We start from the raw sequence: 55,470 nt of genomic DNA, 5'->3' as shown, positions 1-55,470 counted from the left end.
TTGGAGTTGATCGCAGAGTAGTGTGCGAAAACATCCTGTGAAGAGTCATCGGGGGAAATGAAGCCGAAGCCCTTTTCAGCGTTAAACCATTTGACGGTACCAGTAGCCATTATTTTTGTCCTTCGTGAAGGTGGAGGGAAAGTCCCGACTTTCGGGCCCTCCGGTGTGGGGTGTTCAAAACCGCTACTTCAGAAGAACGCGGACTTTCGACCGCGCGTACTGCCTGAACTACCAACTGCATAAACACAACAACAGGAACAACACTACAGGAGATTTGGAGCAGCACTTACCACGGCGCCCATCCGGGCATATCCTGCCAGCAGATCCAGTCCGCATCCTGACCTGCGGGAGCAAACCATGGAGATACCGCAACGGGTGAACACCCTGGTGATCGGAGCCGGGCAGGCCGGCCTGGCCACCAGCTACTGGCTGGCGCGGCACGGCGTGGAGCACCAGGTGCTGGAGCGGCGGGATGCCCTGGGCGGGGCATGGCAGGACCGCTGGGATTCGTTCTACCTGAACACGCCCAACTTCTCCTTCATGTTGCCGGGCCTGACCTACGACGGTCCCGAGCCTGACGCTTTCCTTCCCCGTGACGCCGTCATCGGCCTGTTCCGTGATTACGCCCAGCGGATTGCCGCGCCGGTGCTGCTGGACACGGAAGCCACCCGGATCGGCCGGGCTGACGGCGGATTCAGCGTGGAAACCAACGGCGGGCAGTTCGCGGCACAGAACGTCGTGCTGGCCAACGGGGCCTTCCAGCTGCCGCGCATCCCGGCGGCGTCGGCCGGCCTTCCCTCGCATGTGCTCCAGTTGCACAGCCACGACTACCGCAATCCGCAGCAGCTGCCGGGCGGTGCCGTGCTGGTGGTGGGCACCGGACAGTCCGGCGGCCAGATCACCGAGGACCTGCTGGCGGCCGGCCGGGAGGTGCACCTGGCCGTCTCAACCTGCCCCGAGGCGCCGCGCCGGTACCGGGGCCAGGACGTCTTCCACTGGATCCTGCAGGTCAACCTGCACGGCCCCGAGTACGGCATCAACGGTTTCCAGGTGGACCAGCTCCCCTCCCCCGCGGCGCGTTTCCTGTGCAATCCGCTGGTTTCCGGCAACGACGGCGGCCACAGCATCCGCGTGCGGGACCTGGGCCGCCGCGGCGTCCGGCTCCACGGCCGCTTTGAGGGAATCGACGACGGCGTCCTCGCCTTCAGCGACGACCTCCCCGACCGCCTGGCGATAGTTGAGGCAGGGTTCGGCCAGCGCCTGAAGCTGATGGCGGACGCCTACATCGCGGCGGCCGGCATTGATGCGCCGGCCCCGGAAACGCCGCGGACCGATTCATGGCTCCCCCCGGAATCCGGGGCACGGCTGGACCTGGACGCGGAAGGCATCACGGCGGTCATCTGGGCCACCGGGTACGGCCTGGACTTCAGCTTCCTGGACATCCCCGTGCTGGATGAGTGGAACTACCCCCGGCACTCCCGGGGCGTCACGGACGTCACCGGCCTGTACGCCGTCGGACTGCCCTGGCTGACGAGGCACGCCTCGGCCACCCTGGCGCTGGTGGGCGACGACGCCAAATACGTGGCCGGCCACATCGCCGGCCTGGGCGGCTGAAGCCGTGCGGAAGCACCCCTTGCCAACGGCCGCCCCCGGCGTAGGGTTCCTTCCATGAAACCGATTCGGGTCATCCTGCTCCCGGGCTCCGTCCTCCCCGCCGATGAGGCCTACGGCCCGCTGATTGAAGCCCTGGGGCCCGATGTGCAGGCTGTCGCCAAGGACCTGGAGCTCTATGCGGACGACGTACCTCCCCCCGGCTGGAGCCTGGACACCGAGATTGACGGCGTGCTGCGGGAGGCCGATGCCCGGGGGTGGGACACCTTCCACCTTCTCGGGTACTCCGGCGGCGGCGCTGCTGCCCTGGCTTTTGCCGCAAAACATCCTGACAGGCTGCTCAGCCTGGCGCTGCTGGAACCCGCCTGGGCCGGGAACTGGGATTGGAGCCCCGCCCACACCGAACTCTGGAGGCAGTACGATCGGCTGGAAACGCTCCCGCCCGAGCAGTTCATGCCCGCCTTCATGAGGCTGGGAGTGAGGCACGACGTCGTCCTTCCGCCGCCGCCGCCCGGTCCCCCGCCGCCGTGGATGGCCAAGCGGCCCGCGGGCATCAAGGCGTTCCTGGGGACCTTCAAGAGCTACGACCTGGACAGGGCCCGTTTGGCCGCCTTTCGACCGCCCGTGTTCTTCGCACTGGGGGGCCTGAGCAACCCCGACGACTACGGCGAGATTGCCGCCCGGCTGGCACGGGTGTTCTTCCCTGACTTCCATCTGGAGGTGTTCCCCAAGCGCCATCACTTCGATCCTCCCCACCGGATCGAGCCCAAGCGTCTGGCTGAGTTGCTCCGGCGGCACTGGGAGAAGGCGGAAACAGGCTGATACTTATCGTCGAACCCTTCGGTTTTGCTACGATTGCTACGGAGGCAGCCATGACAACTATTCCGCACCGTGAGCTACGCAATAACAGCAGTAAAATCCTTGAGCGCGTCAAGAACGGCGAAACTATCGACGTCACCAACAAGGGCGAGGTCGCGGCAACGTTGATCCCTCCTTCGGCGTCTCCCTTTGAACGGCTCCTGCTGGCGGGCCAGGTCCGGCCTGCAAAAGCCGGCCCCGTCGACTTCCGTTCCTTGCCGCGGGTGACTTCGCAGGCCAGCACTGCTGAAATTTTGGACGACCTTCGCGGGGACCGTTGATCATCTATGTGGACACCTCTGCTGTCCTTAAGCTGGTGATCGCCGAAGGCGAATCAGCGGGGACTGCTGACTTCCTGTCGGAGGCGGCCTCACAAGGGGACAAACTGGCCGCCTCCATGCTCCTCTACAGTGAGCTTCACTGCGCGGGACACCGCCGTGGAATACCGGGCGAACTCATCAACACAGCACTCAGCGGAATCAACCTTGTGGACGTTTCACGTCCGGACCTCATGTATGCGGCAGCGCTGCCCGGCAAGCTGCGGAGTGCCGATGCCATCCACCTCGCCACCGCAATCCGGCTGCAGGCGGATGTCCTGGTCGCCTACGATGCGGAACTACTCGCAGCAGCGGTAGAGGCAGGCCTCGCCGTCCAATCACCCGGGTGAGGGCACCTGCGTTTTACCAGTTGCGGGGCGTGCACCCGCACACGGCCGCAGGGGTCAGGCCTGAATTGTCGCGCGTTGGCGCCGCCGGGGGCGAACACGGAGACGGCGGCGCGGGCGTACCCGGACCGGCGCACTGAACCTGAAGGCGCGGCGGGAGAGGTGGTGGGTGTCCGGGCGGCGGCGGACGGCCACCGGCCCGGCGGGCAGCGTCTGGGCGGCACGGGAGAAGAACCACCGCTTGGCGATCTCCACCAGCACCAGGTACACCGCGATCATGCCGAGCAGGGCCAGGAAGAACGGGACCGGCAGCGGGTCGAAGCCCAGCAGGCCCTGCAGCGGCGAGAGCGGCAGGTAGACGCCGAGCGCCACAACGCCCAGCGAGGCCGCGACCAGGCCGGCGGACGGCCGGCTGCGGAGGAACGGGACGCGGCGGGTCCTGATGGCGAAGATGATGAGGGTCTGGGTGGCGATCGACTCGATGAACCAGCCCGCCCGGAACTCCCCCGGCACGGCGTCGAATGCGAACAGCATCAGGGCGAAGGTGGCGAAGTCAAAGAGCGAGCTGATGGGCCCGAAGAGGAACATGAAACGCCGGATGAAGGCGATGTTCCAGTGCGACGGCGCCCGGAGCTGCTCCCGGTCCACCCGGTCGCCCGGGATGGCGAGCTGGCCTGCGTCGTAGAGCAGGTTGTTGAGCAGGATCTGGCCGGGCAGCATGGGCAGGAAGCTCAGCACCACGGACGCCGTGGCTGCACTGAACATGTTGCCGAAGTTGCTGGAGGTTCCCATCAGCACGTACTTGATGGTGTTCGCGAAGATCCGCCGCCCCTCCATCACCCCTTCGGCCAGGACGCCGAGGTCCTTGTCCAGCAGCACGACGTCCGCGGCGTCCTTGGCGACGTCGGTGGCACTGTCCACGGAGATGCCGATGTCCGCCTTGTGCAGGGCAAGGGCGTCGTTGACGCCGTCGCCCATGAACCCGACGGAGCCGCCGCTCTGGCGCAGCAGCGTGATGATGCGCGCCTTCTGCTCGGGGGAAACGCGGGCAAAGATGGTGGCGGTCCGGGCGGACGCGGCGAGGGCGGCGTCGGACAGCGCATCGACCTCGGCTCCGGTCAGGGTCCCCCCGGAGATCACGCCGACATCGTCGCAGACCTTCTCCGCCACCTTGGCGTTGTCCCCCGTGGCGATCTTCACCGAGATGCCCAGCGCCTCAAGCCGGTCAAGGGACTCCCTGGCGTTGGCCTTGGGCTTGTCCAAAAAGACCAGGAATCCGGCCAGTGACAGGCCGCGTTCGTCCGCCGGGGTGAGCTGGACGAGCCCGGCCGCATCCCGGGCGGCCACGGCGACAACCCGGGAGCCGGCGTCGAACTGTTCGTCCAGCATCGCCTGCACAGCGGGCGGGGTCGGGCCGCACAGGGCGAGGACGTCCTCCGGGGCGCCCTTGGTGACCAGTCGCGGGCGGCCGCCCGCCTCCCGCACCAGCACGGTGGTGCGGCGGCGCTGGTGGTCGAAGCCGATCAGGTCCAGCCGCTCGAAGCGGGCCGCATCGAAGGCGGCCGCGCCGGGGCTGTCCCAGAGGGCCGCGTCCAGCGGGTTCTGCCCGGCGGAGGAGAGCTTGGCCTCGGCGTAGTCCGCCTCGGTGGCCAGCAGGCCCAGGGTGAGCAGGCCGCCGTCGGACGTCTCCGGGGCAACAGGCAGCGCGCCGGTGAAGCTGATCCGCCCCTCCGTCAGGGTGCCGGTCTTGTCGGTGACCAGGATGTCCATGTCGCCCAGGTCCTCGATGCAGACCAGGCGTTTGACCAGCACCTTCCGCCTGGCCAGCTGGCGCGTGCCGGTGGCCAGGGACGTGCTGACGACGGCGGGGAGCAGCTGCGGCGTGATGCCCACCGCGATGGCCAGCGAGAAGAGGAGCGATTCGATGAGCGGGCGCTGCAGCAGCAGGTTGGCGATGAAGATCAGGGTGGTCAGCACGATGGCCACCTGCAGCAGCAGGAAGGAGAACCGCTTGAGCCCGAGCTGGAATTCGGTCTGCGGCTGCCGTTCGCCCAAGCCCAGGGCGATCCGGCCGAACTCGGCGCGGCCGCCGGTGGCTACCACCACGCCGGTGCAGCTGCCGGACTGGATGACGGTGCCCATGAACACGCAGGAGGCGAGGTCTGCCAGGGCGGCGCCGGCGGGCACCGGCGCGGGGTCCTTCGCGGCGGGAAGGGACTCCCCGGTGAGGATGCTTTCGTCGCACAGGAGTCCGCTGGCGGTGAGGAGGCGGATGTCGGCGGGAATGATGGCGCCCAGGGAGAGGTGGACGACGTCGCCCGGCACCAGTGCGGTGACGTCCACTTCCCTGGTTGTTCCGCCGCGGAGCACCACCGCACGGTGCGTCACGCGGTCGTGCAGGGCCTCGGACGCCCGTTCGGCGCGGAATTCGTTGGTGAAGCCCAGGCCCACGCTGACCAGCAGGATTACGCCAATGACGATTGAATTGGTGGCATCCCCCAGGAACAGCGACAACCCGGCGGTGATGAGCAGCAGGATCAGGATGGGGCTGGCGAACTGGCGCCCCAGCACGGCCCAGCCGTTGGCGCGGTGGGTTCGCACGGCGTTGGGCCCGAGTTCCGCCAGGCGGCGTGCCGCCTCGTCCCCGGACAGGCCCGCGGGGCTGGAGCCCAGCTGCTCCAGCACCTGCTGGGCTGCCAGGGCCGCCGCATCGCTGATGGGGAGCTGGAGCGGGCTGCGCTGCCGGACGTTCAGGTCAGTCATGCAGGACTACGCGGGGAAGCCGAAGCAGGGGTAGAAATCCTCCACGCCCGGCCGGGCCACTTCAATGCAGCGGGACTTCACCTGTTCCAGGAGCGCGCTGGTGTCCGTGCCGGAAGCGGTGACGCCGCCGACCGCCACTGACACCCCTGCCGTGGCGGTGCGCCGGAGGTTGTTGTCCGTGGAGTTGACGTTGCCCTCGCCGGGGTAGTTGTTGTGGACGTTCGTGGTCTGGTGCTCGAGCGGGCCCGTTCCGGTCCACGTTGCCGAGAGCCTGATGGTGACGGGATTGCCGTTGCCGTCCGTGCCCGGGATGTCAGTGCTGATGGAGGCGGCGGTCAGCCTTGGGTCAACCACCAGGGGCGCCATGTTCTGGCCGTCTGCCTGGAACAGCACCGCACCGCCCCCGGCGGCTGCGCTGACGCCGGATGCCTGGGCGCAGGTGTCGGTGACGCGGACAAACACTGCCGTGAGGCCCTGCTTGTTCACGGGGCCGGGCTGGCCGGCGTACATCGCCGTGCTTGAGGAGACGAAGATCTCGGTCTGCTCGCAGCCAACCGTGCTGACCACCACGGCGGCGCCGTGGGCGGACGAGATGGTGTGGTAGATGTTGGGCGGAGCCGCTCCGGCCGGTGTTGCGCCCGCAGCGACCATGGCCGCAGTGGACAGTCCCATGAGCAAGCGTTTCATGACAGCTCCTTAGTCCGCTTGCCCCCATTAAAGCCCCGGTGGCGGCAGCTCCAGTACGGGCTTTAGGCCCGATTGCCGGGGTTACGGCTGGCGGACCGCCAGGTCGGCGTTGACGCGGCCGTGCGCCCAGTATGTTTCAGAGCCGGCCTTCATCTCGGCTGTTGATTCGATGTTGAAGCGGACTGAAGCGTTGGTGGCGCCGGCATGGGACTTCCACGCAAGGGCGGCCACCGCGGCAACGATGGGCGCGGCCATCGAGGTGCCGCTGCCGATGTCGTAACCGAGGGAGCGGCCGTACTGCCTCGCGATGGCGAATTTGTGGTTGGGGAAGGTGGAGTAGACGCTGACTCCCGGTGCTGCGACGTCCACCCAGGCTCCGTAGGTTGAGAATGAGGCCTTGGCGTCCTTGTTGTCGGTGGCTCCGACGGCGATGACGTTGGCATAGGCGCCGGGGTACATCATGGTTGTGTTGCCCCCGTTGCCGGCGGCGGCAACGAGCACCACGCCATCGCGCCAGGCGTTATTGACGGCGGTCTCGAGAGTGGTGGTCGCCCCCACGGCAAGGCTCATGTTAATCACCTTCGCACCGCTGCTGGCCGCCCAGTTGATGCCGTTCGCGAGGCCTGAGCTGGATCCCATCCCGGTATCGTTGAGGACTTTGCCGGCCAGGATGGTGCAGCCCGGGCAAACGCCGGCGACGCCTATGGAGTTCTCCGACGTGGCGGCAACGATCCCGGCAACGTGCGTGCCGTGGCCGTAATTGTCCTCGTTGTTTCGTGCAGTGGTGAAGTTGGCCCGTGCAACGACCTTCGGGTTGATGTCCGGGTTGTCGGTTGCGACGCCGGAATCGAGGACGGCAACGCCTATCCCGCTGCCGGTGGTGAGAGTCCACGCTTCCACGGCGTCCACGTCGGCGTCGGCGTATTTTGGGTCGCCGCTGACAGTCACGGTGCCGGCGGTGTTGGTGAACGACTGGCCATCGTTTTGCAGGGCGTATTGGCGCGGAAAGTATTGATCGTTCGTGGCGGGCCTTACGATCTTGTCCGGCTCGGCGTACTCCACCATAGGATTCCGGCTGAGGGCTTCAATAAGTTGAAGTTCCTTCCCCTCCGGCACCTTTATTAGCCGGGCACCGGTGCTGCCGATTTCAGGGCCTTCGCTGAGGCCGTGCCCGCGCAGGGTGCCCGCCGCGGCGCCATCGTCACGGAATTTCACCATAATCTGGCCCGCGACAAATGAAGGCTCGGCGGCTGCGTTGCCCTGGGCCGCAAAAGCAATTCCGCTTATTCCCATGATTGCCGCCAAGAATCCGGCGATGCCTGCTTTTTTCATGGGGTTATCTTGCTCCGATCACCACCGGCTGGATAGTGCCCCGGACAAATCTTTTTTAGCGCGCACCCATCCGTAATGCGATACAGCCCGAATTGCTGGCATAACCCTTTGGGCCGGCCGGTAAACATAACCAGCTAACCCATGAACCCCATATCGCATTCAGGAGAACACCATGGCAACACACACGCACACAGGCACGGCAACCCGCACCAACGTGCAAAAGGCATCACTGGCCGTAGGCGCAGTATTCCTGCTGGTCGGCGTCCTGGGCTTCGTTCCGGGCATCACGGCCAACTTCGAACAGCTGCACTTCGCCGGCAGCCATTCCGAGGCCATGCTGCTGGGCCTCTTCCAGGTCTCGGCCCTGCACAATATCGTCCACCTGCTCTTCGGCGCAGCCGGCATCGCCCTGGCCCGAACCGCCGGCGGAGCCCGTTCCTTCCTGCTCTACGGCGGCATCATCTACCTGGTCCTCTTCGTCTACGGCCTGGTGGTCCCCCAGGACTCCGCCGGCAACTTCGTCCCGCTGAACAGCTTCGACAACGTCCTGCACCTGCTGCTCGGCGTCGGCATGGTGGCCCTGGCCCTGGTGCTCACCAAGGGGCACAGCAAGGCCCGCGCTTAACGGCAGTTTCCGGCGGCAGCCCCGCCTGGCACCAACACGGCAATGCCCCCGTCCGCAGCCTCCCGCTGCGGCCGGGGGCATTGCCGTCCGCGCTCCCGGGCGCTACTTGAGGCTGAGCACCTCGTCGATGGGGCGGCCGTTGACGAACACCTGGGCACTCGTGGCCCCGGACGCGGCCATGGCGGTGTATTCCAGCTGGCCCTTCGCTCGCGGGATGTCGCACACGCCGCCCAGCATGAACTGCCCGGTGAGCCAGATGGTGATCGTGCTTCCGTTCAGCTCACCGCCCAGATAGCTGAGGTTCGACTGGTACAGGACGTTCACCAGCCCCGACATCCCGACGTCGCGGCTCTTGTTCGCCAGCAGCGCGCCGATGCTGGGGCCCACCTGGTCGGTGAAGTGCACGGGCGCGGTGGTGGTGGCGACGAGGCTGTCGCCGCAGCCGATCGCGGGCCCGGAGACGCCGTTGTCGTCCACCGCCACGTAGTAGATGGTCAGCGGCGCCACCTGTTCCGGGAGTCCGGTAGGGCTTGGTTCCGCCGTCGCCGGCGGGCTCGCGGGAACGGACGACGGCGGCGCTGTCGCCGTGGGGGACGCGGTCACCGGCGCGCTGGTCTGCGAGGTGGGGCTCGCCGTCGCGCTTGAAGCGGAGGGGCTCGGGGAGGCGGAGGTGCTGGTAGGCGCCGGGGACGGCGGGCCAAAACAGCCTGTGAGCATGAAAAGCGCGGAGAACCCCAGAACGCTGAGTGCCGACAGCCTCGGCCTGGCCATGTTGCCCCCTTGGGTGTGGACCCCGGTTTTTCGGGGAGCCACTTTCAAGCTACGCCTGAGGCTTCACCGTGGAACAGGGACTTAGGTCCGGGCCAGCGCGGAACGGCCGGCACAGGGTTGTTGTGCCCATCGCCGGATGCTGTGAAAGTGTGGAAGCATTCGGTGGGGCCGTTCCAGGTGCCCATGACAGCAGTTGGGGGCACAATGGCGGGTCGGGCACAATCACGGCGGCACCTGCTGGCATCTGGTTTGATGCTGGGGACGCTTGCCGCGGCCGGCTGCGCGGCCCCCGACGGACCTGCCACCAAGACAAGCAGCGCCCCGCCGGTCACCAGCGCACCGGCATCCGTCGCGGACACTTTCCCCAGGTATGACTCCCTGCGGGCAGAGCTGATCGCCGCCCTGGAAGAGCAGCTGCCCGGCATCACCTGGGCCCGGGACAAGCCGGCCGCCCTGTCGCGGTTGGACGACGGCCGGTGCATGCTGTACCCGCAGACGATGAAAAGCAGTGCGGACGTGGTGGAACCCTCGAACCATTTCGCAGACATTTTCTCCGCCGGCGACCCCGTCCTGGCCAGGCACGGCTTCCCTGCCTTTGGCGGGACAGACGATGTCCCTGGCGGCTGGGTGGTGGCGCGCAGCACTGATGCGGCCGGCGCCACCCTGACCATCGAGTCGAAGAGCCCGGCCTACCTGCGCATCAGCGTGCCGGTGAACTCCGCGACCTGCGATCCGGCCGAGCTTCCCCAGAGCTGAGGGAAGTTCTGCCCATCGCACCGTGGCCGCAGCAGGCCTAGGATGGCGCTGGTACGGCGTCGAAACGAGGGGGGACGGACGAATGCCCGGGTTTTACGGCGCAGACATTGAACAGTTAAGGGCGCTGGCCAAGTCGATGTCCCAGCAGTCCGAAAAGATGGCCTCGCTGTCCGCGGAACTGGGCCAGCTGCTTTCCAGCGTTCGCTGGGACGGGCGTGACGCCACGGTGTTCCGTGCCGCCTGGGATGCCGGGCACGGGCCCATCCTGAAGCGTGTGGCGGCGGACCTGCAGAGCCAGGCGCAGGACTTGTTTCGCGACGCGGACGAGCAGGCAAGAGCCAGTGCCGGTACAGGCGGAGGCGCGGCGAAACCTGATGGTTCAGGGACGCCGGACTCCAACCCTCCCGGGGACCCGGGGCCGCTGGACCCCGACCGCCCCGACGTGGATGTGCCGGGCGATGTCCGAGAGGATCCGGATGCCGGCGATCCGGCCGACATCAGGCAGGGACAGATCGGTGACTGCTGGCTCCTGGCGGGGATGGGGTCGGTGGCCCAGATGCTTGAACGTGAAGGCAAGGTTGATGAGTTCCTGGCTGAACACCTGCGGCCGGTGGGTGATCCGCCCACGCACTGGGTGGTGACCCTGTACCAGGACGGCGAGCCCGTGGAGGTAACGGTTGAGGCCAAGTCCACCGAGGGCGGCGTCAGGGGTGCCGACGGTGCGCCCAACTGGCTGTCCATCTACGAACGCGCTGCCGCGGAACAGCGGGGCGGTTCCTACGAGGATATCGACGGCGGGTTCAGCGATGAGGCCATGGAGCTGATGACCGGCAAGTCCGCGGACCGGGACGGCGAGATGGACCTGGCGGGAATCGAGGACAAGCTCGGTGAGGGCCAGGCGGTGTCCGTGGGGAGCCAGGACGTCAAGGACGATGACTTCGACTGGTTCTGGGAGTCCGATGAGGTCAGCCGCACCGATGTGGTGCCCAACCATGCGTACATTGTGGTGGATGTGAAAACCAACGGTGACGGTGAAAAGGTGGTGGTCCTGGCCAACCCGTGGGGACCGTCGGGCGGCTACATGGCGGGCGATGACAACCAGAAGTCGGGCACCTTGGAATTGACCGAAGACGAGTACAAGGAAAACTTTGACTCGGTGTACTCAGTGGATCTGAAGTGAGGATGGCCGTGGAAGAGCGTGTTACAGTCCGGCAGGGCATGCAGCCCAACTTCGGCGGTGTGCTGGTGGGAATCGTGAAGATCGGGTTCACCGGCGGCGCCCCTGCCATCCAGGTCTGGATCCGCGCCGGGGGGCAGGAGCGCAAGCAGGCTTTCCGTGAAGGGCAGTCGGTGGTCCTGCCGGGCGCGGGCACCCTCCGGTTCGATTCCATCCGGCCTGCTGACGGGGAGCGCACAGCGTCGGCGGACCTCACCTACGCCTCCTGAGCACAGCCGCCCGGGCGGAAACTGTCAGTAGGGTCCAAGGCCCGCCGCAGAGCCCCTTCCCCGCCATTGTGGCGGCGGCAGGGCGGGCGATACGATGCTCCCGGGGAGAGGTCCTGGTCTCGCGTGAGCACCGTTAGGGGACCATCCAGTGACCGACTTCTTCACCATGCAGCCCGGCGAAACCGCAGCACCCCTGCCGCCGGGGCCGGTCCTCTGCACCGGGACTGCGGCAATGCGGCGCATCCACCGTTTTTTCCTCTGGGCTTACGACGAGGCACCCGGCCTGGTGCGGTCCGTGGCGCCCGGCGATACCGGCCGGGCCGCGTACGTGGGTGAGGTGCTCGGCAACTTCGACAAGGTGCTCCACGTCCACCATGAGGGCGAAGACCTGCTCATGTACCCGCAGCTGGCGGAACGGGCACCGGCCTGCGCCCTGCACGTGGGGCTGATGCTCGAGCAGCACAGGCAGGTCACGCAGCGGCTTGAGGGCATTGAACCTGTCCGCCTGCGCTGGATGCAGAAGGCGGACGCGGAGGCGGGCGAGGAACTCGCCGGCCTTTACGAGGACCTCTCGTCCGTCCTCAAGGTGCACCTGCGGCGCGAGGTCACCGAGGTGATGCCCGTCGTGGACCGGGTGATGGACCAGAAGGAGATGGAAGGGGTGGGCCAGCACGGGATCGAGCAGTTCGACAAGAAGTTCATGGTGGCCTACCTCGGCATGGTGCTGGCCACCAATCCTCCCCAGGACCGGAAGGAACTGTTCAGGGAGATTCCACTGCCGGTCCGGCTTGCCTACCGCCTGGTCGGGCGCCGGATGTACCGCCGGCAGTATGCCACGCTCTTCCCTGGGCGCCCGATTCCCGAGACGCTCTGAAAGACAGCCATGGTGTTCCTCCGCTAATCGGCTTCCTCATCGTTTGCGGTGGTCTCGACCCAGTCGATGGCCTCGTCAGGGAAATAGTGCCCCGGGGTTTCGCCCTGGCCGGCCCACCATGAATCGTCGCCGGCCGGTCCGCCGGCCTGGGCAATTTCGGCCACCACTGCCGGGGGCACCACGTCGCCGTTGTTCTCGATCAGCCACTCCTGCGTGGATGGCTGCAGCTTTGCCCACCACTGTTCGATGCCCATGACTGAAGTCTCCCACGCCAGCAGGACTCTGGAAGGGCCCGGTGAGGTTAAATTTGGCGGCTTTGGCGGCGGACGCGGCCGGGGCTGCTCCTGTAAACTCCTTACGGCCACAACGTACGGTTTCCTGAACGGAGTCCAAGCGTCGGGAAAGGCCCCGGGCTCAGCCGGTGTACAGGGGGGAAGCAGATTCATGCCATTGTCGAAACGACTCTTGGGCGCGTTTGGCGCCTTTGTGCTGGCGGCCGCTGTTCTGCCTGCAGCCGCGCCGGCTGTTGCGGCACCCTCTGCGGCCGCGTTCGAGCCGCAAAGTCCCGGCGGCAGCGAACGGTACCTGGTCAGCTTCGCCGCGGGCGCCGACGTCGCCAATGAGGCCCAGGGCCTACGCTCCCAAGGGGTGGCCGTGGGAAAAACCTTCTCTGCCGCGGTACGGGGTGCAGTCATCACAGCCACCCCGGGGCAGGCAGCTGCCCTCGCCCGTTCACCCCGGATCTCCGCCATCGCCCCGGATGCGCCCGTTTCCCTGTCCGAGACCCAGCAGTCGCCGCCATGGGGGTTGGACAGGATCGACCAGAAGGCGCTCCCGCTCTCCGGCACCTTCGCGCCGCCGTCCTCCGGGGCCGGCGTCAACGCCTACGTCATCGATACCGGCGTGTTTGCCGCACACAATGATTTTGGCGGACGGGTGACTGCGGGCTGGACCGCCGTTGCTGATGGCCTGGGCAGCGGTGACTGCAACGGCCACGGCACGCACGTGGCCGGCACCATCGCCGGGAAAACGTTCGGAGTGGCGAAGGCAGCCACCATCGTTCCGGTCCGTGTCCTCGACTGCCAAGGCTCCGGCTACGATTCGGACGTCGTCGCCGGTCTTGACTGGATAGCCTCCCACCATGCCGCGGGCACACCCGCCGTCGCCAACCTCAGCCTTGGCAGCGGCGCCAACAGCGTGGTGGACGCGGCCGTCCGCGGAGTCATTAGCGACGGCGTCACAACAGTTGTGGCTGCCGGCAACACCTCGATAGATGCCTGCACCCGGTCACCGGCACGGGTGCCCGAGGCCCTGACTGTCGCAGCCAGCGATTCCTCGGACCGCCAGGCATGGTTTTCAAACTATGGAAGCTGTGTTGACCTGTATGCGCCCGGCGTCGGCATCCTGTCGGCCGGGCACACCTCGACGACGGCTACGGCCACCATGAACGGCACGTCCATGGCGGCCCCGCACGTTGCGGGTGCAGCTGCGGTTGCCCTGTCCCAGAACCCCGGGCAGACGCCGGCCGGGATCTCCGCCGAACTGACTTCAGCCGCCGCCGCGGGTGTTATCACCGGCGCGTCACCGGGCACCCCCAACCGTCTGGTCAACACGGGGCGTGAGGCGTGGCTGCCGGCTCCTGTCGTGGCAGAACGGGACTTTACCGGAGACGGCCTGCCCGACCTGCTGGCCAGGGACACCAGCGGCACCCTCTGGACCTACCCCGGCACCGGCAACGGCCTCTTCGGCTGGCGCATCAAAGTCGGCGACGGCTGGAACGTCATGACCGCCATCAGCGCAGCCGGCGACCTCACCGGCGACGGCAAACCCGACCTCGTAGCCCGCGACACCAGCGGCACCCTCTGGACCTACCCCGGCACCGGCAACGGCCTCTTCGGCTGGCGCATCAACGTAGGGCCCGGGTGGAACGTCATGACCGCCATCAGCGCCGCCGGCGACCTCACCGGCGACGGCAAACCCGACCTCACCGCCCGCGACAGCGACGGCACCCTCTGGACCTACCCCGGCACCGGCAACGGCCTCTTCGGCTGGCGCATCAAAGTCGGCCCCGGCTGGAACGTCATGACCGCCATCAGCGCCGCCGGCGACCTCACCGGCGACGGCAAACCCGACCTCACCGCCCGCGACACCAGCGGCACCCTCTGGACCTACCCCGGCACCGGCAACGGCCTCTTCGGCTGGCGCATCAAAGTCGGCGACGGCTGGAACGTCATGACCGCCATCAGCGCCGCCGGCGACCTCACCGGCGACGGCAAACCCGACCTCACCGCCCGCGACAGCGACGGCACCCTCTGGACCTACCCCGGCACCGGCAACGGCGTCTTCGGCTGGCGCATCAACGTGGGGCCCGGCTGGAACGTCATGACCGCCATCAGCTAGCCAGCGGGCTTGATGAACCGGCGCGCACGGTGGCCCTTATTTGGGTGCGGAACGCGTCCCTGAGTCCGTGCCCGGCCCCCGTGTTGCAATGAAGTTCCAGTCGAAGGAACCGTCATGGCGCAGTGTCAGCCGAAGGAAACCGTGGGTGTCGCTGAACCGGTTCTCGATATACCGCGGACTGCTGGTGAAGGGGCGGAGTCCAATGCCGCCAGTGGAAACCTGGAACGCCGTCATCCCGTCATCGACGCATTCGTCCCTATTGTTCACCGGGCATGACCGCTCGTAGTTGTGCTGTGACCCCGACAGTGTCAGGCGCACCCGGTGCTTCCACATCACCTCGATCCACGGTTTGTGGTCAGCAGCCCGGTTGTGCTCGGACGTGTTCGACGTGAAGTAGGGCTCGTGGTGCACCACCGCCAGGTGCTGCCCGGCCGCCTTCGCGGCGGCGAGGTCCTTGTCCAGCCATCTTGTCATCGCCCGGGCCTGTGCTGGGTTGTACCGCCAGTGCGCTGAGGACAGGAACGCGAAGTGCCAGCTCCCGAAGTCCTTCGAGTACGCCTCCCCGTTCTCGATGCGCCCACGCTCCCCGTTGATCGCAGACTTCTCCGGAGCCCCCGGGCACTGGCCGTTCATGAAGTTGTCGAGGTCCTCATTGCGGCCGGGTTCCCAGTCATGGTTGGGGGCCGAAACCCAGTACAGCTTGGGCATCGTGCCACTCCACAGGGTCGCCCAATAGTTCACGTAGTCGTCGCAATAGGCGGTGTCGTACTGGAAGTCACCCAGACCCAGGAACGCGTCGATCTGGTCGTCCTGCACGAGTCGGCTTATCGCAGCAGCGTTCCGGCCGGACGGGCTGTCAGGGTCAGTGTTCCCTGCGTCGTTCATGTCGCCGACGGCAGCGATCCGGACATCAGGTGCAGGGGGCGCAAACCCGTTGGGAGGCCCCGGGGGTTCCGGAGGGCGGGCGCAGCCCGCCGTGGACACCATCAGGACGGCCGTGGCAATCGCAGCCGCACTGCGAAAGGGTCTGCGACGACGGCGTGCTGACTGCATCCGATAACCCCCCTTGGAGAGGCCGAGCCGGAGGTCAGCGTCCCCAGGAAGAAGCCGGGACCCGCCGGCAGTCTTGATATTCCTAAGTGCTGGACCGGCTGTCAAGGGCGCGCACTGCCATGGAAAATCTCAGCGCACGGCTTTTGTAGCGGCTGACGAACCCTCCGGAGAGATAAGAAAGCCGTGGAGCAGGGAGGCCGTCCCCTGCAAATGATCGGCAGCTACCTGGTAGGCGCCCTCCGCGTCGCCACGGAGTATGGCATCGATGAGCTCCTGATGCTGCCGGTTGGAATGCTCAAGGTTGGGCTCCAGGAACGGGATGCGGTCAAGGAGGTCGCTGACCCTCGCCCGGGCGTCTGCGACGGCGGCAACGAGGCTGGGTGATCCGCACACTTCCGCGATGGCCACGTGAAACCGCGCATCCTTGGGCCTGTACAGTTCCGCGGGTGCCCCTGCCACGTCGGCGAGGGTGTCGAGCAGGTGGCGTCGCTGCCGCGGGGAGAGCATGGCCTGCGCGGCCAGCGACGCTGCAGCAGGTTCCAGCACGGCGCGGAAGGTGAGGACGTCGTTGACCTCCGCCGGGTCCAGGCCTGCGCTACCCCTCAGCTCCCCCAGCCTCCGCGCGGATACATAGGTGCCCCCGGTCCGGCCGCGGCGGACTTCCACATAGCCGGCCTTTTGGAGCTCCGCCAGGGCGTCACGCAGCGTTGCCCTGGACACGCCCAGCAGTTCCGAGAGCTCCCGCTCGGCCGGCAGCTTGTCGCCCACACCAAAAAGCCCCAGCTTGATGTTTTGGAGCAGCCGTTCGATGGTTTCCTCAAAGGCGTTCCCGTGCCGGACCGGCCGTATGAGCCTCGTGGGGACCCCAAGCAGTGACTCTTCCATGAGTCCATCCTAGCGCGGTCTAATAACAGGCCTATTGCCGCTTCCCGCACAGGCCGAGCCTGCGGGAAATTTTCCGAAATTTGAATAGAAAAACGAATATTGCTTGACTCCGTGCGGTGACGTGCACCACACTGGCAAAGAACTTTTGGACTAATTACAGACCATTAGAACCCTTGAAAGAAGGGAATTCCCATGTCATTACATCCCTCGGGGCAGCCCGTCAATGACGACGAGGGCTACCTCCACCACCGGCAACTCAAACGCGGAGCGGCCGGATGGGTCCTGCTCGCCGGGCTCGGAGTTGCCTACGTGATCTCCGGAGACTTCGCCGGCTGGAACCTGGGCCTTGCCCAGGGCGGCTGGGGCGGCCTGCTCATTGCGTTCATCCTGATGGGCATCATGTACGCCTGCATGGTGTTCGGCCTGGCCGAACTTTCCTCCGCACTGCCCGCCACCGGCGCCGGCTACGGGTTCGCGCGCCGGGCGCTTGGCCCGCTGGGCGGGTTTGCCACCGGGATGGCCGTGCTGATCGAATACGCCGTGGCCCCCGCCGCCATCGCCACCTTCATCGGCGGCTATGTCGAAGCCCTGGGGCTCTTCGGCCTCACGAACTCCTGGCCGGTCTACCTTGTTGCCTTCGCCGTCTTCGTCGGGATCCACCTCCGCGGCGTCGGCGAGGCACTGAAACTGATCTTTGCGATCACCGCAATAGCCGTCATCGCCCTGGCGGCAGTGGTGGTGGGGCTGGTACCGCACTTCAACGCGGCAAACCTTTTCGATGTTGTGCCGGACGGCTCACCGACGTCCAGCGCTTTCCTTCCCATGGGCATCGGCGGTGCCGTGGCTGCCCTCGTATATGCCATCTGGTTCTTCCTCGCGGTTGAAGGCGTCCCGCTGGCAGCGGAGGAAACGGCGGACCCCAAAAGGGACATGCCCCGCGGCATCATCGCCGCCCTCGTGGTCCTGGTGGTCTTTGGTGCCCTCATGCTGGTCCTGGTTCCCGGTGCCGCCGGCTCCGAGGCGATGGGCGCCTCAAGCAACCCCCTTCCCGAAGCAATCCGCCTGGCCTACGGGGGCAATACGATCCTCGCAGACTTCGTAAATTATGCGGGGCTCGCAGGGCTGGTGGCCAGCTTCTTCTCCATCATCTACGCCTATTCCCGGCAGCTCTTCGCCCTTTCCCGCGCAGGGTACCTTCCCAAGTGGCTCTCCCTGACAGGCAAACGGCGCACTCCATACTGGGCCCTCATCGTCCCCGGCGCCCTCGGGTTCGTCCTGGCTGCCACAACGGGCAACGGCGCCCTGCTCATCAACATTGCAGTCTTCGGAGCCACGGTCTCCTACGTGCTGCTGAACCTTTCGCACATTGTCCTGCGCATCAAGGAACCCGACCTTCACCGCGGGTACCGGACACCGGGCGGCGCCGTCACAACAACCGTTGCCCTCGTCTTGGCCGCCGTCGCCGTCGTCGCCACGTTCGTCGTCGATGTCATGGCAGCGTCCATCACCGCCGCCGTGTTTGCCGCCGCGCTCCTCTACTACTGGTTCTACAGCCGGCACCGGATTGTGGCCGGTGCGCCCGAAGAGGAATTTGCCCAGCTCGCGGCAGCGGAAGCCGAACTCAGCAACTAATACCGCCCCCGCGTCCTGCGGAGAGCAAAAATCACGCAAATCATCGGATCGAAGTTACGGATATCAAATGACCAACCACACCACGGGAAACGACTCCCAGGCCGCGCTGACTGTCGAAGACCTGAAGCGGAAGGTTGCTTCGGGTGAGATCGACACGGTGGTCGTCGCAATCACCGATTCGCTGGGCCGTCTCCAGGGAAAGCGCTGCGGCGCAAGGTCGTTCCTTGAGGACGTCCTGGGACACGGAGCTGAAGGCTGCAACTACCTCCTCTCCGTCGACGTCGAAATGAACACCATTGATGGATACGCGATGTCCTCGTGGGCAACCGGCTACGGCGACATGGTCATGAAGCCCGATGTCAGCACGCTCCGGCTTGTTCCCTGGCTGGAAGGCACGGCAATGGTCCAGTGCGACATCTTCTGGCTTGACGGGCGTCCTGTAGCCCAGTCCCCCCGCCAGATCCTTCGGGCTCAGATCGAACGGCTCGAGGCCCTCGGCTACCGAGCCCACATTGGCACGGAACTCGAATTCATCATGTTTGACGACAGCTACGCCGAAGCATGGGATAAGCACTACGTCGGGCTTAAGCCCTCAACCCGCTACAACGTTGATTACTCGCTGCTCGCCACGGCAGGCCTGGAACCCGTCATCCGGGACATCCGCACGAGCATGGAGAACGCCGGGCTTGTAGTCGAGTCCTCGAAGGGCGAGTGCAACCACGGCCAGCAGGAAATCACGTTCAGGTATGCAGAGGCGCTTCGGGCCTGCGACAACCACGCGTTCTACAAGAACGGCGCAAAGGAAGTCGCAGGGAAGCACGGCAAGAGCATCACGTTCATGGCCAAATACAACGAGCGGGAGGGCAGTTCCTGCCACATCCATTTCAGCCTGACGGACCTGGACGGCAACCCGGTACTGGCCGGTGGCGGGGAGCATGGGTTCAGCCCCGTCATGGAGAACTTCGTCGCGGGCCAGCTGGCAGCCATGAAGGAGCTTTCGTACTTCCTGGCGCCGAACATCAACTCATACAAGCGTTTCGTCGAGGGCAGCTTCGCCCCAACCGCCATCGCGTGGGGCCTTGACAACCGCAGCTGCTCGCTGCGCGTCGTGGGCCGCGGTCCCGGCCTTCGGGTGGAAAACCGCGTGGGTGGCGGCGACGTCAACCCCTACCTTGCGGCGGCGGCCCTCATCGCTGCAGCCATCCACGGCATCGAGAATGATCTGCCTTTGGAACCCATCATGCTGGGAAATGCCTATGAGTCCGCCGCGGACAGGATCCCCACCACTCTCAGGGAAGCGCGCGCCCTGCTGGTCACCAGCGAAATCGCCCGCAAGTCCTTCGGCGACGAGGTTGTGGACCATTATGCGCACGCTGCCGCCGTAGAACTTAAAGCCTTTGACAGTGCCGTGACGGATTGGGAGCACAAGCGTGGCTTTGAACGTCTCTAATGCTTACCGGCCGCGCATCGGCCTCACCACCTACTACCAGGAGGCGGCCTGGGGGGTCTGGAAAGCGGACGCGGCAATCCTGCCCGGAACCTACGTAGAGGCGGTTGTTGCGGCGGGCGGTACACCTGTCCTGCTGCCGCCGATCGGCACCGACACCACCGTCGTCGAGCTTCTGGATGGGCTTATCATCGCGGGCGGCAGCGACGTCGGGCCTGAGCACTACGGTGCAGAGCCTCATGAAATGACCCGCTCGCAACCCGGCCGGGACACCCATGACATCGCGCTGACCAGGGCGGCGCTGGCCACCGGACTTCCGTTGTTTGCCATCTGCCGGGGAGCCCAAATCCTCAACGTGGCTCTGGGCGGATCCTTGATCCAGCACATCCCTGACGTCACGCCGGGTTCAGCGCAATACCAGCCGGCGCCGGGCGTATTTGGCACTGTCAAATTCACCACCAGGCCTGGCAGCATCAGCGGCCGCCTGCTCGGGGAACGTGCCAGCGCCCCCTGCTACCACCACCAGGCCATGGACCGCATTGCGGACGGCCTCTGCGTGACGGCGGCGGCGCAGGACGGAACCGTACAGGCCCTTGAGACAACAGCCGGCGGCTGGGTGCTGGGGGTGCAGTACCACCCCGAACAGAATCCGGAGGACCTGCGGCTCTTCAAGGGGTTCATTGATGCAGCCCGCACCTACCGCACAGAACGAACGGAGAACTTAGTCGATGTCCAGCAGCATGTTTGAGGTCCTGAACCCGGCCACCGAAGAAGTCATTGAAACGGTTCCGCTCAACTCCTTAGAAGAAACGGACAGGGCCATCGCGAAGGCCGCCGCGGCTTTCGAAGCCTGGCGCAACGTCCCACCCGCAGACCGGGCGATGCTGCTGCGCCGCTTCGCCGCTGCCGTGGATGCGGACCTCGAGAACCTCGCCCAACTTGAAGTACTCAACGCCGGCCACACCATCGGCAACGCGCGGTGGGAGGCCGGCAATGTCCGGGACGTCCTCAACTACTACTCCGGGGCATCGGAACGCCACCTCGGACAGCAGATCCCTGTAGCCGGCGGGGTCAATATCACCTTCAACGAGCCATTGGGTGTTGTGGGCGTCATTGTCCCCTGGAACTTCCCGATGCCCATCGCCGCATGGGGCTTTGCCCCCGCCCTGGCCGCGGGCAATACCGTGGTCCTCAAGCCCGCCGAACTGACACCGCTGACTGCCCTGCGGCTTGGCCACCTGGCACTCGAAGCCGGACTGCCGCCGGGTGTCCTGCAGATCATCCCAGGCAAGGGATCCATCGTGGGGGAACGCTTTGTGACCCACCCTGCCGTACGCAAGGTGGTTTTCACCGGGTCAACGGGCGTGGGCAAACGGATCATGGCCGGGTGCGCCGAGCAGGTCAAGCCCGTGACGCTGGAACTGGGCGGCAAAAGCGCCAACATCATCTTCGCTGATGCGGACCTGGAGGCGGCCGCCGCCGCCGCGCCGGGCGGGGCCTTCGATAATGCCGGCCAGGACTGCTGCTCCCGCTCCCGCATCCTGGTGCAGCACAACGTCTTCGAGAAGTTCCTGGAACTTCTCGAACCTGCGGTCAAGGCGCTGAAGGTCGGGAACCCCGGGGATGAAGACGCGTTCATGGGGCCTTTGATTTCCGCCGCGCAGCGCCGCACCGTGTCCGGCTTCGTACCCGACGGGGCTCCCGTGGCGTTCCGCGGGTCGGCGCCTGAAGGGAGGGGGTTCTGGTTTCCTCCCACCGTCCTGACGCCGTCCCGCGAGGACAGGGTGATGAAGGAGGAGATCTTCGGTCCGGTGGTGGCAGTGGTGCCCTTCACGGACGAGGCTGACGCGCTCCGCCTTGCCAACGACACTGTCTACGGCCTGTCCGGCTCCATCTGGACCCGGGATGTGGGGCGGGCGCTGCGGGTTGCCCGCGGGCTCGAGTCCGGAAACCTATCCGTCAACTCGCATTCATCCGTCAGGTACTCCACACCCTTTGGCGGCTTCAAGCAGTCGGGCCTTGGCCGCGAACTGGGCCCTGATGCACTGAACGCCTTCACCGAAACCAAGAACGTCTTCATTTCCACCACCGACTAAGCAGAGCAAGTAAGGAAGAACACCATGATTGAAGTCATCTCCAGCCGCCTCAAGGGCCGCAGCGCCGTCATCACCGGCGGTGCCAGCGGAATCGGGCTGGCCACTGCACGCAGGTTCGCTTCCGAAGGGGCCCACGTCGTCATCGCAGACCTCGATTCCACCGCGGGCCAGCAGGTTGCCGAGGAAGTGGACGGGCTGTTCGTAAAAGTTGACGTCACCAGCGAGGAGGAGGTCAGGAACCTCTATGCCGTCACCAATGAAACCTACGGAAGCGTGGATATCTCGTTCAACAACGCCGGGATTTCCCCGGCGGATGACGCCTCCATCATCGATACGGGAATCGACGCCTGGCGCCGGGTGCAGGAAGTAAACCTCACCTCCGTGTTTTACTGCTGCAAATACGCCCTGCCGTACATGCAGGCACAGGGCAAGGGGTCAATCATCAACACGGCGTCCTTCGTGGCGGTGATGGGTGCCGCCACGTCCCAGATTTCCTACAGCGCGTCCAAGGGCGGTGTCCTGTCGATGAGCCGTGAACTGGGGGTCCAGTTCGCCCGCGAGGGCATCCGCGTCAATGCCCTCTGCCCGGGTCCCGTCAACACGCCGCTGTTGAAGGAACTGTTTGCCAAGGATCCAGAGAAGGCTGCGCGAAGGCTGGTCCACGTTCCGCTGGGACGGTTCGCCGAGCCTGAGGAACTTGCCGCTGCCGTTGCCTTCCTGGCCAGCGACGACGCATCCTTCATCACCGCCTCCACCTTCCTGGTAGATGGCGGCATTGCCGGAGCCTACGTCACCCCCGAGTAAACCAGGAACAGGGGAAACGATTGCACCGCCGACGGCCGCCGCACCGCAGACGCGGCGGCCGTCGGCGGAGCAACGGCCAACCCGTTGACGGAAGGGTTAATCCAACGTTAGGATTTACCCACTGCGCGCTGGGGTGCCCGACCAAGATAGGGAAGGACCCCAAAATGAACCGTATGACCCGCCTCGTCCTCGCCTCCGGCGCTGGCCTGGCTCTCGCCCTCACCGCCTCGCCGGCCGTGGCCGCGCCGCCGTCTGACTCCCGCAGCAACCCCACCCAGGTGGAACACGTCGAATACAGCTTCCCCAACGGTTCATCGTATGAGTACCGCGGCGCGACGCGCGTCACCGATGAGGGGTACTACACCACAAACACCCGCGATCAGATGACAGTGCAAAACGACGGGGGCACTGTGTCGACGTTTGACTACAAAACGCACTACATGCTGAACGACAAGGTGACAAAAATGAACAGTACGAGCACCTTTACCGAGGACGGCGACACCTGCCGCAGCGGTTCCCAGACCGTCACCACCAACGGGGAGACGCGCACGCACAACTCGCAGTCGAGCTGCTAGCACGCGGGTCCGCACGAGTTCGAAAATGACCTGGCCGGGCAGGTTTAGTGCAGCGGCTCTGCGGACTCCATGGCCGTGAGCCGGGCAGCGAGTCCGGTGAGCCCGGAGATGGTATCCGGCCGGGAGTAGAGATACCCCTGGGCGTGGGTGCATCCGAGGCGCCGCAGGTGATCGCGCTGGGCGGCAGTTTCGACGCCTTCGGCCGTGGTGGCCAGCCCAAGTGCGTGGGCCAGCCCGACGACGGCGCCGACGATGGCGGTGTCCTCGGCGTCGGTGCCAAGTCCGGCCACGAAGGACCTGTCGATCTTGACCACATCCACCGGGAAGCGCTTCAGGTTGGTGAGCGAGGAATAGCCCGTGCCGAAGTCATCCAGCGCGATCCGGATGCCCATGGCCCGCAGCTGCCAGACGGTGGAGATGTTGCTGCTGTTGCTGTCCAGCAGGGCGGACTCAGTGATCTCAACGCACAGGGCGCCGGGCGGAAGCCCGGCCTCGCGAAGGGCACGCGCCACGACGTTCACCATGCCGGGGCTGCTGAGTTCAACGGCGCTGACATTGACAGATACGTGCTGCGGAGCGCGTCCGGGATCTTTGCGCTGCCATGCCGCCACCTGGCGGCAGGCTTCGGGGATCATCCAGCGCCCCAGGGGAACGATCAGCCCGGTTGTTTCCGCCACGTCCAGGAACTCGGCCGGCGCGAGCAGGCCCCGGTCCGGATGGTCCCAGCGCACGAGCGCCTCCACGGAAGCAAGGCTTCCGTCGGCCAGGCCAATGACGGGCTGGAAGAGAACGCGCAGTTCGCCGTTTTCAATTCCCTGCCGCAGTTCCTTCTCGGTGCGCAGCCGGTTGTCACGGATGGCGCGCAGGTTCCTGTCGTAGAACACGTACCGGCCCCGGCCTGCTTCCTTGGCCCGGTACATAGCGATGTCGGCGTTTTGCAGCAGGTCGGCCGCGGTGCTGTCCCGGCCGGACAGCGCTATGCCGATGCTGGCGCTGGTCCGGAAGACGTCGCGGTCGATTTCGTAGGGCCGCTCCAGCCCGTCCAGCAGGCGGCGGGCCGTGGCTTCAGCTGCGGCCCGGTCCTGGACGTCTTCGCAGAGCACCACGAATTCGTCTCCTGCCAGGCGGGCCACGGTATCGTCCCCGCGCCCCATGGAGCGCAGCCGCCGGCCTACTTCGATGAGGAGGAGATCGCCGGCGGCATGTCCCAACGTGTCGTTGACGGCCTTGAAACCGTCCACGTCCACGAAGAACACGGCCACATGCGTGCTGCGGTCCTGGGTCCGCGAAAGGGCATGGCTGATCCTGTCCATCAGCAGCACCCGGTTCGGCAGGCCCGTCAGGCCGTCATGCATTGCCTGCCGGGTGAGCAGCTGTTCAGCTTCGCGGCGGCCCGTGATGTCCTCGAACTGGGCAACCAGGTACAGGGGCACGCCACGGTCATCGGCCACCACCGCGCTTGTCATCGACGTCCAGACGATGTCGCCGCCGGCGTGGAGGAAACGCCGGGAAGCGGTGTACTCAGTGACTTCTCCGCGCAGCATCTGTGCCAGCCGGTGCCGGGCCGCGGACCGGTCCTCCGGCACAATGAAATCCAGGACACTGCCGGACTCCACGTCCGCGGGCGTGCGCCCCAGGAGGGCGTAGAAGGCGGAGTTGGCCCGCAGCACCTTGCCTGCCTCTCCGGGGTCCAGGCTGAGGAGTGCGATGCCGATCGGGGCGTGCTCAAAGGCAAGCCGGAAGCGTTTCTCACTGAGTTCAAGCTCTGCGGCGCCCTGCCGGCGCACAGCATTCAGCTCCGCTTCGGCTTCAAGTTCCGCCAGGCGCTGCCGCTCGATCAGGTCCTCGAAAATCGCCGGTCCCGCCAGCATGGAGGCGTATGCCCGGCGCAGCGTCCAGTAGTAGACGCCCACTCCCGCCGTTGTCACCTCCCACAACGCGTCATGCCAGGAGATGCCCTCCCTGGAGGCGTGGCCCTCGAGGACGTCCAGCCCCAGGAGAGGCAGCAGCGGATGGACAGCGTGGAGGCCGTGCCCGACGGAGCAGGTAAAGAAGATTGCTGCCGTAGCAGTCCCCAGCCGGTTCCGGCGCACCTGCCCGGACCGGGCCAAGGGCACAATGATTGCCACCGAAATCGCCAGGTAAGAGACAGCCACCACCGTATTGGCCGCCGACGAGAGCCACCACCAGTCCACCCGCATCCCCCTGCGCCTAGACGGAACACGTGCGTATTCGGTTCCGTGGATCACTTGATACTGGATGGGTGGCAGCTTTTCGTCAACCATGGCGCTCGGCAAGGGCGTGGTTGCACAGAATTAGCGCCCTGCCCGCACAGTCAGCAATCCCGCGCTTGTCCAACACACGCGTCCGACGTTGCACTAGGCTGGAATCCCCCGTACCGACTCCGGATCCACCCCAGACAAGCGAGGCAGATCGTGCACCAGGACGCCGCCCGGTTCCTGTCCCAGCCGGTGGCCGCCCAGCCCGGCGCCCCCCTGCGCGTCGCGGTGTACTCACGGATCGCCGCAGCCATCCGCAACGGCCTGCTCACGCCCGGGTCCATGATCCCCACCGAAACCGAACTCGGCACTGACATGAAGGTCAGCCGCACCGTGGTCCGCGAGGCCCTCATGCTGCTCGAGGAGGACGGTCTCATCAGGGCGCGGCGCGGCGTCGGGCGTTTCGTCTCGGACACGCTCCCCCGCATCGGCATCGAGCGCATCCAGCCGTTCGAGGACGTCCTCGGCAGCCCCGGGCAGCAGGTGGAGGTCAAGCGCACCCAGGTGGTCCGGCAGGCCGCCTCAGAATTCGTCGCCCCCGGCATCGGAGTCGAGCCCGGCACCGACTGCTGGCTCTGGGAATCGGTCCTGATCCGCGACGGCGAGGCGATCGCCCACCTGCAGGAAAACGTCACCGCCCAGCCGGTCAGCGTCGGCAAGGGCGCCGCCGCGCCCCTTGAGATAGAGGACGACGGCGGCGCCACCTTGCTTGCCGCGCTCAACAACCAGCTGGGCCGGCTGGCCGGGCCGGGCGAGTGCCAGATCAGCCTCAGCCAGGTGGGACCCAGCCGGGCGAAGCTGCTGGACCTGCGCCCGTCGGACCCGGTGCTGGTCCTGACGCAGTACGTGCGGAACGGCAACCGGCCCTTCTATCTGGCCAAGTGCCTGGTCTCGGCCCGGGCCGGCCACCTCTCGGTGATGCAGCAGTTCCAGTCCTGACTCACGCGTCACTCAAGGCTGTGCCAGCATGCAGGCCCCCCTTATGGCCCGGCTACCAGAATTTCGCCAATGGCGTCCTCGCAACCGGGGACGTGCGTGCCGGCATGGACCTGGGAGAACCTGCTGACGACCTGGCCCGCGTTATCGAAACCGTAGTAATCGGCGGCGGCCTTGATTTCATCGACGATCGCAGGAACGGCGCCTGGGGGGCCGCCGCGCCCCTTGAGATAGAGGACGACGGCGGCGCCACCTTGCGTCAAGCCGTGATTAGCGGAACCTCCACCCAGGCCTCTTTTGCAGCGGATTCGACAATCGCGTCGTCAATGAGGGCTGTCTGGTAGCCGTCTGCGAAGTTGGGGCTCACGCTTCCGCCTTCCGCAATGGCTTTGAAGAAATCGTAGGCTTCGATGATCTTCGTTTCCCCGTAGCCGATGCCAAGGGCCGGAATGGGCCAGAGTCCTTCTCCGTAGGGATGGGCCGGGCCGGTGTAAACGGTGCGGAATCCGCGGCGGTCCCCTTGATCGGAGGCGAAGCAGACCTGGAGTTCATCGCGTCGTTCGTAGTTGAAGACGATGCTTCCTTCGGTTCCGTGGATTTCGAAGGTGATGTAGTTGTTCCGTCCATACGCATTGCGTGTCGCCTCAAGGGATCCCACGGCGCCGTTGGCGAAGCGGATCATCGTCATCACCTCATCGTCCACGTCAACTTCGCCGCGCGGGCCTTCGCCGCCCCGTACCGTTCCGAGTGCGTCGGCACCGCCCGCTTGGAGCGGCCGCTCAGGAATCCAGGTGGACAGGAGGGAATTGACGGCGCTGAACTCCCCCACAAGGTACCGGGCCATGTCAATGACGTGGGTGGCGATGTCACCAAGGGCGCCCGAACCTGCGATCGACTTCTGGAAACGCCAGGACAACGGGGAATTGGGGTCCGCACTCCAGTCCTGCAGGTAGGTACCCCGGAAGCTGAGGATGCGGCCGATGGAGCCTTCCTCAATGTATTTCTTGGCCAGCGCGACGGCGGGAGTGCGCCGGTAGTTGAAGGCGACCATGTGGACGATGTCGGTGTTCTTCACCGCGTCGTACATGGCTTTTGATTCTTCGCCTGTACGCGCCAGCGGCTTCTCGCAGATGATGTGCTTGCCTGCTTCGGCCGCGGCGATCGCAATTTCGGCGTGGAGGTGGTTCGGCGTGGCAATGTCTACGACGTGGATGTCCGGATCGTCGATGATGCTGCGCCAGTCCGAGGTGGAGTTCTCGAAGCCGAAGCGGCGGGCCGCTTCGGCAGCCAGTTCGGGGTTGGCCTCGGCGATGACCTTGCGGACCGGGAGGGCCGGAGCCGGCCAAAAGAACATGGGCATGGCGGCGTAAGCCAAGGAATGGGCTTTGCCCATGAAGCCGCCTCCGATGAGGCCGACATTAAGGTGCTGCATGTGAATCGTGTTCCTTTCGGAAAAGTCGGGAGTCGCCTGCGGTGGCTCTCCCTGGTGGTCAGGAGGGTCAGAGGAGTTTCTCGAGGTACTTCTTGCTGATCTCGGCGGCTTCCCGGGGATCCCCGTCGTAGCCGTCGAGTTCGACCATGAGCCAGCTGTCATATCCGCTTTCCCGGATTGCCGCGAGGATGTCCGGGAAGTCGAGTTCCCCCTGGCCCAGGGGGAGGAACGAGAAGGGGTCTTGCCGGAGGTCCTTAAGGTGGACATGCCGGATCCTGTCGGGGTACTTCCGGATGACAGCTGCCGGATCTGCGCCGCCGGCCGCAAGGTGGGCGGTGTCGGGGCAGAAACCGATCCGCGTGAGCGGCATGAGCTTGTCCAGCTCGTCCGGGCTCTCCACGATGGTGGTCAGGTGCGGATGGTAGCTCGCCGAGAGCCCGAAGCCTTCGGCGATGTCCGTGACGCTGTCGAGGGCCTTGCCGAGCCGGCGGTAGTCCTCTTCGGTGGTTCCGGCCGCGCGGCGTGCTCCCCCTCCAACCACCAGGCGTTCTGCACCGAAGTTTGCGGCCAGCTCGGCAGCCCGGTGAATCCGGTGCAACTCGTCCGGAAGGATGTCGGCATAGATGAAGTTGGCGCCCGTGTACACACTTGCCAGGGATACCCCGGAACTGGCGAGGATTTCTTTGAGCTCCTCGGGCTTTTCCGCGTATTCCGCGAGGTTTCCGTCGAACATCTCAACGCCCTCGTAGCCGACGGATGCGATGTCCCGGACGGCGTCCTTCATAGATCCGTGAGTGAGGTAAAAGAGGTCCTTGACGCTTGTCACGCCTTGGGCGTGGCCCACGACGCCACCCCAGGTGATGGAACAGTAACCAAGTTTCATTGCTTCTGCCTTTCAGGAGCCGAAGAAGGATTGGGAGTCATGTGTGCTACTTTTTCCGGGCCATAGCGACGGCCAGGATGATGATTGCGCCGCGGACAACCTGCTGCTGGCTGCTGTCGAGCCCGGCGAGGATCAGTCCGTTGTTGATCAGGCCGATCAGCAGGGCGCCGAAGAGTGTGCCGATGATGGAGCCGAACCCGCCGAAGAGGCTGGTTCCACCCAGGATGACGGCAGCGATGGCAGAGAGTTCGTCTCCTGATCCCCACTGGAACCGTCCGGACTGGAGGCGGCCGGCGTAGAGCATGCCAGCGACGCTTGCCGCCACGGCCGAGATAAGGAGCACCTGGAACTTGATGCGCTTGGTGTTGATGCCGGTGAACTCTGCAGCGTTGCGGTTGCCTCCTGTAGCCAGGACCTGGCGGCCGAACCTGGTGCGGTTCAGCACGACGGCGCCGATGGCCACGAAGATGGCGCTCCAGACCACCAAGCCCGGAATTGGACCGAAGTTGCCGGATCCAAACAGCATGTTGAACGTGTCGTTCAGGATGGGCTGCGGCGCCGACGCGGTGATCCACTGGGCGACGCCGACCGCTATCCCCAGCATGCCGAGCGTCACCAGGAAGGACGGTATGCCGAGGAGGCTGACAAGCGCACCGTTGACCGATCCGACCACGAGCCCGACGGCGAGGCCCGCGAGGATGCCGGGAACCAGTCCCCACTGGGACAGTGCCATAGCGGTGCAGACACTGGAGAGGCCGGCCACAGATCCGACGCTCAGGTCGATCTCGGCGCATGCGATCACGTAGGTCATGCCCACGGCGATGACGGTGATAGTGGCGGTCTGCCGGAAGATGTTCAGCAGGTTGTTCGGCGACAGGAAGCCCTGGTCGCGCAGCAGAATGGCGAAGAAAAGGAAGACGACGACGAAGCCGATGTAGATGACGTAGCGCCGCCAGTCGAGTTCTTTCAGGACGGTGCCGAAATTGCGGGCCGCGGTGTCCCGGGGCGCGATGGTGTTTGCCTTGCTCACTGTTCAGACTCCCTGGACTGCAAGTTGGAGATACTCCTCGTCAGCGATCTCGCTGCGGGGAATGTCGCGGATGATGGAGCCGTCCTTGAGGACGAGGACGCGGTCGCTGACCGCGAGTAGTTCGGGGTACTCGGAGGAGATGACGATGACGGCTTTGCCGGCACTCGCCAACTCACGGATCATGTCCAAAATTTCGCTTTTGGTGCCGATGTCCACGCCGGCCGTGGGCTCGTCCAGGATCAGGATGTCCGGATCGGTGCCCAGCCACTTGGCGATGACCACCTTCTGCTGGTTGCCACCCGAGAGGAGCCGGACCGGGCGGTTGGGGTGGGCCACCTTGACTGCGAACCTCTTGATCAGTGACGAGGACAATTCCTTGCCCTTGGCGCCGTCCAGGAGGGGCCCCCGCTGGATCTGTCCGAGCAGCGGCAGCAGCAGGTTGTCCTGGACGGAATGCTCCAGCACAAGGCCTTGTGCCCTGCGGTCCTCCGGAATGAGGGCGATCCCGGCATTGATGGCCTGCTGGGGCGTGGCAAGGGTGACCTTTTTGCCCCGCAGGAGGACTTCCCCGCTGTCCACCTTGTCAATGCCGAAGAGGGCACGGGCGAGCTCGGTGCGTCCGCTTCCCATCAGCCCTGCCAGTCCGAGGATCTCGCCGGGCCGGAGCGTAAAGGAAACGTCCCGCACCCGGTGCCCGGCATTAAGCCCCCGCACCTCAAGCAAGGGCGCGCCGTCGTGCACCGCATGGTCCCGCGCACGATAGGAAAGCTGGCCCTCGATCTTCTTGCCCACGATGCCTTCCACGATCTGTTCGGGAGTGACGTCGGTCAGCGGCGCGGTAAGGAGGTGGCGGCCGTCGCGGAGGATGGTGATCCGGTCAGCGAGCCTGTACACCTCGTCCATTCGGTGCGAGATGTAGATGATCGAGATGCCGCGCTGCTTGAGGCGGTCAATCAGTTCGAAGAGCGCTTCGGACTCGTGCCGGGCCAGGCTGGCAGTGGGTTCGTCCATGATCAGCACTTGGGCGTTTTGGGCGAGGGCCTTGGCAATCTCGGTCAGCTGCCAGTAGGCAGTCCCGAGCCGGGAAACCTCCGCGCGGGGGTCGACGTCGACCTCCATCTCAGCGAAGACCTCCCTGGCCCGTTTCACCGCGGTGCGGTCGTCAATGAGCCCGCCCCTGCCGAGCGGTTCGGCAGCCAGGAAGATGTTCTGGGCAACGGTCAGGCTAGGTACGAGGCTGAATTCCTGGAAGACCATCCCGATCCCGGCAGCCTTCGCGTCCTGGATCGAGTTAATCGCGGCTGGCTCCCCGGCTATGAGGATCTCGCCTGCGTCTGCCTGGTACACGCCCTGAAGGATCTTCATGAGCGTGGACTTCCCGGCGCCGTTGCCGCCTGCGAGTGCGTGGACCTCACCCTTTCGGACGTCGAAGCCGACGTCCTTCAGCACGGAAACGCCGTTGAAGCCCTTGGAGATCGAGCGCATTTCGACGACATTGTCTGCGGTGTTCATTATTGCCCTTTCGGCGCGGCGCGGGGTGGAACCCCGCGCCGTCGGGTCTGGCTACTGCTTGTAGGAGTCCTGGATATCCTTCGGAGCGTCCTCGTGGTAGACCTGCTGCCAGGCTTCCAGGACGTTGGAGTGGTCAACCGGGAGGGCGCTCAGCGCCACATAGGCGGGCGCTTGCTTGCCGATGAGCGCACCTGCGGCCAGCCGGGCTTCCGTGACACCCTGGTCGAACGGAACCTGCGCTCCCAGGCCTACGACGAGTTCGTCCTTGGCCAAGGCGATGGCGACATTCTTGCCGAGGTCCTCCGTGGCGATCTTCAGGTCCGGACGGCCTGCGGCACGGGCTGCAGCCATGACACCCTCTGCCGGGACGTCCCACACCGCCCAGATGCCGGCGAGGTCAGGGTACTTGCTCAGCATGGCGTTCGCGGCAGCCTGGGCGTCCCCGGCGAAGTCCGGACCGGCGATGCCCTTTTCCTCGACGATCTGGATCTCCGGGTATTCCTTCGTGATCGTTTCCTTGAATCCGTCGTAGCGCTGCTTGGTCACGAAGAAGTCGGCCTGGTGGAAGACGAGCCCGATCTTGCCCTTGCCACCGAGCGCTTTGGCCATCTGGTGGGCGGAGACGACGCCGTTGCCGTAGTTGTCCGCGGAAACAACAGAGACGTAGTCCTTGCCGGCGGTCAGTCCCTGCGGGACGTTGTCCATGAAGACCAGCTTTGTACCGGCGTCGGCGGCTTTCTTGTACGCGGAGGCGGTGGCCACAGGGTCCGTGGGGATGGAAACGATGATGTCCGGGTCCTGGGTCATGACCGTTTCAATGTCCGAGACCTGCTTGTCCGGCTTGAAGTTCGCATCGGTTGTGGCGATGACCTTGATGCCGAGCTTTTCGAATTCGCTCTTGAGACCGTTGACCTGGGCCGTGGCCCAGTCATTGCCGCCATAGTGCATCACTATTGCCGCTTTGGCGTTGAGTCCCTTGACCTTCCCGATCTCCTCGGGAGTCAGATCCGCGACGGACGCGGGCGAGGGCGCCTCGCCGTTGGGGCCCTTGCTCAGGACCTGCCCCTTGATCTTGTCGAGGGCCTGCTGGGCCTTTTCGGACACGCCGGCGTCGGGGGCGTTTGATGTGGCCGTTGTTGAACCGCTGCAGGAAGCGACGGAAAGTGACAGGGCTGCGGCCAGGGCCACGATGGGAAGCCTGCGGATCATCATTGTTCTCCAGTGCTTTGAGTGGATGGATGGGGTGGATGCCTGGGGTGGATCAGGCGAGTGCTACGGCCAGGGCAGGGGGAACCGGGGAGAGGACGAGCCCGCCGGCGGCCGAGGCCGTGCGAAGGGCGGCGGCCTTGTCTGAAGCTTTCAGGAGCGCCTTTGCATGCTCTTTGTCGACGAAGAGACCCAGGGAACAAGGCCCGTGATGGGCCTCGACCCACCGCACCGCCTCGCCCGCGGCTTTTGCCATTTCCCCGCCGTTTTCGGCCAGCGGACCGTCAATGGTGGACACCGACGCGGGCGTACCCGAGTTGTCGACGGAGACCACCAGGCTGGCCCAGAGGAGGTTGCCATCGAAGATTCCGACGACGGCCGAGGAACCGGCGGAGACGAAGGTGCGGACAGCGGCTGCGAGATCGTTAGGCGCTGTATCCCCCAGGAGCACTTCCAAATTTGCCCACTGGGCGGGGTCGACATTTCGAAGCCCAGTGCGGGGATCGAGCGCGAGTGCGTGGACGATGCTGTCAGCCATCCCGCTCCTTCCTCATTGAATGTGCCATCTCCGTAAGCGTTTACGAACTCACCGTGAACGTTTACGGAATCATCGTAAACGTTTACGGAGAGGGGTGTCAACCATCACATGCAGAAAGGTGCCGGCCTGCGGAGAGTCGGGACGGACATAAGATTGAAAACGCACGGAACCCATTGGTTCGGTCCGGGAGGTGCAAGACAGGAGAGAACGTGGCAGGCACGGCGGTTCCCCGCGAGGCGAACGAGAAGCTACCGGATGCCCCCCTGCGCCGGAAGCCCACAATCAACGATGTGGCCCAGGCCGCCGGAGTCTCTTTCGGAACAGTCTCGCGGGTACTCAATGACGCGCCGGACGTGAGCGCGGCTACGCGCCAGCGGGTTCTGCAGGTCATCAAGGACATCGGGTACCGCCGGAACCGGGCAGCCACCGCGCTGGTCACCAGCCGGTCCACTTCCATCGGCATCCTCTCGGACGGCTCTCCGCGGTTCGGCCCGGTGGGGACGCTCATGGCCCTTGAGAACGTCGCCCGCAAGAAGGGCTACGCCACAACCGTCATCAGTGTCGAACAACCCGACGAAGAGTCCGTGCAGGCAGCCCTGGACACGCTGGACGATACCGGCGTGGGGGGAATCATTGTCATTGCGCCTCTGGTGGAGATGGCAGCGGCCGTCTGGAATGCGTCGTTCCGGGTGCCGGTGGAGATGATCGCTGCCGGAGCATCATCAACGCCGAACGTCTTCACCTATTCGGAAAACCAGGAACTCGGGGCGCGGCTGGCCACCCAGCACCTTATCGACCTGGGCCACACGGATATCGCCCACCTCGCCGGCTCCATGGACTGGTTCGACGGACGGGTGCGCAAGCGCGGCTGGGAGGCGGCGCTCCGTGACGCCGGGCTCAAGCCCGGGCTGTGCCTGGAGGGTGACTGGAGCCCCCGGTGGGCCTACGAGACCGGGCTCCGGCTCGTCCGGGAAGACAAGGTCCCCCAGGCCATCTTCGCCGCCAGCGACCACACCGCCCTGGGGGTCATACGTGCCTTCGCCGAAAACGGCGTCCGCGTCCCGGAAGATGTCAGCATCGTAGGCTTCGACGATATTGAAGGATCGGACTACTTCCTGCCGCCCCTGACCACCGTGCGCCAGGACTTCAACGCCCTGGCGCTTATGAGCATGGAAGTGCTTCTTGGTGCGATGGAAGGACGGGACGTGGACCGTACGCCAATCGCACCGACCCTTGTTGTGCGTAACAGCTCCATCCGCGCTGCCTCCCACAGCCGAAATGTGCCGCATCAGCCTTAGTCGCCACGTATGGCGGTGCCAAGGATGTGGAAGGAGACCGGCGTGCGGGCCTCGGGAAACAGGTACCGGTCCAGGCTCTGGATGGTAAACCCGGCGCGTTCAATGGCCGCAGCGGTGTCGCGGCCCGTGTGGCATCCCCCCGCCACACGGGGCCAGAGGGTGGCATCGAGCACGCGTTGAACGCGGACGAGACCGGGCGTGTCCGCCCGGACATGTTCGAGGAAACGCAACCGGCCGCCCGGTTTGAGCACGCGGCGGATTTCCCGCAGCGCCGCCGTCTGGTCGGCCACCGAGCACAATACGAGCGACACAACCACCGCATCGGCGCTGCCGTCAGTGCAGGGAAGCCTCTCCGCGAGACCATCAACAACCTCGACCGGTACCGGAGCGTGGCTGGCCGCTTCGCGGGCGAGGCTCCGCAGGTGCGGTTCCGGCTCCACGGCCAGGACATGGGTGACGGCGGGCGGGTAGTGCGGAAAGTTAAGCCCGTCGCCGGCGCCTACCTCGACCACCTCGCCGGCGAGGACGCTGAGCAACTCCTGGCGCCGCTGGTCCATGCCGCCGCGCTCCATCGCCTTACCCACCACCGGGTAGAGCCGTGCGAAGACCGGGTGATGGACTGCCATATTGGTCACCCCTGTAGGCCTCGCCGGCCGCCCCCCTAAACTCCGGACGATGTGCCGCCGACGGCCTTGTAGGCGTTCACGCGGCCATGCAACCAGTAGGTACCCGTGCCGGCGATCGGATCAGCAGTCGATTCGATAATGCCGCGGACTGATACATTGTCGGCGCTGGCATACTTGCCCCGCACCAGCCCGGCCACACCGGCCACGACGGGTGAGGCCATTGACGTGCCGCTGGCTATGTCGTAGCCATGGGCGCGGCCGTTCTGGGTAGCGAGTTGGAAATCCCCGTTGGGGAAGGTCGAGTAAACACTGACACCGGGCGCAGCGACGTCCACCCACTTGCCGTAGGTGGAGAAGGATGCCTTGGCGTCCTTGTTGTCCGTCGCCGCGACGGCGATCACGTTTGGATAGGCACCCGGGTAGATCTTGGACTGGGTACCGCCGTTGCCGGCCGCCGCGACGATCACCGCACCCGCCCTCCAGGCGTCATTGACCGCAGCTTCGAGGGTCCGTGATGAAACGCGCTGGCCGAGGCTCATGTTGATGACTCGGGCTTTTTGGCTGACGGCCCAGGCGATGCCGTTGGCGATGCTTGAGGTGGAACCGGAGCCGCTGTCGTTCAGGACCTTGCCGTCCAGGATCCTGCAGCCAGGGCACACCCCCGTGACACCAACCGCGTCCTTGGTGGCAGCGATAATGCCCGCCACGTGGGTGCCGTGGCCGTATTTGTCTTCTCCGGTTGCCGCGGTACTGAAGTTTTTACGCGCATCAACCTTGACTGCAATGTCCGGGTTGTCACTGGCCACGCCCGTATCGAGCACAGCCACCGTGATGCCGGCACCGATCGTTTCGCCCCCGCCCCACGCTTCGACCGCGTCCACGTCGGCGTCGGGTTTTCCCGCGGCTACGAATGTGGTTTCACGCGTATTCCAAAAGCCCTGGCCCGTGTTCTGCAAAGCGTACTGGCGGGGGACGTAGTCGACGTTGGAGTTATCAGTGGCAATAGTGGCCAGCTGGTCGGCCTCGGCATACTCGACGGCCCGGTTCCGGCTGAGTGCTGCGATGAGCTGCAGTTCCTTGCCGGCCGGTACCTTGATGAGGCGGGCCCCGGTGCTGCCAACCCCGGGACCGTCGCTGAGGCCGTGCTGGTGCAGGACGCCGGCCGCCGCAGCGTTGTCCCTGAATTTAACGAGGATCTGCCCCGTGACGTGCGTCGGCTGGCCGGCTGCGTTGCCCGGGACCGCGAAGGTGAGAGCGCCAAACCCCATCATGAGCGCCGCGAATCCCGCGACAACAGTCTTTTTCATGTGCCTATCTTGCGGCAAGCATTGCTGGCTGGATAGATACCGGCCAAGAAGTCTTCGGGCAGCCCGGGCGTCCTACCCGGCGGAGGCGAGTGCCGCCGTCGTGCGTTCAGCACCTGCGCCGAAAGGGAAGGCGAGCAGCGTCTCCACCAGGTGCGGCGCGAAGTCCTCCTCCAGCGAGAGGACCACACGGCACCGCGCGTCCGTCACCGGCGGGTAGCCCGCGTACAGCCCGCGCAGGTCGCAGACGGTCTGCCCGCGGGACGGCCCGTCGGAGGTGTCGACGGCGGCCCGCACCACGGGTGCCAGGGCAGGCTTGACAGCCCCGACGGCGAGCGCCGCCGCCAGCGGATCGTGCATCGCGGAGCAGGGCCGGCCGTAGATGCCCTCGTAGAACCGGAAGTAGTAGCCCAGCATCTCCCCCAGCGCCCGCGGCACCGGAGCGGAGGACGCCAGCAGCGCCTGCCGGTGCGGCTCCTCCAGCACCGAGGCCATGGTCACGTCCAGCGGCACCAGGGTCACGTCCCAGTCCGCGGCCAGCACCAAAGCGGCGGCCTCGGGGTCGTGCCAGATGTTCGCCTCGGCCACGGGCGTGATGTTCCCCGGCGCCAGCGCGGCCCCGCCCATCACCGTCACGGACTCCACCAGGGACGGCAGCGCAGGTTCCAGCCGCAGCGCCTCGGCGATGTTGGTCAGCGGGCCGATCGCCAGCACGCGCAGCGCGCCAGGATGGGAACGCGCCAGCCGGACCAGCATCTCCGCCGCAGACTCCGCGGCCAGCGGGGCACCGGAAGGCGCCAAAGCTACCTCCCCGATCCCGTTCGCCCCGTGCACCCACGGCGCCCCGCCGGCAAACGAGCCAACCAGCGGATCATGGGCGCCCAGAGCCACGGGGATGTGCGCGGCGCCGGCGAGCGCCAGCAGGTCAAGGGTGTTGCGGGCGCCGGCGGCGGCACTGACGTTGCCGCTAACGGCCCCGATGCCCACCACCTCGGCCGCGGGGGCGGCGAGGAGGTAGGCCAGAGCGAGGGCGTCGTCGATGCCGGTGTCGCAGTCCAGGTAAAGGGGGGCAGTCACAATAGATTCCTTCGAATGGGATAAGGGGTCAGACGGTCTCGCCCTTGGGGGCGGCGACGAAGAGGCTGGTGATGAACGCGGCGGCGGTGATGCCCACCGAGATCCAGAGGGCAGTGGCGTACCCGGCGGCCGTGGCCTGCGCGGCGAACGGCGCCACGAGGACGACGCCGAGGCTCGCCCCGATGCCGAACGAGGCGCCGTTGATGCCGGGCAGCGCAGCCGGCGCCTCCTTGGGTGAGAGCAGCACCGAGAGCCCGTTGATGGCGGTGAGGAAGAAGCCGTTGTAGAAGATGCCCAGTGCCGCGACGGCGACCAGCACAGCCACCTGGCTGTCGGAGAACGCGGCCGCAGCGACGGCGCAGGCGAGGCTCAGCCCCATGCCAAACCGGAGGGTCCGGATCCAGCCCCGGCGGTCGGCCAGCCAGCCGGCCAGCGGCGCGGCGAACACGCCGATCAGCGCGGCCGGGGTGAGGAACAGCAAAGCCGAGATGGAGGCACTGAGCCCGAAGCCGCCGTCGGGATCCTGGCTCAGCAGCACCACGGTGAAGTTGATGATGGCGAAGATGCCGGCCAGGGTGAGGACGGTGGTGGCGATGACCGGCCACACCTGGCGGGAGCGCAGGTGGTGGACGGCGATCAGCGGGTGGCTGCGGCGCTTCTCGATCATCCAGAAGGCGGCGAAGGACGCCACGGTGCCTGCCAGCAGGGCCAGCGTGCCCGGCGCGGTCCAGCCCGCGGCGGATCCGCCGGACACGAAATAGGTGGTGAACACCAGGAACAGGGAAAGGGACCCGGCGCCCCACCAGTCCATGGCGCCGCGCACGCCCTGCGGCCGGCCGGCCGGGACAATCCGGATGATGCAGCCGGCGGCGACGGCGGTGAGGACCAGGACGACGACGAAAATGGACCGGAAGCCGAGGGTCTCGGCCATGAGCCCGCCCACGTAGCCGTCCACGCCGCCCACTCCCCCGTTGATCGCGGCGATTATGCCCACGGAGGTGCCGAAGAGTTTCGCATGCAGGTTTTCGCTGAGCACGATGTAGGCGAGGGCGAAGACCGCGCTGGAGACGCCCTGCAGGAACCGGCCAGTGACCAGCAGTTCAAGCGTGGGGGCGGTGATGCAGAGGACGGTACCGGCGCCCATGATCCCCAGGACCAGGAGCAGGGCGGCGCGGCGGCCGATGAAGTCGCTCCAGCGGCCGATGACCGGCCCGGCGATGGCGCCGGCCAGGAAGAACATGGACTGGACGGGGGCGGCGCTGTCCGCGCCCTGGCCGAACTCGGCGGCGATCTGCGGCAGCGCCGGGGTGACCATGCTGGCGTTCAGCTGGAAGGACAGCACGCCCAGCAGCAGGGTGGAGATCAGCAGGGCGGCGCGGCGGCCGGCGGCTTTCGGCGGGTCCGCGGGAAGTACGACGGCGGCGCCGCCCTGGGCGGGAGGCGCGGCTGCCGCGGGGGTTGGGGTGTTCACATCAAACTCCTTTGTTCGAGCAGAAGGGATCGTCTTTCATGGCGATTCGAGTTGTTATACAACCATGTATGACTCACAAGTACAACCATGCGCTACACTTTTTCGAAACCCCCGCCGCTTCCGGCCCTCCCCCTGAGAGAGTTTTCCCATGAACACAACACGACCTGCCGTCACCGTGGTCGGCAGCATCAACCTGGACCTGATCGCCACCGCCGAACGGCTTCCCACCGCGGGCGAGACCATCGGCGGCGCCGTGCTCTCCGAGCAGCCCGGCGGCAAGGGCGCCAACCAGGCCGCGGCAGCGGCGCGGCTGGGCGGCAGCGCGCGCATGGTCGGCGCCGTGGGCGGCGACGCCCAGGGGCAGCGGATGCTGGACGCCCTGGCGGGTGCCGGCGTCGACACCGCGGACGTGTCGGTCCTGCCGGAGCCGACCGGGACGGCGCTGATTGTGGTGGACCGCGAGGGTGAGAACCAGATCGTGGTGTGCCCGGGCGCCAACTCGCACCTGTCGCTGGACGGGGTGGAGTTCGGCCCGGAGGAGACGGTGCTGTGCCAGCTGGAGGTGGGCCTGCCCGTGGCGCTGGAGGCCGCGCGGAAGACTCCCGGGTATTTCGTGCTGAACGCCGCTCCGGCCATGGACCTGCCGGCGGAACTGCTGGAGCGCTGCGACCTGGTAATCGTCAACGAGAGCGAATACACCCTGATCCCCGCCCTCGCCTCGGCCAAACTGGTGGCCGTGACCTACGGCGGGGACGGCTCGGCGATGTTCCAGCACGGCCGGAAGGTGGCCGAGGCTCCTTCCGTTGCGGTCACAGTGGCGAACACCGTGGGTGCCGGCGATGCGTTCTGCGCCGCCCTGGTCCTGGCGCTGCGCCAGGGGCTGGACCATGCGCGGGCGCTGGCCGTGGCGAACGCGGTGGGCGGGGATGCCGTGGGCGATCCTTCATCGCAGCCGGATTTGGCACGGCTGGGCCACTACGTGGAGCGGACTGCCGCAACCGGCGGCGCGCGGTGAGCGTCGCACTCCGGCGGGCGGCGCCGTCGGACTTCCCGGAGGTCCGGCGCATTACGCGCGACGCCTACCTCCGGGCCGGGCATTTCGCCGCGGACCACCCCTACATGGGTGTGCTGGAGGATGTGGAGCACCGCGCTCAGCATGCGCAGGTTTGGGTGGCGGAGGCTGCCGGCCGGGTGGTGGCGGCGGTGACGCTGACGTTCGCCGGCCAGCCGTACAGCGAGATCGCCGCCGACGGGGAGCTGGAGTTCCGGATGCTGGCGGTGGACCCGGCGCACCAGGGCGGCGGCGTGGGCCGCTCCGTGGTCCGCGGGATCGTGGAGCACGCCCGGCAGCTGCCCGGCATCGGGGCGATCAGCATCACGAGCGCCACGTTTATGGAACGCGCGCACGCTCTCTACGAGTCGCTGGGCTTCCGGCGGGCGCCCGAGCGCGACTGGTACGTGCCGGGCGAGGACGTGCTGCTGTGGGTGTTCACGCTGGAGCTCGTGGAGGCAACGGTCCCCCTTCGGGAGATCCAGCACTCCCCCTAACTGCGGCCGGGCCCGCCGTGGGCAATGGTTCCTGAAACCCGTCGGGATTCACTTGCGCGCTTCGCGCATAAACAGTTGCGCTAAACGCGCATCTGACTCTATGATCCTTATCATGGTCGAAGCCGGGTGGCTCTCGATCCCCCTCTCCCCCGACAACAATGAGGTTGCAACATGCATGTCCCGATCAAGGCCACCATGGAAAAAGTTCCTGGCGGCATGATGCTGATCCCCCTTCTCATCGGCGCCGTCCTGGCCACCTTCGCGCCGGACTCCGCCAAGTTTTTCGGTTCGTTCACGGGGGCCCTCTTCACCGGCGGCACCACCATCCTGGCCGTGTTCTATGTCTGCATGGGTGCAAGCATCGACATCAAGGCCACCCCGTACATCCTGAAAAAGGGCGGTGTCCTTTTTGGCGCCAAGGTCCTGTTCGCGGTCATCATCGGCGTCATTGCCGGCAGGTTCATGAGCGAACTCCCCATTGAGGGCGGGCTGCTTGCAGGCTTGTCCGTCCTCGCCATCCTGGCAGCCCTCAATGACACCAACGGCGGCCTGTACATGGCGCTCATGGGCCAGTACGGCAAGCCGAAGGACGTTGCCGCCTACTCCGTCATGACGCTCGAATCCGGTCCCTTCCTGACCATGCTGACGCTGGGCGTCGCAGGCCTGTCCGCCTTCCCGTGGCAGGCCCTGGTGGGCGCCATCATCCCCCTGCTCCTTGGCGTCCTGCTGGGCACCCTTGACCCGGCCATGCGGAAGTTCCTGTCCTCCGCAGCCCCCGTTCTTATTCCGTTCTTCGCCCTGGCCCTTGGCTTCGGCCTGAACCTCGAAAAGGTACTCAGTGCCGGCCTGCTGGGCATCGCGCTTGGCTTGTTCGTGCTGATCGCCGGCGGCGCTGTGCTCTTCTTCGCCGACAAGCTGAGCGGAGGCACCGGCCTTGCCGGTCTCGCCGCTGCCACCACCGCAGGCAACGCCGCAACTGTCCCCATGCTGGTGGCTGCGGCCAACCCTGCCTACCTTCCCGCCGCCGGACCCGCCACCGTCCTGGTTGCCGCTTCCGTCGTCGTGACCGCCATCGGCTGCCCCATCATCGTTGCCTGGTACGCCAAGCGCCTTAAAGCCAAGGAAGCCGCAGCAGCACCTGAGGTTGCACACGCAGTATGAACACCACCACGCGCTGGGCAATCATCGCCGACGACCTGACGGGCGCGGCAGATGCTGCCGCGGCCTACGGTCCCACGCACACCAGCTCGGTAATGCTCGACGTCGGCAGCACCTGGCCGGAGGCGGAGATCCTTTCGATCAACACAGAGAGCCGCTACCTGGCGGCGGAGGAGGCGGCCGCGGCCGTCACCTCCGCCGTCGGGCGTGCCTTGGAGCAGGACCGGCGGGTCTTCAAGAAGATCGACTCGCTGCTTCGGGGCAATGTGGGCGCGGAGGTGGCGGCAGCACTGGCAACGGCCACCCAGGGCCGCGGCACGGGCCTCGCCATTGTGGCTCCCGCCTTCCCGGCCACGGGCAGGACAACGCTGCGCGGCATTGTCCACGTGGGTGGCAGGCAGAACATCGAAGGCCGCTTCGGCGGCGTCGTCGGCGGCGCACTTGCCGCGGGCGGCCTCACCGTCGAAGTGCTGGCCGGGGAAGCCGGACGCACGCCGGAGGACCTGGCGGCGCACCTGCGCGGCGTGCAGGAACGCGGGATTGACGCCGTCGTACTGGACGCCTCCTCGGACCGGGACCTGCAAGCCATCGCGGCCGCCGCGGACCTGCTGGACTTCCCCGCGCTCCTGGTGGGCTCCGGCGGGCTGGCCGCGCACATCGCTTCACGCGACGAAGGAACTGCGCGGAATGCGCAGCTGCGGCACGTCAGCAGGACCCTGACGGTGATCGGCAGCTACTCCAGCCTTGCCCGGCAGCAAACCGAGGCACTGGTGGCCACCGGCGCCGAGCACATCACGCTGGACCACACCGCCCTGGAGGGGCCAGCGGTTGCACGGCTCGTCGCAGAGGCAATGACCCGGAACGACGTGGTGCTGACGCCGGACCCGATGGGGACGGTGGACAAGGCGCAGGCGCTTGTGGTGGCGGAGGCCCTGGCCCGCGCCACGGCAGGGGGCATCGGGCACTGCGACGCCCTCGTCATGACGGGCGGCGAAACGGCCACGGCGGTTCTGAAGGCCCTCGGCGCGGGAAGCTTCACCGTCCTCGGGGAGATCGAGCCCGGCGTCGTGATGAGCCTGCTGCCCGAGCCTCTCCCCCTGCTGGTCACCAAGGCCGGCGCGTTCGGAGACGCCGGTACGCTGGCCCGAACCATCCAATTTCTCACCGGCACTACAACTGAAATGAGTATCAAATAATGGGACGCCCGATTGTCGCCATCACCATGGGCGATGCGGCCGGCATTGGCCCGGAAATCATCGTCAAGGCCCTGGCCGACGCGGAACTCCGGTCAAAGGCCCGCATGCTGGTCATCGGCGACCTCCGCCGGCTGCAGCTCGCCGCGGACATCGTCGCCAGCCCGCTGACACTGCGCAAGGTCTCCGAACCGTCGGAGGCGTTGTTCGCCGAAGGCACTATCGACGTGCTCGACATCGACTGCATTCCGGAGGACCTCGCATGGGGTGAGCTCTCCGCCGCAGCCGGCCACGGTTCGTTCCTCTTCATCGAAAAGGCCGTCGCCCTGGCCATGGACCGCCAGGTGGATGCCATCTGCACCGGGCCGCTGAACAAGGCAGCCCTCCACGCCGCCGGGCACAAGTACCCCGGCCACACCGAGCTCCTCGCCGAACTGACCGGCACCGAGGAAGTTTCCATGATGCTGACCGCCCCCAAGATGCGCGTCATCCACGTCACCACGCACATCGGCCTGATCGATGCCATTGCCAAGATCAATGGCGACCTGGTCTACCGGACCATCAAGCGCGGCTACGAACTGCTGCAGGCCTCCGGCATCGAAAACCCGCGGATCGCGGTGTGCGCCATCAACCCGCATGCCGGCGAGAACGGCCTGTTCGGCTACGGCGAAGAGGCGGACAAGATCCAGCCGGGCATCGAGAAGGCGCAGGCGGAAGGAATCGACGCCTTCGGCCCGCTCCCTGCCGACACCCTGTTCTTCCTGGCCGGCCGCGGCGACTTCGACCTGGTGGTGGCCCAGTACCACGACCAGGGCCACGGCCCGGTAAAGGTCCTTGGCCTGGAGAACGGCGTGAACATCACCGTGGGCCTGCCCGTGGTGCGCACGTCCGTTGACCACGGCACGGCCTTCGACATCGCCGGCAAGAACATCGCGGACCACGAGTCTCTGCTTGAAGCATTGCGGCAGGCAGTGGACCTTGCGCCGGCTCGCGAGGAAGCTCTCTAAGAACCCGCAAGAGACAAACGGCCGGTCAGCGTAGAATTGCTGACCGGCCGTTTCGGTGCTTGAGACAGCCAAACCCCTGGGCCCGTCCAATGGCTGGGACCGTTGAAACCACGGGCCGGAACTAGCATGGGTACCACTGCCACGGGAAGGAGACCGGGAATGCTGAGCGCAAACGCGCGGCGCGAGGAGATCTACCACCTTGCCGTGACCACCGGCCTGGCCTCCGTGGAGGAACTGTCCGCCCGGTTCGAGGTGACGGCCTCCACCATCCGCCGGGACCTGGCGCTGCTGAACGGGCAGGGCCGGCTGGCCCGCACCTATGGCGGAGCCATGGCCCTGGGCGCGCACCCCGAGGCGTCGCTGCGGCAGCGCACCGGCGAGGCGTTCGAGCAGAAGCACGCCATCGCCCGGTGGGCGGCGGCCGTGATCCGGCCCGGTGAGAACATCCTGCTCGACGCCGGCTCCACCGTGGGTGCCCTGGCCCACGAGCTGCGCGGGTTCGAGAAGCTGTCCGTGACCACTCCGGGCATCAACACCCTGCAGGAGCTGGCCGAGTCCGAGGGCATCGAGGTGGACTGCCTGGGCGGCCGGCTCCGCAGCGTTTCGCAAAGTTTTGTGGGGCCGCTGGCCGAGGCGGCGCTGGAACGGATGAGCTTTGACCGGGTGTTCCTGGGCGCCGACGCCGTCACCGCCGAGGACGGCATCTGCGAAGCCGACCACGCCCAGACCCGGCTCAAGGAGCTCATGGCCCGGCGCGGCCGGCAAGTCTACGTCCTGGCGGACTCTTCAAAGCTCGGGCTCCGGCCCTTCCATGCGTGGGCGCGGCTGGCTTTGCCCTGGACCCTGGTGACGGACGACGGCGCCGACCCCGGGCAGGTGCAGAAGTTCCGGGAGGCGGGGGTGCAGGTTGAGGTGGCTGAGGTCCGGGTCGACGGCCCAACTAAGTAGCGCTAAGTGTCGTTATCAGGGGTCATAACGACACTTAGCGCTACTTAGTTGGGTGGAACCGATTACTGCGGGGCGGCCTGGCTGCTGTCATACCCCAGCGCACGGCTGGCTTCCATTCCCGCCCGGGCAACCACCGGCCCCAGCCGCTCGACGTCGGCAGGCCCGATCCGCTGGGTCGGGAATCCCAGGCCGATGGCGCAGGCGAGCCGCCCGGCGTGGTCGAAGACGGGCGCGCTGATGGAACCCACGTCCTCGTTCCGTTCCCCGAACGCCGCATAGAACCCCTGCTCCTTCGCCACCGCCGCCTGCTGCCGCAGGAGCTCCAGGGAGGACGGCGTATCGGGGGTGAAGCGGTCCAGGCCGTGCTCGTCCAGGGCGCCCCAGGCTTCGCGGTCGAACGCCAGGAAAATCTTCCCCGGCGCTCCGGCATGCAGCGGCATCACCATGCCCACCATGAACGGGCGCATCACCACGTGCCGGGTTTCGGCCACGGCAATGATGGTCCGGAACGCGCCGTCCCGGACGTACAGGCACGCCGTTTCGCCGGTCTCATCGCGCAGCTGCTGGAGGATCGGCTTCACCAGGCGGACCACGTCCAGCCCGAACGTCCCGGGGGTAGCCCAGCGGACCAGCCCGATGCCGATCCGGTAACGGTCGCCGTCGCGGTCGAGGAAGCCCTCCCGCAGCATGTTCTGCACCAGGCGCTGGCAGGTGCTGGACGGCAATCCGGTCTTCCGGATGATTTGCTGCAGCGTGGGCTCCGGCTCCTGCACCGAAAAACAATCCAGGATCTCCGCCACCTTGTGCAGGACCAGCAGGGGTGAGGCCCCGGCACCCGCTTCCGTTGCCACTGTCTTCAAATTTCCCTTCAGTACTTTTCCTCGAACAGCCTCCAGCTTAGTGAGCAGGAAGCAGGACCTGGGATGTGACCCGTTTGACATTAGACGCGAGCAACCCACATCATGGGATCAGAACCCACTCTATGGGTTGCACGCAAAACCCCCATCACAACGACGTGGAGAAGCCATGAGCACCCCCGACATCACCTGCGAAACCGCTCCCGAGCCCAAGCGCCCCGGGACCAGCCGGGTGGGACTGATCGTCCCCAGCTCCAACACCACCATGGAGACCGAACTACCTGAACTGTTCCGGCGCCAGGCCGAAGCGACCGGCCACAAGTACACGTTCCACTCGGCGCGCGCCGGCATGAAGAAGGTCACCCGGGAAGAGCTGCTGGCCATGGTGGGCAAGGCAGCCGGCTGCGCCGAAGCAGTCTCCGACGCCGACGTGGACGTCATCGCCTACGCCTGCCTCGTTGCCGTCATGGCCCAGGGCCCCGAAGCCCACGAGGGCTCGGAGAAAGTCATCGCAGAAGCCGCCGCCGGCAACGGGCACCCAGCCCCGGTCACCAGCAGCGCCGGCGCACTGGTGCGCACCCTGCAGGAAATCGGTGCCTGCAAGGTGGCCATGATTACCCCCTACATGAAGCCGCTCACCAAGATGGTGGTGGACTACATCGAAGGCTCCGGCATCACGGTGCTGGACGCCATCAGCCTCGAGGTGGCGGACAACCTTGAGGTCGGCTGCCTTGACCCGCAGAACCTGCCCGCGCTTGCCCGCAGCCTGCAGCGCGAAGGCGCGGACGCCGTCGTGCTGTCCGCCTGTGTCCAGATGCCGTCGCTGGCTGCGGTCCAGGCCGTGGAGGACGAGCTCGGACTGCCGGTCATCACGGCGGCCACGGCCACCACGTACGAGATCCTCAAGGCTCTCGGCCACCGGCCCGCCATCACGGGAGCCGGCAGCCTGCTGTCCGGCGCCGGCGTCCTCACCCCGGCGAACTCCTAGGCGGCCGGCACCATGTCTCTTTCAATCATCGCGTTCCTTGTCCTGGTGGCGGCCTTCGCCATCGGTTCCTTCACCAAGATCAATGCCGGCCTGCTGGCCACCGTTGCCGCGTTCGGCGTCGGCACCCTCCTTGCAGGCATGTCCATCAAGGACGTCATCGGCCAGTTCCCCGCCGGGCTCTTCTTCATCCTGGTAGGCGCCACCCTGCTCTTCGCCATTGTTCGGATCAACGGCACCATCGACCTGCTGGCCTACTGGGCTGAACGGCTCGCCGGCGACCGGAAGATCCTGGTCCCCATCCTGATGTTCCTGCTGACGGCCGCCCTGGCTTCAGCCGGCGCGTTCACCCCTGCCGCCATCGCCATCGTGGCCCCGGTGGGCCTGGCGCTGGGCATGCGGTTCGGCATCAGCACCCTGGCCATGGGACTGGTCATTGTCCAGGGCGCCAATGCCGGCGCCTTCTCCCCGATCAACCCCTTCGGCGTGCTGGCCAACAAGATGCTGGACGGCGCCGGAGCCTCAGACGGTTCCTTCAAGCTCTACGCCTACTGCTTCGTCTTCAATGCCATCCTGGCCGCCATCGCCTACGTCCTGGTCCAGGCCATCATGAAGCGCCGCATGGCCAAGGCGGAGGCGCGCCTCCAGGCCGGTGAGACCGGCGGTGCAAAGCACGACGGCGGCGCTGCCGCTCCCGCTGTCAGCAGCGCTTCGGCTCCATCCGGGTCCGGGACGGCTGTGCTCACCGCCCCGGCGCGCACTTCTGTGGCTGCCGCAACCAAGACCCGCCCCGAGAAGGTGGCCGCAACCCCCATGCGCATCCTCACCTTGGTGGGCATCGCCTCGCTGCTGGTGCTCACCACTGTCCTGGGCATCGACGTCGGCGTCGCTTCGCTGGTCATAGCCGCAGTGCTGATCGTCCTGGACTCGAACGTGCAGAAGCCGGCAGTGGAGAGCATGCCGTGGTCCGCGATCATCCTGGTGACCGGCATCGTCACCTACGTTGGCATGCTCGAAAAGATGGGGGCGCTGAAGGAACTGCAGGAAGGCATCGCCGGCCTGGGCAACAGCTCCCTTGCCGCCCTGATCACCAGCTATGTGGTGGCCATCGTCTCGGCCTTCGCCTCCACCACCGGCACCCTCGGCGTCATCAGCCCGGTGGTTGCACCCATCGCCATGGATCCGTTACTCACGCCCATCGGGGTAGTGACGGCCATCGCAATCAGCTCCTCGGTGGTCGACGTGAGCCCGATGTCCACCAGCGGCGTCCTGCTGATGGCGAGCGCGCAGCCCAAGGACGAGCGGATGTTCTTCCGGGCGCTGCTGCTCTGGGCCATCGCAATGATCGGCGTGGTGCCGCTCCTCGTGTGGTTCGTGTTCGTCCAGTTGGGCCTCGGCTGATCACCGTCCATCTGCAAGGGAAGGGATGTCCTGCGTGGCAGGGCATCCCTTCCCCTTGACGGGTCCATTTGGTTGCATGTTGCATGCAACAGCGGTAGCTTGTACCGATGCAGATCCTCACGAAGGCTGTTTCCAGGTCCCCGCCGCACTCTCCGGGCGAATTACGTCCAGTTGAGAAGCGAGTCGACATCCACCATGGAACTGCCCCGCTCGTGCGCTTCGCGCAGGACAAGCATCCGGGCCGTATTGATTATGTGGCGTCGCATGGCCTCCCCGGCTTTCTCGGCGTCTCCGTCCATGAACGCCTGGTAGATGTCCCTGTGGTCCTCAAAGGCTTCCATGGAGGAACGCGATCTGGGGACTGTTTCCACCCCGGTGAGCAGGACGACGTTGCGTAGGTCCTCCAGGATCTTCACCGCCCGGTGGTTGCCAGTGGTAGTCAGCAGCGCCAAGTGGAAGTCGCGGTCGGCCCGTAACGTAGCAGCAGGATCGCCGGTTTCGGCAATTTGCCCAAAGGCCTCGAACGCCTCCTTGACCCTTTGGACATCGGCGTCCGTGCGGACTGCGGCGGCTTGCCGGGCTACCGGCACCTCGAGCATGAGTCGGACCTGGAATCCGTCGATGAGGTCTTCCAAGGTTGTGGATCGAACCCGAATCCCTCGATTGCGTTCCACTGCAACAAGGCCCGTCTTCGCCAATTGCTGCACTGCCTCCCGGATCGGCGTTCTGGAAACACCCAGCCATTCGCCCAGTTGGGTCGCGGAGTAGAGCTCCCCCGGCTTCAATTCGCCGCCCAATATCGCAGTTCGGAGTCTTGTGATGGCCTGATCTGTCAGATTGTCTGCACGTTCAAGGTTGTCCACGAGCACATTCTCGCACGGACAACTTTCCACCCAGCGATAAGGATTTCCATGCCCGCGAACCCATTGCGCTGTGCCGTCGTCGGCGGTGGCATCATCGGTGTCGCCGTGGCCCGGGAGCTGATAAACCAGCTCGAAGGTGCGTCAGTTACCGTCTACGAGAAGGAGGAGAAACTCGCTTCCCACCAGACGGGCCACAACTCCGGAGTGGTGCACGCCGGCCTCTACTACGAGCCCGGCGGCTTGAAGGCCACGCTGTGTCGCCGGGGAGTCGAGCTGCTGAAGGAATACTGCGCCGCCAAGAAGCTCCCCTACGATCAGTGCGGAAAGCTGGTCATCGCCCAGACGGCCGAAGAACGCCGGCGGCTTGACGACGTTTTCGTCCGGGCACAAGCCAACGGTGTGCCCGGAGCCAGGATGCTGGGCGGTGACGAGATCAAGGAAGTGGAGCCGAATGCTGTCGGAGTGGCGGCACTGCACTCGCCTGAAACGGCCATCGTTGACTATGCCGCCGTCACCAACGCCCTTGCCGACGACGTCCGCCAGGCAGGCGGGCAGATCCGGCTGGGACAGGAAGTCAGCTCCCTGGAGCAGGAGGGGCAGGGCGTCGTGGTCCACACGAGGGACGGAGCTGAGCACTACGACCTTGCGGTGGCCTGCACCGGACTACAATCCGACCGGCTGGCCGCGTCCACCGGGGAACCCTCCACCCCGCGCATCGTGCCGTTCTTCGGTCAGTATTTTCTCCTCGGCCCGGAGGCACGCAACCAGGTCAAGGGACTGATCTATCCGGTTCCTGATGCCCGGCATCCTTTTCTCGGTGTGCACCTCACCAAGCGCATCGACGGCGAAATGATGCTGGGCCCCAACGCGTTCATCTCGTTCGGACGGGAATCGTACTCTTGGAAGGACGTCAATGTGCGTGACGTCCTGGATTACGCGCTGTTCCCCGGTTTTTGGAACTTCGCCCGCAAAAACCTGCCGTCGGCCGCGCGTGAGTTCCAGACGGTCATCAGCAAGCGCAAGTTCATCGCCGAGGCGACGCGTTTCGTCCCGTCGCTCGAGGGAGCATCCATTGTGCCCGGCACGCGGGGTGTCCGCGCCCAGGCAATGAACGCTGACGGGTCCCTCGTGGATGACTTCGTGATTGCCCGCCGCCAGGACCTGACCCTGGTACGCAACGCGCCCTCCCCCGGCGCCACCTCCTCGCTGGCCATCGCCGAATACATCGTCAACCAGGCCCTTGAAGGGCGGGACGGAGCCCACTAACCGGAAGCGTCTCCTCATCGGAAGGCCGAAATTCCCGTGATGTGGTTGCCCAGAATCAGCGTGTGCACCTCGTCCGTACCCTCGTAGGTGCGCACGCTCTCGAGGTTGTTGGCGTGGCGCAGCGGGGAATAGTCAAGGGTGATACCGTTCCCGCCAAGCATGGCCCGGGCATCGCGGCAGATCTTGATCGCCTCGCGGCAGTTGTTCAGCTTGCCCACGGAGATCTGATGCGGCTGGAGCACTCCGGCGTCCTTCAGCCGGCCCAACTGCAAGGCCAGGAGCGTGCCCTTGTTGATCTCCAGTGCCATGTTGACGAGTTTTTCCTGGGTCAGCTGGTAGCCAGCGAGTGGCTTGCCGAACTGCATGCGCTGCTGCGAGTAATCCCGGGCCGTCAGGTAGCTGTCACGCGCCGCCCCCATGGCGCCCCAGATGATGCCATAGCGGGCCTCGTTGAGGCACTCGAACGGGCCGCGGAGGCCCTTGGCGTTGGGCAGCATAGCGCTGGCTGGCAGCCGAATATCTGTCAGTTCGATGTCGCACTGGATAGACGCGCGCATGGAGAGCTTCTGCTGGATGGGGGTGGCCTTGAAGCCGTGGGTGTCGGTCGGGACGACGAAACCACGGACGCCGTCGTCGGTCATGGCCCAGATGATGGCCACCTGCGCCACCGAGGCGAGCCCGATCCAGCGCTTGGAGCCGTTGAGGATCCAGTCGTCGCCGTCGCGCTTGGCGAAAGTCAGCATGTTTCCGGGGTCGGACCCGGCGGAAGGCTCGGTGAGTCCGAAGCAGCCGATAGCGGTTCCGGCGGCCATCCGCGGAAGCCACTCCTGCTTCTGCTCTTCCGATCCGTGCTTGGCAATGGCGCTCATGGCCAGCGAACCCTGGACGCTGACAAACGTCCGCAGACCCGAGTCGCCGGCCTCCAGTTCCATGGCGGCCAGGCCGTACTCCACCGAGGTCCGGCCCGGGCACCCGTAGCCCTTGATGTGCATGCCGAGCAGGCCGAGTTCCGCCATCTGCGGGACTATGTCCAGCGGAAACTCCGCGCGCTCGTACCAGTCGGCGATGTTTGGTTTGATGGCCGTGTCCACGAATCCGCGGACTTTCTCCCGCACGGCGACTTCCTCATCCGTGAGCAGTGTGTCAATGCCGATGAGGTCTGAAGTGTCAGTCATGGTTCTACTTTCCGGTGGGGTGGGTTTGGAGGGCTGCCCGGCGGTTCCGCTCCGGGAAGCTCGCACCGCTGTGTTCGCCGAGCAGCGGCGGCAGCCGCCGGTAGGTGGCAGGTGTTTCCGAAAGCTGGATCGGGTTGGCCACCTGGCGGGAGGTGCGGCGGCTGGACCCGTCCGCAATTTCCACCACGGGTTCCAGCCCCAGGTCGGCGGCCAACTGGATCGCTTCCACGATAGAGTTGACCTTGCCGGCGGGTACGCCCGCTTCGCTGAGCCGGCCTGACCATTCAACCGCTGGCTTTTTCCGGAGCTGCTCCTCAAGCAGCGCCTTCAGCGCGACCCGGTGGGCCACCCTGTTCGAGTTCCCACGGAATCTGCTGTCGTCGGCCAACTCGGGAACGCCGAGCACCCGCGCCAGGGCGGCAAACTGCTTGTCCGTTCCGACCGCCAGGGCGAGCGGCCCGTCCGCGGTCTGCAGCGTCTCGTACGGCGCAATGCTGGGGTGGGCGTTGCCCATTCGTTGCGGGGATTCGCCGGTGGCCAGGGTGCTGGAGGCCTGGTTGACGAGGCCCGCAAGCAGCGAGGACAGAAGGTTGACGTCCACCCGCTGTCCCCTGCCGGTCTGGTCCCGGCTCCGCAGCGCAGCCAGGATGCCCACCACCGCGTTTTGGCCTGTCACCACATCCACCAGCGCCACCCCTACCTTGCTCGGTTCCGACTCCGGGGATCCGGTGACGCTCATCAGTCCCCCCACGGCTTGGACCAGGAGGTCGTATCCGGGCAGGTGCGCGCCGCCCTTGCTGCCGAATCCGGTGATGGAGCAGTAGACCAGGTCCGGGCGCACCGCCCGGAGGGTGTCATAGTCCAGGCCGAAGCGCTGCATGACGCCGGGTCGGAAGTTCTCAACAATGACGTCGGCGGCCAGCGCTATGTCCAGCGCTTGCGCGAGCCCTTCCTGGCTGCGCAGGTCGCACACCACCGAGCGTTTGTTCCGGTTGACGCTGGAGAAGTACGTGCCCGCGCCGTGTTCGTCCACGGGCGGCACCCAGGCCCGGGTGTCGTCACCGCCCGGGCTCTCCACCTTGATCACATCGGCGCCAAAGTCAGCGAGCATCATGGTGGCAAAGGGTCCGGCGAGGACTCGGGAGAAGTCCGCCACCTTGATCCCGTTCAGGGGTGCGGCGGCGGGAGGGGCTTGGGGGAAAGATTGGGTGCTGCTCAACGAGCGTCAGCCTCCTTATGTTGTGGTTCTGCAGGCTCAGTTGGAGGCTGTCACGGGATTGCTGAGGGTTCCGAGCCCCGTCACGCGGCATTCGGCGACGTCCCCGGGTTCGATATGCACGGCTCCGGGGGTTCCGGTGGAGATGATGTCTCCGGGGAAGAGTGGCATGACCTTGCTGTGGAAACTGATCAGGTAGGCCGGGTCGTAGCGCATGTGCGACACCGTGTTGCTGCGGCGCACCTCCCCATTCACCACGGTGGATACCGTGACCTCGGCCAGGGAACCGGCGGTCCCTTCCACCTCGGCGAGGGGCACGATCCGGGGGCCGAAGGAGAAGAACCCCGGAAAGTTCTTGGAGCGCGTGAGGAACCGCGGATTGCGCTGAAGGATGTCTTCCGCGGTCTGGTCCAGGACCGGTACGACGCCGGCGAGATAGGACAGTGCATCCTCCGGTTCGACATTGCGGCAGTACCGGCCGATCACGACGGCGATCTCCGCTTCGGTGGTGGTGCGCTGGCTCTGCTCCGGGATCGGAATGTTCTCGTCCGGGCCGATGACCGTATGGTCCCCCTTGATGAACGACGCAGGCTCGTCGGGCACGGCTTCGGTCAGGTCGGAGGCGTGCTCCACGTAGTTCAGCCCGATCCCCCACAGCATGCGGGGGTGACGGTACGGCGCGCCAAAGGTGACGTGCTCCGGGTCGCGGAAGACGGCGTCGTCCGCGTGGGCCGCGGCCGTTTCCAGCTCACCGAGCAGGTCTCCGGTAAGGACGTCGAGGATGTCGCCGGTAAAGCCCGGGAGCAGGTCGCGGACCAGGGCGGCTCCGCGCTGCGGGTGGACTACGGCCGCCTCTTCGCGGGCCTGCCGGGGGTTGGCCCCGTCGGGGGTGGATCCGTCGCGGATGGCGCACAGATGAAGGACGCGGGAAGTCATGGAATTGTTCTTTCGGTTAGTAGGAACGGACAAGTCCGCCGTCGCAGCGGATCTGTTCCCCGGTCACGTAGGATGCCGGTCCGCTCGCGAGGAAGGTCACCACTGCGGCAAACTCGTCGGGCGTGCCGTACCGGCCGGCGGGGATCGTTGCCTCCGAGACCGCCCTCGCTTCCTCCGGCGTGCGGCCGGTGCGTTTGGCAGCCGCTGCGTCCAGTGAGCCAACGCGGTCGGTATCGATGCGGCCGGGGAGCACCATGTTGACGGTCACGCCGTCCTTTGCCACCTCCGCCGCCAGGGTCTTCAGGTACCCGGCGAGCCCGGCCCGCCCGACGTTGGACAACGCCAGGTTGGGCAGCGGCTGCTGCACCCCGCTCGAACCCACTGCCACCACGCGCCCCCACCCGCGCTCCCGCATGCCCGGAAGCACCAGGTTGATGAGTCGAATGTGTTGCAGAAGCAACTGGTGCACAGCCTCAAGGGCCTGTTCAGCGGAGATGTCCGCAGCACCGCCGGGGAGCGGTCCGCCGCTGTTGAGGATGAGCACATCGATGGGGCCAAAGGCCTCCACCGCGGCCTCCACCAGGGCTGACGGGGCGCCGTCGTCCGTAAGGTCAATGCCGATGCCGACGGCGGAATCCAGCCGGGCAGCTTCCGCCCGGACCAGGTCCCCGCGCCGCGCGGCCAACACAACGTTTGCCCCTTCCGCCGCCAACGCGCGGGCGACGGCGAGGCCGATGCCTGAGCTTGCGCCCGGAACCAGGACGTTTTTTCCTTTCAAACCGGTCTCCATCAGGAAGTCACCACCCGGACGGCGTCGAGGTGGGCATCGATCAGATCAGCCAGTTCCTGCGGCAGCTTCGGCGCGGGAGGCCTCACGATGGACTCGGCGATGATGCCGCGCCGGCGCAGCACTTCCTTGCGCAGGGCCAGCCCGACGCCGGGCTGGGCCTCGAAGTTCACCAGGGGAAGCCACGGGGCGAAGGCCTCGCGGGCGGCGCGGAAGCCGCCGCCGGCCCATGCGCTCAACGCGGCCTGGAGACCCTCGGGATGCGAGAATCCGGTCATGGCACCGGCAGCTCCGGCAGCCAGTTCATCCAGCAGTCCCACTCCCCCGAGTCCGCCGTACACGGGAACGGACGTGGCGCGCGTCAGCTTGGCAATGGCGGAGGCCGTAGGCGGCGCCTCCGACTTCACGGCCACGATGAACGGGCACTGCGCGAGGACCTCAAGGATCTGCGATGCGCTGATGTTCACGCCGGACGCCACGGGGTAGTCCTGCAGCACGATTCCCGCGCCCGTGGCGCGGTGCACGGCGGTCAGGTGGGCTGCCAGCACTTCCGGATCGGAGCTGTTGGCCTGCACCATAAGCGCCGCAAGGTTGCTGCCCGCCGCCTGAACCGCGGTTCGGGCTTGCTCCAGCGCGACGGCCGTTGACCGGGCTGAGAGGCCCACCACCAGGGGCGCCCCCTTGGCCTCCTCGGCGACGGTGCGCACAATCAGGGCCTGCTCCCCGGCATCGAGGGATGCCCCCTCGCCGAAGACGCCAAGCACCACCATTCCGGTTGCCGGTATCGCGGTGTAAAGCTGCACTTCGCGGCGCAGGGAGTGGGTGTCCACGGCGAAATTGGTTCCGCTGAACGGTGTGGCCAGAACGCCCCAGAGCCCGGGGGCGAGGTGCTGGATCGGTGTCGTCATAGTGGTGCCTTGTCCTTTCGGCCAGTGACCATGTCTGTGCGGTGTTTCCGAAGCCCGAGGATGTGTACCAGGACGCCCACGGCGATGATGGCTGCCCCGATGCCGATGTAGAGGGGCTCCATGACCAGCATTGGCAGTGACCCGGCGCCCAGCAGGACCCGTTCGGGCCAGCGGGCCGGTCCGATCAGCCAGGCCCCGGTTGCCACGGCGAGGGACGCCACAGCCAGGAGCGACACGGTGAACGCCAGTGCAATCGTCCCCGGACCGCCCTGCAGGAGCAGCCCGACGCCGTCGTCAGACAGCACAAAGATGAACGGAACCAGGAACGCCGACAGTGTGTACCGCCAGGTC

General features: G+C 66.2%; 55 protein-coding genes (2 of these 55 running past the window's edge). 27 read left to right on the top strand and 28 right to left on the bottom strand.

Features of this window, described 5'->3' with window-relative positions:
- A protein-coding gene (locus ACQ3DC_RS06970) for a cold-shock protein (RefSeq protein ID WP_009372930.1) crosses the window boundary here: on the bottom strand, positions 1-110 show its 5' portion. It extends 94 nt beyond the left edge of the window; 110 of the gene's 204 nt are visible here — the first part of the coding sequence; its start codon is at positions 108-110; its stop codon lies beyond the left edge, outside the window.
- A 247-nt stretch (positions 111-357) separates the two neighbouring features.
- On the opposite strand from ACQ3DC_RS06970, the gene ACQ3DC_RS06965 reads away from it, so the two are divergent.
- Genes ACQ3DC_RS06965 through ACQ3DC_RS06950 form a run of 4 tightly spaced genes read left to right on the top strand, consistent with a single transcriptional unit; the run spans position 358 to position 3,136 of the window.
- The gene (locus ACQ3DC_RS06965) at positions 358-1,614 is read left to right on the top strand and encodes a flavin-containing monooxygenase (protein ID WP_430751899.1); all 1,257 of its coding nucleotides are present in this window, start codon (positions 358-360) and stop codon (positions 1,612-1,614) included.
- 54 nt (positions 1,615-1,668) lie between these two features.
- Complete coding sequence (locus ACQ3DC_RS06960; RefSeq protein WP_430751898.1) at positions 1,669-2,433, top strand: alpha/beta fold hydrolase; 765 nt, start codon at positions 1,669-1,671, stop codon at positions 2,431-2,433.
- Positions 2,434-2,483: 50 nt separating this feature from the next.
- Positions 2,484-2,750: a type II toxin-antitoxin system Phd/YefM family antitoxin gene (locus tag ACQ3DC_RS06955; protein WP_430751897.1), complete on the top strand. Its 267-nt coding sequence runs from the start codon at positions 2,484-2,486 to the stop codon at positions 2,748-2,750.
- The gene (locus tag ACQ3DC_RS06950; protein WP_430751896.1) at positions 2,747-3,136 is read left to right on the top strand and encodes a type II toxin-antitoxin system VapC family toxin; all 390 of its coding nucleotides are present in this window, start codon (positions 2,747-2,749) and stop codon (positions 3,134-3,136) included. The genes ACQ3DC_RS06955 and ACQ3DC_RS06950 overlap by 4 nt, the downstream gene beginning before the upstream one ends.
- 54 nt (positions 3,137-3,190) lie before the next feature.
- Here the strand turns inward: ACQ3DC_RS06950 and mgtA are convergent, their stop codons facing one another.
- From mgtA to ACQ3DC_RS06935, 3 genes are all read right to left on the bottom strand, one after another.
- The gene (gene mgtA, locus ACQ3DC_RS06945) at positions 3,191-5,896 is read right to left on the bottom strand and encodes a magnesium-translocating P-type ATPase (protein WP_430751895.1); all 2,706 of its coding nucleotides are present in this window, start codon (positions 5,894-5,896) and stop codon (positions 3,191-3,193) included.
- 6 nt (positions 5,897-5,902) lie between these two features.
- Complete coding sequence (locus ACQ3DC_RS06940) at positions 5,903-6,583, bottom strand: hypothetical protein (RefSeq protein WP_430751894.1); 681 nt, start codon at positions 6,581-6,583, stop codon at positions 5,903-5,905.
- An 81-nt stretch (positions 6,584-6,664) separates the two neighbouring features.
- A complete protein-coding gene (locus ACQ3DC_RS06935; RefSeq protein ID WP_430751893.1) occupies positions 6,665-7,915 on the bottom strand; it encodes a S8 family serine peptidase in 1,251 nt (416 codons plus the stop codon).
- 172 nt (positions 7,916-8,087) lie between these two features.
- On the opposite strand from ACQ3DC_RS06935, the gene ACQ3DC_RS06930 reads away from it, so the two are divergent.
- Positions 8,088-8,540 carry a DUF4383 domain-containing protein gene (locus tag ACQ3DC_RS06930; protein ID WP_157238814.1) on the top strand — a complete coding sequence of 151 codons (453 nt, stop codon included), beginning with the start codon at positions 8,088-8,090 and terminating at the stop codon, positions 8,538-8,540.
- Positions 8,541-8,642: 102 nt separating this feature from the next.
- Here the strand turns inward: ACQ3DC_RS06930 and ACQ3DC_RS06925 are convergent, their stop codons facing one another.
- Positions 8,643-9,311, bottom strand: coding sequence for a hypothetical protein (locus ACQ3DC_RS06925; protein ID WP_430751892.1), 669 nt, complete (start codon positions 9,309-9,311; stop codon positions 8,643-8,645).
- Positions 9,312-9,563: 252 nt separating this feature from the next.
- Between ACQ3DC_RS06925 and ACQ3DC_RS06920 the strand changes: the two genes are divergently transcribed.
- The 4 genes from ACQ3DC_RS06920 to ACQ3DC_RS06905 all read left to right on the top strand — a co-directional run bounded on the left by ACQ3DC_RS06920 (position 9,564) and on the right by ACQ3DC_RS06905 (position 12,387).
- The gene (locus ACQ3DC_RS06920) at positions 9,564-10,067 is read left to right on the top strand and encodes a hypothetical protein (protein WP_430751891.1); all 504 of its coding nucleotides are present in this window, start codon (positions 9,564-9,566) and stop codon (positions 10,065-10,067) included.
- An 82-nt stretch (positions 10,068-10,149) separates the two neighbouring features.
- Entirely contained in the window at positions 10,150-11,247 is a 1,098-nt protein-coding gene (locus ACQ3DC_RS06915; RefSeq protein WP_430751890.1) for a C2 family cysteine protease, read from the top strand.
- Between the two features lie 8 nt (positions 11,248-11,255).
- Positions 11,256-11,513 (top strand): hypothetical protein, encoded by a 258-nt coding sequence (locus ACQ3DC_RS06910; protein WP_430751889.1) that lies wholly within the window; start codon positions 11,256-11,258, stop codon positions 11,511-11,513.
- A gap of 148 nt (positions 11,514-11,661) precedes the next feature.
- Complete coding sequence (locus ACQ3DC_RS06905) at positions 11,662-12,387, top strand: hemerythrin domain-containing protein (RefSeq protein ID WP_321215647.1); 726 nt, start codon at positions 11,662-11,664, stop codon at positions 12,385-12,387.
- Positions 12,388-12,410: 23 nt separating this feature from the next.
- On the opposite strand, the gene ACQ3DC_RS06900 is transcribed toward ACQ3DC_RS06905, so the two are convergent.
- Positions 12,411-12,641 (bottom strand): hypothetical protein, encoded by a 231-nt coding sequence (locus ACQ3DC_RS06900; RefSeq protein WP_157238817.1) that lies wholly within the window; start codon positions 12,639-12,641, stop codon positions 12,411-12,413.
- A 196-nt stretch (positions 12,642-12,837) separates the two neighbouring features.
- Between ACQ3DC_RS06900 and ACQ3DC_RS06895 the strand changes: the two genes are divergently transcribed.
- The gene (locus tag ACQ3DC_RS06895; RefSeq protein ID WP_430751888.1) at positions 12,838-14,787 is read left to right on the top strand and encodes a S8 family serine peptidase; all 1,950 of its coding nucleotides are present in this window, start codon (positions 12,838-12,840) and stop codon (positions 14,785-14,787) included.
- 36 nt (positions 14,788-14,823) lie between these two features.
- Here ACQ3DC_RS06895 and ACQ3DC_RS06890 read toward each other — a convergent pair whose 3' ends face one another.
- Both ACQ3DC_RS06890 and ACQ3DC_RS06885 read right to left on the bottom strand, forming a co-directional pair.
- Positions 14,824-15,672, bottom strand: a complete 849-nt coding sequence (locus tag ACQ3DC_RS06890; protein ID WP_430751887.1) for a hypothetical protein — start codon at positions 15,670-15,672, stop codon at positions 14,824-14,826.
- Between the two features lie 297 nt (positions 15,673-15,969).
- Positions 15,970-16,725, bottom strand: a complete 756-nt coding sequence (locus ACQ3DC_RS06885; RefSeq protein ID WP_321215644.1) for a FadR/GntR family transcriptional regulator — start codon at positions 16,723-16,725, stop codon at positions 15,970-15,972.
- Between the two features lie 192 nt (positions 16,726-16,917).
- Between ACQ3DC_RS06885 and eat the strand changes: the two genes are divergently transcribed.
- The 6 genes from eat to ACQ3DC_RS06855 all read left to right on the top strand — a co-directional run bounded on the left by eat (position 16,918) and on the right by ACQ3DC_RS06855 (position 23,279).
- Positions 16,918-18,357 carry an ethanolamine permease gene (eat, locus tag ACQ3DC_RS06880; protein ID WP_321215643.1) on the top strand — a complete coding sequence of 480 codons (1,440 nt, stop codon included), beginning with the start codon at positions 16,918-16,920 and terminating at the stop codon, positions 18,355-18,357.
- 67 nt (positions 18,358-18,424) lie between these two features.
- Positions 18,425-19,807, top strand: a complete 1,383-nt coding sequence (locus tag ACQ3DC_RS06875; protein ID WP_321215642.1) for a glutamine synthetase family protein — start codon at positions 18,425-18,427, stop codon at positions 19,805-19,807.
- Positions 19,794-20,552, top strand: a complete 759-nt coding sequence (locus ACQ3DC_RS06870) for a gamma-glutamyl-gamma-aminobutyrate hydrolase family protein (RefSeq protein WP_430751886.1) — start codon at positions 19,794-19,796, stop codon at positions 20,550-20,552. The genes ACQ3DC_RS06875 and ACQ3DC_RS06870 overlap by 14 nt, the downstream gene beginning before the upstream one ends.
- On the top strand, positions 20,533-21,900 hold the full coding sequence (locus ACQ3DC_RS06865) for an aldehyde dehydrogenase family protein (protein WP_430751885.1): 1,368 nt from the start codon (positions 20,533-20,535) through the stop codon (positions 21,898-21,900). The genes ACQ3DC_RS06870 and ACQ3DC_RS06865 overlap by 20 nt, the downstream gene beginning before the upstream one ends.
- Before the next feature lie 24 nt (positions 21,901-21,924).
- Positions 21,925-22,704 (top strand): 3-oxoacyl-ACP reductase, encoded by a 780-nt coding sequence (locus ACQ3DC_RS06860; RefSeq protein WP_157238823.1) that lies wholly within the window; start codon positions 21,925-21,927, stop codon positions 22,702-22,704.
- 164 nt (positions 22,705-22,868) lie between these two features.
- Positions 22,869-23,279, top strand: coding sequence for a hypothetical protein (locus ACQ3DC_RS06855; RefSeq protein ID WP_430751884.1), 411 nt, complete (start codon positions 22,869-22,871; stop codon positions 23,277-23,279).
- 44 nt (positions 23,280-23,323) lie between these two features.
- Here ACQ3DC_RS06855 and ACQ3DC_RS06850 read toward each other — a convergent pair whose 3' ends face one another.
- A complete protein-coding gene (locus tag ACQ3DC_RS06850) occupies positions 23,324-25,480 on the bottom strand; it encodes a putative bifunctional diguanylate cyclase/phosphodiesterase (RefSeq protein ID WP_430751883.1) in 2,157 nt (718 codons plus the stop codon).
- Positions 25,481-25,714: 234 nt separating this feature from the next.
- Between ACQ3DC_RS06850 and ACQ3DC_RS06845 the strand changes: the two genes are divergently transcribed.
- Positions 25,715-26,497, top strand: coding sequence for a GntR family transcriptional regulator (locus ACQ3DC_RS06845; protein WP_104997112.1), 783 nt, complete (start codon positions 25,715-25,717; stop codon positions 26,495-26,497).
- A 41-nt stretch (positions 26,498-26,538) separates the two neighbouring features.
- Here ACQ3DC_RS06845 and ACQ3DC_RS06840 read toward each other — a convergent pair whose 3' ends face one another.
- The 7 genes from ACQ3DC_RS06840 to ACQ3DC_RS06810 all read right to left on the bottom strand — a co-directional run bounded on the left by ACQ3DC_RS06840 (position 26,539) and on the right by ACQ3DC_RS06810 (position 33,095).
- Positions 26,539-26,757 (bottom strand): hypothetical protein, encoded by a 219-nt coding sequence (locus tag ACQ3DC_RS06840; RefSeq protein ID WP_430751882.1) that lies wholly within the window; start codon positions 26,755-26,757, stop codon positions 26,539-26,541.
- Positions 26,754-27,926, bottom strand: coding sequence for a Gfo/Idh/MocA family protein (locus ACQ3DC_RS06835; protein WP_157238828.1), 1,173 nt, complete (start codon positions 27,924-27,926; stop codon positions 26,754-26,756). The genes ACQ3DC_RS06840 and ACQ3DC_RS06835 overlap by 4 nt, the downstream gene beginning before the upstream one ends.
- A 67-nt stretch (positions 27,927-27,993) precedes the next feature.
- Positions 27,994-28,809 (bottom strand): sugar phosphate isomerase/epimerase family protein, encoded by an 816-nt coding sequence (locus tag ACQ3DC_RS06830; protein WP_421092023.1) that lies wholly within the window; start codon positions 28,807-28,809, stop codon positions 27,994-27,996.
- Positions 28,810-28,855: 46 nt separating this feature from the next.
- On the bottom strand, positions 28,856-29,839 hold the full coding sequence (locus ACQ3DC_RS06825) for an ABC transporter permease (RefSeq protein WP_421092024.1): 984 nt from the start codon (positions 29,837-29,839) through the stop codon (positions 28,856-28,858).
- Between the two features lie 3 nt (positions 29,840-29,842).
- Positions 29,843-31,351 carry a sugar ABC transporter ATP-binding protein gene (locus ACQ3DC_RS06820; RefSeq protein WP_430751881.1) on the bottom strand — a complete coding sequence of 503 codons (1,509 nt, stop codon included), beginning with the start codon at positions 31,349-31,351 and terminating at the stop codon, positions 29,843-29,845.
- A 51-nt stretch (positions 31,352-31,402) separates the two neighbouring features.
- Positions 31,403-32,563, bottom strand: coding sequence for a substrate-binding domain-containing protein (locus ACQ3DC_RS06815; RefSeq protein WP_321215625.1), 1,161 nt, complete (start codon positions 32,561-32,563; stop codon positions 31,403-31,405).
- A gap of 49 nt (positions 32,564-32,612) precedes the next feature.
- On the bottom strand, positions 32,613-33,095 hold the full coding sequence (locus tag ACQ3DC_RS06810) for a hypothetical protein (RefSeq protein WP_421092027.1): 483 nt from the start codon (positions 33,093-33,095) through the stop codon (positions 32,613-32,615).
- A gap of 209 nt (positions 33,096-33,304) precedes the next feature.
- Here ACQ3DC_RS06810 and ACQ3DC_RS06805 point away from each other — a divergent pair, with 209 nt between their 5' ends.
- Positions 33,305-34,393 carry a LacI family DNA-binding transcriptional regulator gene (locus tag ACQ3DC_RS06805; RefSeq protein ID WP_421092028.1) on the top strand — a complete coding sequence of 363 codons (1,089 nt, stop codon included), beginning with the start codon at positions 33,305-33,307 and terminating at the stop codon, positions 34,391-34,393.
- Here ACQ3DC_RS06805 and ACQ3DC_RS06800 read toward each other — a convergent pair.
- The 4 genes from ACQ3DC_RS06800 to ACQ3DC_RS06785 form a co-directional block, all read right to left on the bottom strand.
- Entirely contained in the window at positions 34,390-35,019 is a 630-nt protein-coding gene (locus tag ACQ3DC_RS06800; protein ID WP_430751959.1) for a methyltransferase domain-containing protein, read from the bottom strand. The two genes, ACQ3DC_RS06805 and ACQ3DC_RS06800, sit on opposite strands and share 4 nt — an antisense overlap.
- Before the next feature lie 35 nt (positions 35,020-35,054).
- On the bottom strand, positions 35,055-36,326 hold the full coding sequence (locus tag ACQ3DC_RS06795; RefSeq protein WP_430751880.1) for a S8 family serine peptidase: 1,272 nt from the start codon (positions 36,324-36,326) through the stop codon (positions 35,055-35,057).
- A 72-nt stretch (positions 36,327-36,398) separates the two neighbouring features.
- Positions 36,399-37,400, bottom strand: a complete 1,002-nt coding sequence (locus ACQ3DC_RS06790) for a nucleoside hydrolase (protein ID WP_430751879.1) — start codon at positions 37,398-37,400, stop codon at positions 36,399-36,401.
- Between the two features lie 28 nt (positions 37,401-37,428).
- Positions 37,429-38,871, bottom strand: a complete 1,443-nt coding sequence (locus tag ACQ3DC_RS06785; RefSeq protein ID WP_430751878.1) for an MFS transporter — start codon at positions 38,869-38,871, stop codon at positions 37,429-37,431.
- A gap of 148 nt (positions 38,872-39,019) precedes the next feature.
- Here ACQ3DC_RS06785 and ACQ3DC_RS06780 point away from each other — a divergent pair, with 148 nt between their 5' ends.
- The 6 genes from ACQ3DC_RS06780 to ACQ3DC_RS06755 all read left to right on the top strand — a co-directional run bounded on the left by ACQ3DC_RS06780 (position 39,020) and on the right by ACQ3DC_RS06755 (position 44,725).
- Positions 39,020-39,886 (top strand): ribokinase, encoded by an 867-nt coding sequence (locus tag ACQ3DC_RS06780; RefSeq protein WP_430751877.1) that lies wholly within the window; start codon positions 39,020-39,022, stop codon positions 39,884-39,886.
- Positions 39,883-40,419 (top strand): GNAT family N-acetyltransferase, encoded by a 537-nt coding sequence (locus ACQ3DC_RS06775; RefSeq protein ID WP_430751876.1) that lies wholly within the window; start codon positions 39,883-39,885, stop codon positions 40,417-40,419. Before ACQ3DC_RS06780 ends, ACQ3DC_RS06775 begins: the two co-directional genes overlap by 4 nt.
- A gap of 171 nt (positions 40,420-40,590) precedes the next feature.
- Positions 40,591-41,580, top strand: coding sequence for a 2-keto-3-deoxygluconate permease (locus ACQ3DC_RS06770; RefSeq protein ID WP_323056307.1), 990 nt, complete (start codon positions 40,591-40,593; stop codon positions 41,578-41,580).
- On the top strand, positions 41,577-42,773 hold the full coding sequence (locus ACQ3DC_RS06765) for a four-carbon acid sugar kinase family protein (RefSeq protein ID WP_430751875.1): 1,197 nt from the start codon (positions 41,577-41,579) through the stop codon (positions 42,771-42,773). Before ACQ3DC_RS06770 ends, ACQ3DC_RS06765 begins: the two co-directional genes overlap by 4 nt.
- On the top strand, positions 42,773-43,777 hold the full coding sequence (gene pdxA, locus ACQ3DC_RS06760) for a 4-hydroxythreonine-4-phosphate dehydrogenase PdxA (RefSeq protein ID WP_430751874.1): 1,005 nt from the start codon (positions 42,773-42,775) through the stop codon (positions 43,775-43,777). The genes ACQ3DC_RS06765 and pdxA overlap by 1 nt, the downstream gene beginning before the upstream one ends.
- A 159-nt stretch (positions 43,778-43,936) precedes the next feature.
- Entirely contained in the window at positions 43,937-44,725 is a 789-nt protein-coding gene (locus ACQ3DC_RS06755; protein WP_430751873.1) for a DeoR/GlpR family DNA-binding transcription regulator, read from the top strand.
- A gap of 62 nt (positions 44,726-44,787) precedes the next feature.
- Here the strand turns inward: ACQ3DC_RS06755 and ACQ3DC_RS06750 are convergent, their stop codons facing one another.
- Positions 44,788-45,576: an IclR family transcriptional regulator gene (locus ACQ3DC_RS06750; RefSeq protein ID WP_430751872.1), complete on the bottom strand. Its 789-nt coding sequence runs from the start codon at positions 45,574-45,576 to the stop codon at positions 44,788-44,790.
- Between the two features lie 175 nt (positions 45,577-45,751).
- Here ACQ3DC_RS06750 and ACQ3DC_RS06745 point away from each other — a divergent pair, with 175 nt between their 5' ends.
- A complete protein-coding gene (locus ACQ3DC_RS06745) occupies positions 45,752-46,570 on the top strand; it encodes a maleate cis-trans isomerase family protein (RefSeq protein ID WP_430751871.1) in 819 nt (272 codons plus the stop codon).
- A gap of 12 nt (positions 46,571-46,582) precedes the next feature.
- Positions 46,583-47,968, top strand: coding sequence for an SLC13 family permease (locus tag ACQ3DC_RS06740; protein ID WP_430751870.1), 1,386 nt, complete (start codon positions 46,583-46,585; stop codon positions 47,966-47,968).
- A 161-nt stretch (positions 47,969-48,129) separates the two neighbouring features.
- Here ACQ3DC_RS06740 and ACQ3DC_RS06735 read toward each other — a convergent pair whose 3' ends face one another.
- Positions 48,130-48,831, bottom strand: a complete 702-nt coding sequence (locus ACQ3DC_RS06735; RefSeq protein WP_430751869.1) for a GntR family transcriptional regulator — start codon at positions 48,829-48,831, stop codon at positions 48,130-48,132.
- 48 nt (positions 48,832-48,879) lie between these two features.
- Here ACQ3DC_RS06735 and lhgO point away from each other — a divergent pair, with 48 nt between their 5' ends.
- Entirely contained in the window at positions 48,880-50,097 is a 1,218-nt protein-coding gene (gene lhgO, locus ACQ3DC_RS06730) for an L-2-hydroxyglutarate oxidase (RefSeq protein ID WP_430751868.1), read from the top strand.
- A gap of 14 nt (positions 50,098-50,111) precedes the next feature.
- Here lhgO and ACQ3DC_RS06725 read toward each other — a convergent pair whose 3' ends face one another.
- The 6 genes in view from ACQ3DC_RS06725 to ACQ3DC_RS06700 are tightly spaced (at most 36 nt apart) and all read right to left on the bottom strand, a layout consistent with a single transcriptional unit that may run on beyond the window.
- Positions 50,112-51,272 carry an acyl-CoA dehydrogenase family protein gene (locus ACQ3DC_RS06725; protein ID WP_430751867.1) on the bottom strand — a complete coding sequence of 387 codons (1,161 nt, stop codon included), beginning with the start codon at positions 51,270-51,272 and terminating at the stop codon, positions 50,112-50,114.
- 4 nt (positions 51,273-51,276) lie between these two features.
- A complete protein-coding gene (locus ACQ3DC_RS06720; protein ID WP_430751866.1) occupies positions 51,277-52,491 on the bottom strand; it encodes a CaiB/BaiF CoA transferase family protein in 1,215 nt (404 codons plus the stop codon).
- Between the two features lie 36 nt (positions 52,492-52,527).
- Positions 52,528-53,424 carry a fumarylacetoacetate hydrolase family protein gene (locus tag ACQ3DC_RS06715; protein WP_430751865.1) on the bottom strand — a complete coding sequence of 299 codons (897 nt, stop codon included), beginning with the start codon at positions 53,422-53,424 and terminating at the stop codon, positions 52,528-52,530.
- A 16-nt stretch (positions 53,425-53,440) separates the two neighbouring features.
- The gene (locus ACQ3DC_RS06710) at positions 53,441-54,202 is read right to left on the bottom strand and encodes an SDR family oxidoreductase (protein WP_430751864.1); all 762 of its coding nucleotides are present in this window, start codon (positions 54,200-54,202) and stop codon (positions 53,441-53,443) included.
- An 11-nt stretch (positions 54,203-54,213) separates the two neighbouring features.
- A complete protein-coding gene (locus tag ACQ3DC_RS06705) occupies positions 54,214-55,119 on the bottom strand; it encodes a dihydrodipicolinate synthase family protein (RefSeq protein WP_430751863.1) in 906 nt (301 codons plus the stop codon).
- Positions 55,116-55,470 carry the final stretch of a TRAP transporter permease gene (locus ACQ3DC_RS06700; protein ID WP_430751862.1) on the bottom strand. The gene runs 1,751 nt beyond the window's last position, so 355 of the gene's 2,106 nt are visible here — the last part of the coding sequence; its start codon lies beyond the right edge, outside the window — the gene reads right to left on this strand; it ends in the stop codon at positions 55,116-55,118. Before ACQ3DC_RS06700 ends, ACQ3DC_RS06705 begins: the two co-directional genes overlap by 4 nt.

Source organism: Paenarthrobacter sp. NEAU-H11 (assembly GCF_050573415.1).
Taxonomy (GTDB): Bacteria; Actinomycetota; Actinomycetes; order Actinomycetales; family Micrococcaceae; genus Arthrobacter.
The sequence above is the reverse complement of the archived record's forward strand: the minus strand, read 5'-3'. Positions and strand labels throughout refer to the sequence as shown.

What these genes read in the sequence shown, in the direction of transcription:
- lhgO (WP_430751868.1), top strand. Translation starts at nt 48,880, where the DNA reads ATGCCCGCGAACCCATTGCGCTGTGCCGTCGTCGGCGGTGGCATCATC.
- ACQ3DC_RS06820 (WP_430751881.1), bottom strand. Translation starts at nt 31,351, where the DNA reads ATGAACACCGCAGACAATGTCGTCGAAATGCGCTCGATCTCCAAGGGC.
- pdxA (WP_430751874.1), top strand. Translation starts at nt 42,773, where the DNA reads ATGGGACGCCCGATTGTCGCCATCACCATGGGCGATGCGGCCGGCATT.
- ACQ3DC_RS06705 (WP_430751863.1), bottom strand. Translation starts at nt 55,119, where the DNA reads ATGACGACACCGATCCAGCACCTCGCCCCCGGGCTCTGGGGCGTTCTG.
- ACQ3DC_RS06725 (WP_430751867.1), bottom strand. Translation starts at nt 51,272, where the DNA reads ATGACTGACACTTCAGACCTCATCGGCATTGACACACTGCTCACGGAT.
- ACQ3DC_RS06810 (WP_421092027.1), bottom strand. Translation starts at nt 33,095, where the DNA reads ATGGCTGACAGCATCGTCCACGCACTCGCGCTCGATCCCCGCACTGGG.
- ACQ3DC_RS06930 (WP_157238814.1), top strand. Translation starts at nt 8,088, where the DNA reads ATGGCAACACACACGCACACAGGCACGGCAACCCGCACCAACGTGCAA.
- ACQ3DC_RS06960 (WP_430751898.1), top strand. Translation starts at nt 1,669, where the DNA reads ATGAAACCGATTCGGGTCATCCTGCTCCCGGGCTCCGTCCTCCCCGCC.
- ACQ3DC_RS06780 (WP_430751877.1), top strand. Translation starts at nt 39,020, where the DNA reads ATGAACACAACACGACCTGCCGTCACCGTGGTCGGCAGCATCAACCTG.
- ACQ3DC_RS06915 (WP_430751890.1), top strand. Translation starts at nt 10,150, where the DNA reads ATGCCCGGGTTTTACGGCGCAGACATTGAACAGTTAAGGGCGCTGGCC.
- ACQ3DC_RS06890 (WP_430751887.1), bottom strand. Translation starts at nt 15,672, where the DNA reads ATGAACGACGCAGGGAACACTGACCCTGACAGCCCGTCCGGCCGGAAC.
- ACQ3DC_RS06865 (WP_430751885.1), top strand. Translation starts at nt 20,533, where the DNA reads ATGTCCAGCAGCATGTTTGAGGTCCTGAACCCGGCCACCGAAGAAGTC.
- ACQ3DC_RS06900 (WP_157238817.1), bottom strand. Translation starts at nt 12,641, where the DNA reads ATGGGCATCGAACAGTGGTGGGCAAAGCTGCAGCCATCCACGCAGGAG.
- ACQ3DC_RS06935 (WP_430751893.1), bottom strand. Translation starts at nt 7,915, where the DNA reads ATGAAAAAAGCAGGCATCGCCGGATTCTTGGCGGCAATCATGGGAATA.
- mgtA (WP_430751895.1), bottom strand. Translation starts at nt 5,896, where the DNA reads ATGACTGACCTGAACGTCCGGCAGCGCAGCCCGCTCCAGCTCCCCATC.
- ACQ3DC_RS06885 (WP_321215644.1), bottom strand. Translation starts at nt 16,725, where the DNA reads ATGGAAGAGTCACTGCTTGGGGTCCCCACGAGGCTCATACGGCCGGTC.
- ACQ3DC_RS06715 (WP_430751865.1), bottom strand. Translation starts at nt 53,424, where the DNA reads ATGACTTCCCGCGTCCTTCATCTGTGCGCCATCCGCGACGGATCCACC.
- ACQ3DC_RS06800 (WP_430751959.1), bottom strand. Translation starts at nt 35,019, where the DNA reads ATGGCAGTCCATCACCCGGTCTTCGCACGGCTCTACCCGGTGGTGGGT.
- ACQ3DC_RS06965 (WP_430751899.1), top strand. Translation starts at nt 358, where the DNA reads ATGGAGATACCGCAACGGGTGAACACCCTGGTGATCGGAGCCGGGCAG.
- ACQ3DC_RS06765 (WP_430751875.1), top strand. Translation starts at nt 41,577, where the DNA reads ATGAACACCACCACGCGCTGGGCAATCATCGCCGACGACCTGACGGGC.
- ACQ3DC_RS06770 (WP_323056307.1), top strand. Translation starts at nt 40,591, where the DNA reads ATGCATGTCCCGATCAAGGCCACCATGGAAAAAGTTCCTGGCGGCATG.
- ACQ3DC_RS06860 (WP_157238823.1), top strand. Translation starts at nt 21,925, where the DNA reads ATGATTGAAGTCATCTCCAGCCGCCTCAAGGGCCGCAGCGCCGTCATC.
- ACQ3DC_RS06795 (WP_430751880.1), bottom strand. Translation starts at nt 36,326, where the DNA reads ATGAAAAAGACTGTTGTCGCGGGATTCGCGGCGCTCATGATGGGGTTT.
- ACQ3DC_RS06855 (WP_430751884.1), top strand. Translation starts at nt 22,869, where the DNA reads ATGAACCGTATGACCCGCCTCGTCCTCGCCTCCGGCGCTGGCCTGGCT.
- ACQ3DC_RS06830 (WP_421092023.1), bottom strand. Translation starts at nt 28,809, where the DNA reads ATGAAACTTGGTTACTGTTCCATCACCTGGGGTGGCGTCGTGGGCCAC.
- ACQ3DC_RS06940 (WP_430751894.1), bottom strand. Translation starts at nt 6,583, where the DNA reads ATGAAACGCTTGCTCATGGGACTGTCCACTGCGGCCATGGTCGCTGCG.
- ACQ3DC_RS06955 (WP_430751897.1), top strand. Translation starts at nt 2,484, where the DNA reads ATGACAACTATTCCGCACCGTGAGCTACGCAATAACAGCAGTAAAATC.
- ACQ3DC_RS06740 (WP_430751870.1), top strand. Translation starts at nt 46,583, where the DNA reads ATGTCTCTTTCAATCATCGCGTTCCTTGTCCTGGTGGCGGCCTTCGCC.
- ACQ3DC_RS06815 (WP_321215625.1), bottom strand. Translation starts at nt 32,563, where the DNA reads ATGATGATCCGCAGGCTTCCCATCGTGGCCCTGGCCGCAGCCCTGTCA.
- ACQ3DC_RS06850 (WP_430751883.1), bottom strand. Translation starts at nt 25,480, where the DNA reads ATGCGGGTGGACTGGTGGTGGCTCTCGTCGGCGGCCAATACGGTGGTG.
- ACQ3DC_RS06835 (WP_157238828.1), bottom strand. Translation starts at nt 27,926, where the DNA reads ATGCAGCACCTTAATGTCGGCCTCATCGGAGGCGGCTTCATGGGCAAA.
- ACQ3DC_RS06755 (WP_430751873.1), top strand. Translation starts at nt 43,937, where the DNA reads ATGCTGAGCGCAAACGCGCGGCGCGAGGAGATCTACCACCTTGCCGTG.
- ACQ3DC_RS06920 (WP_430751891.1), top strand. Translation starts at nt 9,564, where the DNA reads ATGCTGGGGACGCTTGCCGCGGCCGGCTGCGCGGCCCCCGACGGACCT.
- eat (WP_321215643.1), top strand. Translation starts at nt 16,918, where the DNA reads ATGTCATTACATCCCTCGGGGCAGCCCGTCAATGACGACGAGGGCTAC.
- ACQ3DC_RS06925 (WP_430751892.1), bottom strand. Translation starts at nt 9,311, where the DNA reads ATGGCCAGGCCGAGGCTGTCGGCACTCAGCGTTCTGGGGTTCTCCGCG.
- ACQ3DC_RS06745 (WP_430751871.1), top strand. Translation starts at nt 45,752, where the DNA reads ATGAGCACCCCCGACATCACCTGCGAAACCGCTCCCGAGCCCAAGCGC.
- ACQ3DC_RS06875 (WP_321215642.1), top strand. Translation starts at nt 18,425, where the DNA reads ATGACCAACCACACCACGGGAAACGACTCCCAGGCCGCGCTGACTGTC.